Here is a 55,375-nt window from a genome sequence, read left to right on the forward strand (position 1 = left end):
TGTACGACTGCAGGGTCTTGAAGACCAGCGACTTGGCGTCCGGCAACTGCCGTACGGTGACGACGTACTCGACGTCCTCCCCCACCGCGAGCTTCGAGCCCGACACGGTGTAGCCCCGGCTGGTCGGGGTGAACTTCCAGCCGTCGGGGCCCTCCTCGTAGGCGATGTCGGAGGGGACCACGCCCTTGGGGAGGATCACTTCCAGCTTGGTGATGCCGGCGGAGGAGGACTCCGACTCCGCGGAGAAGGTCAGTTCGACGTTCTGGTCGAGGGCTCGGGCGCCCTCCGCCTCGACCTCCGCGTGGGCCGCGGCCGGCCCCGCGGTGGCGACGGCGACCGCGAGCGCTGCTGCGGTGAGAACGCCGAGACGGCGTGAACTGCGTACCAAGGTCGGGCGGTGCACTGCGGACTCCCTGTGCCGATGGCGTGAAGGGTGAATTCAAGCGCAGGGCGGGACCTGTGGCCAAGGGCGACCAGGTGTGCGAGCGGATCCGGCCACTTGCCGTCGTCGTGAGTTCACCCTGGTGCGGCGTGGGGCTCACGGGGCGTGCGCCGTGGTGTGAGCTGTTCCACGGCGCCCGCGCGCCCCTCGTCTCCGCTTGTCAGCGCCCTTATGTGGGCACTACTGTCACCACGCCTTGGTGAACGGGAAATCCGGTGTCATGCCGGTGCGGCCCTCGCCACTGTGATCGGGAAGTCCGGCTCCAGTCCTCACGGACAGCCACTGGGTCCTTGTGACCCGGGAAGGCGGAGCATGGGCGGTGTCACCCGTAAGCCAGGAGACCGGCCAAGGCGCGTCAACCATCCACGAGGTGCTGGAGAGGGTCTGCTGAGCCATGCACATAGCCGAGGGTTTCCTTCCTCCGGCGCACGCGATCGCCTGGAGCGTCGCGTCCGCGCCATTCGTCGTCCACGGAGTCCGGGCACTCACCCGTGAGGTCAAGGAGAATCCCGAGAGCACGCTGCTGCTCGGCGCCTCGGGGGCCTTCACCTTCGTCCTGTCCGCGCTGAAACTGCCGTCGGTCACCGGGAGTTGCTCCCACCCCACCGGCACCGGACTGGGCGCCATCCTGTTCCGCCCGCCGATCATGGCGGTCCTGGGCACCATCACCCTGCTCTTCCAGGCACTGCTGCTCGCGCACGGCGGCCTGACCACGCTCGGCGCCAACGTCTTCTCGATGGCGATCGTCGGGCCCTGGGCGGGCTACGCCATCTACCGGCTGCTGCGGCGCTTCGACGTGCCGCTGATGGTCACGGTGTTCTTCGGCGCGTTCGTCGCAGACCTCGTCACCTACTGCGTCACCAGCGTGCAGCTGGCGCTCGCGTTTCCCGACCCGAGCAGCGGCTTCCTGGGCGCGCTCGGCAAGTTCGGCTCCATCTTCGCCGTCACCCAGATCCCGCTGGCGGTCAGCGAGGGCCTCCTCACCGTGCTGGTGATGCGTCTGCTGGTGCAGTCGAGCAAGGGCGAACTGACCCGGCTCGGCGTGCTCCTGACCGGCAAGCGCGACCGCACCGAGACCGAGACCGAGGCGGTGGCCCGATGAACCGGAACACGAAGATCAACGCCCTGCTGCTGCTCGTCGTGGCCGCGCTCGCCGTCCTGCCGCTGGCGCTCGGCCTCGGCGACCACAAGGAGGAGCCCTTCACCGGCGCCGACGGTGAAGCGGAGACGGCGATCACCGAGATCGAGCCGGACTACGAGCCGTGGTTCTCGCCCCTGTACGAGCCGCCCTCCGGCGAGATCGAGTCGGCGCTGTTCTCCCTCCAGGCCGCGCTGGGAGCGGGCGTCCTCGCCTACTACTTCGGCATCCACCGGGGCCGCCGCCAGGGCGAGGCGCGGGCCCGGGCAGAGCTGGACGGGGCCGGGGACGCCACCACGGCCGGGACGGCCGAGGCCCTTCCGGTGAGCACGACGGTCGCGGCCGGTACGGCGGCTGTGACGGCCACGGCAGCCGCGAAGCCCTCGCCCGGCGACGAAGGCTCCTCCGCCGGCTCCGGGGAGTCCCCCGCCGGGCGGGTCTGAGCCCTCGTGCTGCCGATCGACGCGGCGGCGCACAGCAGTCGCTGGCGCCGCCGCCATCCCGTGGACAAGGCCGTGCTCGGGCTCGGCCTCACCGTGCTCGCGATCTCCCTGCCGCCCTGGCCCGGCGCGGCCCTGGTCCTGCTGACCGCGCTCGCCGTGCTGCTGGGCCCGGCGGGCGTGCCCGGCCGTCGCCTGTGGCGTGCCTACCGGGTGCCGCTGGGCTTCTGCGTGACCGGCGCGCTGCCGCTGCTCGTCCAGGTCGGCGGGCCCGACGGGTTCCTCACCCTGGCCGACGGCGGCCCGGTCCGCGCAGGGGAACTGCTGCTGCGCACCTCGGCCGCCTCCCTCGGCGTCCTGCTGTTCGCCTTCACCACACCCATGTCGGACCTGCTGCCGCGCCTGGTCAGGGCCGGGGTGCCCGCGCCGGTCGTGGACGTGGCGCTGGTCACGTACCGCATGAGCTTTCTGCTCCTGGACTCCGTGCGCCGGATCCGGGAGGCGCAGGCCGCCCGGCTGGGTCACACCACGCGGGCGGCCACCTGGCGTTCGCTCGCCGGTCTCGGCGCCACCGCGTTCGTACGGGCCTTCGACCGGGCGGCCCGGCTGCAGACCGGGCTCGCCGGGCGGGGTTACGACGGCACCCTGCGTGTGCTGGTGCCCGAGGCCCGGATCTCCGCCCGCTTCACCGCGGCCAGTGTCGTGCTCCTCGCCACTGTGGCCGCCCTCACCTTCGTCCTGGAAAGGCCGCTGCCATGAGCGAGCCCGTGCTGGTCGCCCTGCGGGGCGCGTCCTTCGCGTACGAGGACGGTCCGGCCGTGCTCAGCGATCTCGACTTCGAGGTGCACGAGGGGCGCGCGCTGGCCCTGCTGGGCCGCAACGGCAGCGGCAAGACCACACTGATGCGACTGCTCAGCGGCGGGCTGCGGCCCCGTACGGGCGAGCTGGCGGTGGAGGGGCGGCCGGTGACGTACGACCGCAAGGGCCTGACCCGGCTGCGTACGACGGTCCAGCTGGTCGTCCAGGACCCGGACGACCAGCTCTTCGCCGCGTCCGTCGCGCAGGACGTGTCGTTCGGGCCGCTCAACCTCGGGCTGTCCGACGCGCAGGTGCGGGCCCGGGTGGACGAGGCGCTCGGCGCGCTCGGCATCAGTGCCCTCGCCGACCGGCCCACCCATCTGCTCTCCTACGGTCAACGCAAGCGGACCGCCATCGCCGGCGCGGTCGCGATGCGGCCCCGGGTGCTGATCCTCGACGAGCCGACCGCCGGGCTCGACCCCGACGGACAGGAGCGGCTCCTCGCGACCCTGGACGAGCTGCGCCGGTCCGGCACCACCGTCGTGATGGCCACGCATGACGTGGATCTCGCCCTCCGGTGGGCCGACGACGCGGCGCTGCTCACCCCGTCCGGCGCGCGCACGGGCCCGGTGGCCACGATGCTCGCCCGCACGGACCTCCTCCAACAGGCCGGGCTACGGCTCCCCTGGGGCATCGCGGTCGTTCAACTGCTCTGCGAACAAGGGTTGTTGACCGAGGACGAGCCCGGTCCGCGCACCCCGGAGGAGCTGGTCGCCATGGCTCAGATCCGCAGGCCGTAGACGCGGACGGCGGTGCCCGCGAAGACCTCCCGGTGTTCTGCCGGACCGAGTCCGGATGTCAACGACCTGGCCGTGTCGAGGACTTCGCGGTAGTCCGAGGCGAGCCGGCAGACGGGCCAGTCGGAGCCGAACATCAGCCGGTCGGGTCCGAAGGCGTCGAGCACGGTGTCGGCGTACGGGACGAGGTCCGCGACGGACCAGGCTTCCCAGTCGGCTTCCGTGACCAGGCCGGAGAGCTTGCAGACGGTGTTAGGGAGGGCGGCCAGTCGCCGTGTCCGCCTCGCCCACGGTTCCAGTTCGCCGGAGGTCACGGGCGGCTTCGCCACGTGGTCCAGGACGAAGGTGAGTTGGGGGAGGCGGGTCGCCGCCTCCACTGCGGCCGGGAGCTGGTGGGGCTTGACCAGGAGGTCGTAGACGAGTCCCGCGTCGGCGACGGCGGCCAGGCCCCGTAGGACGTCCGGGCGTACCAGCCAGCGGGGGTCGGGTTCGCCCTGCACCTGGTGGCGGAGGCCCACCAGGTGCTCGCCGCCCTGTCCTTCGCGCAGTTCGGCGAGAGCGGCGGCGACATCGGGCGACGTGAGGTCGGTCCAGCCGACGACGCCCGCGACCAGGTCACTGTCCGCGGCCAGGGCCAGGAACTCGGGGGTCTCCTCGGGCACGGTGATCGTCTGCACCAGCACGGTGGCGGTGACACCGGCGGCGCGCGCCTCCGGTTCCAGGTCGCGGAGGGTGAAGTCGCGCCGCAGCGGGGCGAGTTCGGGGCCGGTGATCCAGCCCTGGTCGCGGACGGAGAGGTCCCAGACGTGGTGGTGGGCGTCGACGATCCCGGTGTTGGCGTCCGTACCGGTTGGCGTCACAGCTCCCACACCACGGGCAGGCCGACGTCGGACCCTGACGCCGAGTAGTCGTGGACGACGTCGAGCAGGTCGGCCATGCGGGCCTGCCAGGCGATGTTGACCGGGAGTGTCTCCAGCTCGGCGATCATCGCCGCGTAGTCCTCGACCTCCAGCAGGTGGAAGAGGTCGGTGCCGCTGCGCCAGATCGTCCACTCGCTCACCCCGGCGGCGCGGATGGCGGTGGTCAGCTCTTCCGGTACCTCGCGGTGGGCCGCGTCGTACTCCTCGACGCGGTCGGCGCGGACCCTGGTGTGCAGGGCGATCCTCACGACGGCTCCTTCTCTTCGAGGGGTGCGGGCTCGTCGAGATGCACGGGGGCTTCGACGGGCACGGGGGCTTCCGGGGCGAGCAGGCCCTCCGCGCGCAGCTCGTCCCAGAGGGCGGCCGGCACCGGGTGGCGGGACTGCTCAACGGTGTCGCGGACCTCGTCGGGCGAGCGGGCGCCGGTGAGGACGCTGACGACGGCCGGGTGGCCGAGGGGGAAGCGGAGGGCGGCGGCGCGCAGGGGGACACCGTGGCGTTCCGTGACCGCTTTCAGGCGCAGGGCCCGTTCGAGTACGGGTTCCGGGGCGGGCGCGTAGTCGTAGGTGGCGCCCGGCTTGGGGTCGGTGAGCAGGCCGGAGTTGAAGACGCCGCCGATGAGCACGCTCCGGCCGCGTGCTGCGGCCTCGGGGAGCAGTTCGGCGAGCGCGTCCTGTTCCAGGAGGGTGTAGCGGCCGGCGAGGAGGACGACGTCGATGTCGGTCTCGCGCAGGAAGCGGGCCGGGAGGGCGGACTGGTTCATGCCGACGCCGATGGCGCCGACGACGCCTTCGGCGCGCAGCCGTTCGAGCGCCGGGTAGGCCTCGTCGAGTGCCTGTTCGGCGTGGTCGTCGGGGTCGTGGAGGAGGACGACGTCCACCCGGTCGAGGCCGAGGCGGTCCAGGCTGGCTTCGAGGGAGCGGCGGACGCCGTCGGCGCTGAAGTCCCAGACGCGGCGCAGGGTCGCCGGGACGGCGAAGCCGTTGGCCAGGTCGTCGGCCGCGCCACCGCCTTCGCCGCCCTCGTGGGCGGGCACCAGCAGGCGCCCGACCTTGGTGGAGACTGTGTACGAGTCCCTGGGGCGGTCGCGCAGGGCGGCGCCCAGGCGGCGTTCGGACAGGCCGAGTCCGTAGTGGGGTGCCGTGTCGAAGGTGCGGATGCCCGCGTTCCAGGCGGCGGTGATCGCGGCGGCCGCCTCCTCGTCGGACACCGGGCGGAAGAGGTTGCCGATGCCGGCGGCCCCGTACGCCAGCTCGGTGACCTGGACGCCGGTGCGGCCGAGGGTCCTGGTCCTCACGACCGGTCCGCCGGGCGGAGGCGGAGGCCCTGCATTCCGCCGTCGACGGCCAGGGCGGTGCCGGTGACGGAGGCCGCGGCGGGGCTCGCCAGGTAGGCGATGGCGGCGGCGACCTCGTCGGCGGCGACCAGACGGCCCAGGGGCTGGCGGGCGTTGAGGGCGGCGCGCTCGGCCTCGGGGTCGTCGGCGGCGTCGAGGAGCCGGCCGACCCAGGGGGTGTCGGCGGTGCCGGGGTTGACACAGTTGACGCGGATGCCCTCACGGACGTGGTCGGCGGCCATGGCAAGGGTCAGCGAGAGGACCGCGCCCTTGCTGGCGCAGTACAGGGCCCGCTGAGGCAGTCCCGCGGTGGCGCCGATCGAGCACGTGTTCACGATGGCCGCGTGGGAGGAGTTCCGCAGATGCGGCAGAGCGGCCCGACTGACGCGCACCATGCCGAGGACGTTGACGTCGAGGACCCGGTGCCACTGCTCGTCGGGGTTGTCCTCGACGGTGCCGATGGCGCCGATGCCCGCGTTGTTCACGAGGATGTCCAGACCGCCGAGCCGCTCGACGGCCTCGGCGACCGCGGCCCGTACGGAGACGTCGTCAGTGATGTCGGCCTTGAGACCGAGCAGCGGGGCCGATGCCCCGGAGGGGTCGATGTCGAGGACGGCCACCGCGGCGCCCCGTGCGGCGAGCAGCCGGGCGGTGGCCAGCCCGATGCCGGACGCGCCCCCGGTGACGATCGCCCTGAGCCCGCCCAGTTCGCCCCTCGGCTCGGTGGGTTCACCGGTCGTCTCGGTCGGTTCACCTGTCTGCCCGGTCATGCGACTTCCTCTCGTCCAGCGAGGTCGGCGGCCCAGAACGTGCCGTCCGGGTAACGGTATTCGGCGAGCGACTCGGGATGCATGGTGGCGGAGAACCCCGGCGCCAGCGGCGCGGTGTAGTGCCCCTCACGCATCACCACAGGGGCGACGAAGTGCTCGTGGAGGTGGTCGACGTACTCGATGACCCGGTCCTCGGTGGTGCCGGACAGCGCCAGGTAGTCGAACATCGACAGATGCTGGACCAGCTCGCACAGCCCCACCCCGCCCGCGTGCGGGCAGACCGGCACCCCGAACTTCGCCGCGAGCAGCAGGATCGCCAGGTTCTCGTTGACTCCGCCGACCCGGGCCGCGTCGATCTGGAGAACATCGATCGCCTCGGCCTGGAGAAGCTGCTTGAAGACAATACGGTTCTGCACGTGTTCACCGGTGGCGACCTTCACCGGGCCGACGCCCCGGCGCACCGCGGCGTGGCCGAGGATGTCGTCGGGGCTGGTGGGCTCCTCGATCCAGTACGGGCCGAACTCGGCCAGCGCGTTGGTCCACCGGACCGCCTCGTCCACGTTCCAGCGCTGGTTGGCGTCGATGGCGATACGGATCGTGTCACCGACGGCGGCACGGGCGGCACGCATCCGGCGCACATCGTCGGCGAGGTCGGCCCCGACCTTCAGCTTGATCTGGGTGAAACCGTCCGCGACGGCCTGCTTGGCCAGCCGGGTCAGCTTCTCGTCGGAGTAGCCGAGCCAGCCCGGCGAGGTGGTGTAGCCGGGATAACCACGCTCCAGCAGCACCGCCTCACGCCCGGCCAGCCCGCTGCGTCCCTCCCGCAGCAGCCGCAGCGCCTCGGCCGGGGTGAGCACATCGGCGATGTAGCGGAAGTCGACCTGGGAGACCAGCCACTCCGGCGACGCCTGCGCCAGCAGCCGCCACAACGGCTGCCCGGCGCGCTTGGCCGCCAGGTCCCACACCGCGTTGACCACGGCACCGACCGCCATGTGCATCACCCCCTTCTCCGGACCCAGCCAGCGCAGCTGACTGTCCCCGATCAGGTCACGGCTGACCGAGCCGGGATCGGCACACACCTCCCGCACCGAACGGCCCACCAGATGAGGCCGCAGAGCACCGATCGCGGCGACCTGCACATCGTTGCCACGCCCGATGGTGAAAGTGAAACCATGGCCCTCGAGCCCGTCACCGGCATCCGTGCGCAGCACGACATAGGCAGCCGAGTAGTCGGGATCCGGATTCATGGCATCCGACCCGTCCAGCTCCCGCGAGGTGGGAAACCGGATGTCATAGGTATCGACCGCAATGATCCGGGCGGAGGTATCGGAGGTTGTAGTCAAGGGGATGCTGCCTTTCACGCTTGGCCGAAAGTCTGGCGCTGGCTGCCCAGCCCGTCGATCTCCAGATCGACGGTGTCACCAGCACGAAGGAAGGGAGTACCGGCAAGACCCAGAGCCACCCCGGCGGGCGTACCGGTGTTGATCACGTCACCGGGCTCCAAGACCATGTACCGGCTCAGATACGCCACGATCTCGTGGACCGGGAAGATCATGTCCCGGGTATGACCGTCCTGACGCCTGACACCGTTGACACTCAGCCGCAGCCCCAGCCCCTGCGGATCACCGACCTCATCAGCGGTGACCAGCCACGGCCCCATCGGGTTGAACGTCTCGCAGGACTTGCCCAGGTCCCACTGCGAGGAGTACTCCAGCTGGAACTCACGCTCCGAGACGTCATGACTGACCACATAGCCCGCGATCACCCCGGCCGCCTCCCCGGGACCCTCCAGATAGCGGGCCCGCCGCCCGATCACCACCCCCAGCTCGACCTCCCAGTCGGTCTTCACCGAACCACGCGGGATCAGCACCCCGTCATAAGGACCCACCACCGTGCCCGGATCCTTCATGAACACCACCGGACGCGCCGGGATCGCCGCACCGGTCTCCGCCGCATGATCCCGGTAGTTCAGACCGACACAGATCACCTTGCCCGGCCGCGCCACCGGAGCGCCCACCCGCAGACCACCCGCATCAAGAACCGGCAGCCCACCCGCCCCGACCGCCACACGAACCCGCTCCACCCCACCCGAGGCAAGGAACGCACCATCGATGTCACCGGCCACCGACGACACATCCAGCAGCCGGCCGTCATCGGTACGAACGGCAGGCCGCTCCCCTCCCGGGACACCGACACGTAGCAGTTTCACTGGAGACTCCCTTGCCATGCGGGTTCGCTCATTCATCGGAGGAATGGCGCACCGTGACTTTAAGGGCAGTTAGGCGCCCTGACAACGCATTCCTCGGATGTATTTGATCGACGCCGGGCTTTCGCAGCTCACAGATCCGACATATCCGACACCCTCTCGGCCGGAGCGTCGCCCGCTCCTCGCGATCAGGCCGGGAAATTCATCGGGGCCACCTCTTGTCAACCCCGGCAATGCCGTCGTAACGTCCTCGACGTCCGAGATACATCGGAGGAATCGCACCGCTGCCACGCAGAAACAGGGCCGTTCACACTCCGCTGCTCGTTCATCGGTTGACCCTCCATCCCTCCCCTCCGACGGTCCACGCATGCCTGTACCGGAGGGCGGCCTCCCCGTCCTGGCTAAGGAGAACCCGGCCATGAAGCTCGTTCGCACCCGCTCAACCGCCGCAGCGGCCTGCGCCCTCGCGGCTCTCACCCTCCTCACCGCGTGCAACCGCGAGAGCTCCTCCGGGTCGGCCGGTGCGGGCGGTGACAAGCCCGCCATCGGGATCGACCTGCCGCGCTCCGACTCCGACTTCTGGAACTCCTACGCCGAGTACCTGAAGAAGGACGTCAAGTCCGGGGACATCAACGCGCTGCCGCTCAGCAACTCGCAGAACGACGTCACCAAGCTCGTCGCCAACGTGCAGGTCTTCCAGAACACCGGCGCCAAGGCCGTCGTCATGGCCCCCCAGGACACCGGCGCCATCGCCTCCACCCTCGACACCCTCGCGTCGAAGAAGATCCCCGTGGTCAGCGTCGACACGAGACCCGACAAGGGCGACGTCTACATGGTCGTGCGCGCCGACAACCGGGCCTACGGCACCAAGGCCTGCGAGTTCCTCGGCGAGCAGCTGGGCGGCAAGGGCAAGGTCGCCGAGTTCCAGGGCGCACTCGACTCCATCAACGGCCGCGACCGCTCCGAGGCCTTCGCCGAGTGCATGAAGACGAAGTTCCCCAAGATCAAGGTCTTCGAGCTGCCCACCGACTGGAAGGGCGACGTGGCCTCCGCCAAGCTGCAGAGCCTGCTCGCCCAGCACCCCGACCTCAACGGCATCTACATGCAGGCCGGCGGTGTCTTCCTCCAGCCGACCCTGGCCCTGCTGGAGCAGAAGGGCCTGCTCAAGCCCGCCGGCGAGAAGGGGCACATCTCGATCATCTCCAACGACGGCATCCCGCAGGAGTTCGACGCCATCCGCAAGGGCCAGATCGACGCCACCGTCTCCCAGCCCGCCGACCTGTACGCCAAGTACGCGCTCTACTACGCCCAGGCCGCGGCCGAGGGCAAGACCTTCAAGCCCGGCAAGACCGACCACGACTCCACGATCATCGAGATCCCGAACGGCCTGGAGGACCAGCTGCCGGCACCGCTGGTCACCAAGGACAACGTGGACGACAAGACCCTGTGGGGCAACAACGTCGGCTAGTCGCCGAAGGGCCGACGACCGGGCGGAGGGACGAGGCTCGTCCCACCGCCCGCACCCCCTCGTATCCACCCCACGAAGGACGGTATCCACCATGGCGGACACCGCGACCACCGCGGCGAACGGCGGCGGGAACCCCGCTGCCACGAGCCCCGCCCCGGTGGCCGAGGCCACCGGCATCAGCAAGAGATTCGGCGCGACCGTCGCGCTGCGCGACGCCCGGATCACCGTCGCCCCCGGCGAGGCGCACGCGCTGGTCGGACGCAACGGCGCCGGCAAGTCGACGCTGGTGTCCATCCTGACCGGACTGCAGCACGCCGACACCGGCACCCTGCGCTTCTCCGGCGAGGCGGCGCCCGTCGTCGGGGACATCGACGCCTGGCGCTCCCGGGTCGCCTGCGTCTACCAGAAGTCGACGATCATCCAGGACCTGACCGTCGCCGAGAACCTCTTCCTCAACCGGCAGAGCGCCGGTGCGCTGCGCCCCATCCGCTGGAAGCAACTGCGCGCGCGGGCCGAGGAGTTGCTCGCCGAATACGGCGTGGACGTGAAGGCCGACGCGCGGGCGCGGGATCTCACCGTCGAGCAGCGGCAGTTCGTGGAGATCGCGCGGGCGCTGTCGTTCGGCGCCCGCTTCATCATCCTCGACGAGCCGACCGCGAAACTCGACGCCCGCGGCATCAATCGCCTCTTCGACAAGCTCCACGACCTCCAGCGGCAGGGCGTCGCCTTCCTCTTCATCTCGCACCACCTGCAAGAGGTGTACGACCTCTGCACCACCGTCACCGTCTACCGCGACGCCGCCCACATCCTCACCGCCCCCGTCGCCGACCTCGGCCACCAGGCACTGGTGGAGGCCATGACCGGGGAGACCACCGGCACGGCGGCGGCAGCCGTCGACAACCGCGCCCCGGTACGGGCCGACGCCCCCGAACTCCTGACGGTCGAGAGTCTCACTCTGCCCGGCGCCTGCGAGAACCTGTCGCTCACGGTGCGCGCGGGCGAGGTGGTCGGCCTCGCCGGGGCGGCGGCCAGCGGCAATGTACGGGTGGGTGAGGCGATCGCCGGGCTGCACCGCCCCGAGCAGGGCACGATCTCCGTCGGCGGGCGGCGGGTACGCGGCGGCAGTGTGCCGTCGGCGCTCGCCGTCGGCGTCGGACTGGTCCCGGAGGACCGCCACCTCCAAGGGCTGGTCAACAACCGCAGCGTGGCGGAGAACGCGACGCTCACCGTCACCCACCAGCTCGGCCCGTACGGCACGGTGCTGCCCGCCCGCACCAAGGCGTTCGCCGGACGCATGATCCGGGACCTCGACATCAAGACCCCGGGAGCCGCCACCCCCGTCTCCGCCCTCTCGGGCGGCAATCAGCAGAAGGTCGTCGTCGCCCGCGCCCTGGCCACCGACCCCCACGTGCTGGTCGCCATCCGCCCCACCAACGGGGTGGACGTCAAGTCCAAGGAGTTCCTCCTGGGGCGCATCCGACAGGTCGCCGACGGCGGGAAGGCCGCGTTGATCGTCTCCGACGAACTGGACGACCTGAAGGTCTGCGACCGGCTCGTGGTGATGTTCCACGGGCGGGCGGTCGCCGAGTTCGACCGCGGCTGGCAGGACGAGCACGTCGTCGCCGCCATGGAGGGTGTGGCCGGCCGGGCGGAACCATCCGCCGAGCGCCTGGTCGGCCGGGCCGAAACCTCCGACATCGCCTCCTCCGAGGCCTCCCCCGCCACTACCTCGGACACCACCGAAGAGCACGGAAGGTAGTCATGTCCGCCACCACTGATGTCACCGACCCCGCCACGAGCGTGGCACGGGAGACCACCGGGGACACCCGCCGCGGGCTGGGCCTCGGGCGCTTCCGTGAGCTGTCCCTGGTCCCGGCGATCCTCGTCCTGGGCCTGATCGGGTTCATCGTCTCGCCCGCCTTCCTCACCGCCGACAACCTCATCGGCGTGGCCCAGCAGTCCACCGAACTGAGCCTGCTGGTCCTGGCCACCGCACTGATCCTCATCTGCGGCCGCATGGACCTCTCCCTGGAATCCACCATCGGCGTAGCACCCGTCATCGCCGTCTGGCTCGTCCTGCCCACCAGCGGCGCCCGCTTCACCGGCCTCGGACTCCTGCCCGAATGGACAGCCGTACCCCTGTGCCTGCTGGTCGGCGTCGTGATCGGAGCCGTCAACGGCTTCCTCATCCTCAAACTCCGCCTCAACGGCTTCATCGTCACCCTCGGCATGCTCACCATGCTCCGCGGACTCCAGGTCGCCCTCTCCGAAGGCCAGTCCATCGTCGAACTGCCCCCCTCCTTCACCTACCTCGGCAAAACCTCATGGCTCAACATCCCCGCCGCCATCTGGATCTGCGTCATCCTCTTCGCCCTCGGCGCCGGCGCCCTGGCCTGGCTACGCCACGGCCGCGCCCTCTACGCAATCGGCGGCAACGCCGAAGCCGCCCGCACCGCCGGCATCCGCGTCGACCGCATCGTCTGGACAGTCCTCATCCTCGGCAGCGTCCTCGCCGCCTTCGCCGGCATCCTCTACAGCGGCCACTACGGCTCCATCTCCGCCACCCAGGGCAGCGGCTGGATCTTCCAGGTCTTCGCCGCCACCGTCATCGGCGGCGTCAGCCTCAACGGCGGCAAAGGCTCCATATTCGGCGCCCTCACCGGCGTCCTCACACTCCAACTCGTCGTCAACGTCATGACACTGGCAGGCGTACCCCCACTGTGGAACCAGTTCCTCAACGGCGCCATCATCATCGTCGCACTGATCATCTCCCGCTTCGCCTCCGGCGAGAAGCAGGAGTAGTTCGGGTGGGCCCGGTGCAAGGAGGCCTCTCATGGCGCTGACGGACGAGGCCATGGACAAGATCAAGGCAATGATCGTGGCCGGTGAACTGGCACCGGGCTCTCGCCTTCCGAAGGAGGAGATCCTCGCCGCCCAGCTCGGTCTGTCCCGCAGTTCGCTGCGGGAGGCGGTACGCGCCCTGACCGCGATGCGGATCCTGGTGACCCGCCAGGGCGACGGCACCTACGTGTCCAGCCTCGAACCGCACCTCCTGCTGGAGTCGCTCTCCTTCGCCTCGGACGTCTCCCAGGGGCGGACGGCCCTGCAACTGCTCCAGGTGAGGCGGCTGCTGGAACCCCAGGCGACCGGGGCGGCAGCCACGCTGCTCACCGCCGACGACCTCCGGGAACTCGGTGCGATCCTGGAGCGGTCACGGTCCGCCGCCACGGTCGAGGAGTTCGTCGGCCACGACATCGCCTTCCACCTGCGGATCGTGGAGGCGGTCGGCAACCCGGTGCTGTCCATGCTGCTCCGGGTGCTCTCCACCCGTACCCAGCGGGCCCGGATCGTCCGGGGCACCCGCACCGAACGGGCCGTGGAACACGCCCACCGGGAGCACGAGGAGATCCTGCGCGCCCTGCGGGCCCGTGACTCCGCGCTGGCGGTCTCCGCGGCGACGGTCCATGTCGCGGCCGTGGAGCAGTGGATGGCGGCCGGACTCGACGAGGACCCCCTGAGCGCGATCGAGGACTGACCGCGGGGCGGCGCAGCTCCGTAGCCGTACGCCCAAGTCGCAGTCCTCGGCGTCACCCACTGGCGGATCCTCCCCACCTCCGTGCGCCGGCCCGCGAACCGGTCGTCACGGCCGCCGACCTCCTCCGGCGGCCGTGACGGGCCCCTCACATGCCGGTGGCGTCCACCAGTTCGCCGAGGTCGACGAACTTGAAGCCGGTGGCCGTGCGGGTGCCGCCCTCCCCGTCCGAAGTCCCGGGGGTCTCGTGGCCGTCCTGGACGACGAGGAGGCCGCGTGGATAGCGGCTGCCCAGCGGGGCGTTGAGGACGGCGGCGCCGTCGCACTCCTGGACGCCGTCGAGGGTGTCCGACGCGGCCGCGATCCGGAAGCCGCCCTCGTACTCGTTGCCCTCGCTCACCTCGCGGTCGTACAGGGCGAAGGTGTTGTCCCCCTGGCTGGAGGCGAGCAAGTAGCCGTCCCCTCCGCGATCCTGATAGATCGTCAGACCTTCGACGTCGGCCGACAGCCGCTTCCCGCCGTAGCCGGGGTCGGCACCCGGCGCGCACTCCTCGCTCTCCTCGTCGTACGTGCCGGGTACCCCGTACTCCCTGGTCCTGTCGACCAGGACCGGCTTGCCGGTGAGGTCGGCGCGCAGGCGCCAGATGCCGATGTCCTCCTGCCCGGCGTAGAGGGTGCCGGTGGCGGGGTCGACGACCATGCCCTCGACCTGCGGGAGTTCACCGGGCTCACCGCAGGGGCTCCACCTCGTGCCGTCGGGCAGACGGAAGGATGAGGGCAGGTCGAGGGTGCGGATCTTGCGGTAGCCGACCTTGCCGTGCGCCGCCGGGACGAGTTCGAGCAGGGCGAGGCGGGTGCGCTCGCGTTGGCTGACCAGCGCGTACGTGCGGCCGGTGGCCCTGTCCGTCCAGGTGGCGAGGCCGTACGCGGTGTGCTGGTCGTTGATCTCGGCCTGGTCGGCGGAGAACACGGGGGCGGCGGCCGGGTCCGTGATGTCGGTCAGCGGGCCGTTCGGGCGGGAGGGATCGACGCGGTAGATGCGCAGCCGGTCGTTGCCCCGGTCGCTGACCACGGCCACGTCGGCCCGGCCCGCGGAGGTGCGCAGGCCGGTGACGAGGTCGACGTTGTTGTACCGGCCGGGGGCGTCGTCCGCCGTCGGCGGCTTCGGCGCGGGCACCGACTGCACCAGGCGGGCGTCCAGGTCGTAGACGCGCAGGCCGCCCTCCTTCGCGGTGGCGACGACGAGGCTGCGGCCCGGGTCGGCGGGGTTCCGCCAGATCGCCGGGTCGTCGGCGTCGGAGTTGCCGCCGGCCTCGTCGTCGTACAGCGCGGCCGATTCGCTCGTCGCGGTCACCGCCGGGAGGGCGGACGTACCCGCTCCTGCGGGGGTTGCCGCGAGGCAGGTGGTCAGGGCGGTGCCGGAGGCGAGGAGGGCGAGTCCTCGAGCGGTCCTTGGCGTTCTCACAGGCGTTCGCTTCCTTACCGTCATGTATGCCGTCGTGTGTCGGGGACATGCAGATGGTGCGGAGAGAAGCTTGCGTACAGGCGGACATGACCTGTCCATGCCGTCATGGTGAAACGGCTGCGGTTCGGCCGAAGTTCGTCCGGTCATCACCTGATGTGGCGTGCCGGGCGCGTGCACAGGTGGAGCAGATGCTCCAGCGGTCCACGCCGGAACCACCGGGTCCAGGCGGTGGCTGTCAGCAGCGCGACAGAACTGTGGAGGAGGAGGTCGACGAGCGCCGGTCCGGTCTCGTCCTCCATGCCGAACTCCCTGACGGCGAGGATGTGCAGTACGTACGCGGTCAGGGCCGTCATCCCGACGGCGCGGACGGGGGTGGCGAGGCGGCCGAATCGCGGGAGCCGGTCCATGGCCGTCATGCACAGGACCACGACCAGCAGCGCGACACCGGTGTTGCCGAGGATGGAGAAGGTCGTCTGACTGTGCGGGGCGCCCACCAGGAGCCAGGCCGCCGGGGTGTCGTCGACGAGGGGGCCGACGGTGTCGGACCACCAGGCCGAGGCGGCCGCGTCACCGTCGGTGGTGGCGGCGACGGTGGCCTGCGCGTGCGGGACGAGGCGGAGGGCCAGCCAGGAGCCACCGTAGCCGAGCAGGGTCGACGCCCCGCCGATGAGAGCCAGTCGGGTGCGGACCGCGCTCCGCGTGAGGTCGAGGCGGGCCACCGCCATGCCGGCGAGCATGAACGGCGCCCAGGTGAGCACGGGGTATTCGCCGGCGAACAGCAGTTCCACGAAGCCGTCCGTGTGGCCGATCCGGGCCAGCGGATCCCGGGCGACGACGGTGTCCGCCCAGTTTCCCTCCTCGATCGACAGGCGTATCACGTACAGGACTTGGGGCATGACGAGCGCGTTCACGGCGGCGAGGATCGCGAGCGTCCGGGCGCTCAGCCGGTACAGCGGGAGGACGGCGAGGAAGGCCAGCCCGTAGAAGGCGAGGATCACGTCGACTTCGGTGTCGAGGGCGGTCAGGGCGAACCCCAGGGCGATCAGGGCGACGGAACGGATGACCATCCGGGCCACCGCCTGCCGTCCGCCGCGCCCGGTACGCGGGTGCGGGCGGCCGGTGATGAGGACGAGGGTGAATCCGGCGAGCAGTGCGAACAGCGCGGAGGAACGGCCCCGCGCCAGCTCCATGACGAAGCCCAGCGGCCCGCCGGCCGCGGGGTCCGGGCCGACATGGGCGGCGTACATGCCGAGGACCGCGAGCCCACGGGCCAGATCGATGCCCACCAGCCGCCCGGCCGAGGGCCCACGGGAGAGTGCGGCGGGGCGGCCCGCTTCGGTCGCGGCGGACGGGACGGCGGGGGGCGGCGCGGCGGCGCACGGCATGGCGGCGGGCGCGTTGGCCGGCTTGGACGACAGGTCCGATGACGTGTCTGGTGTCATGGCCTTCAGAGTCGGGGGCGCGAGGGGCGCGAGCCCATCCGGCGGGTGGCTGGAAGGTTCCCGCCGACCAGCCGGAGCCACCCCCGCCAGGTGACCGGAAACCGGGAGAAAAAGGAACCCGTCGGCGGTCCCGGACGTCGTAGGGATTCCACGAGCAGTCCAGTGGTGGTCCGACGGCGAGCGGGGCACAGGTGATCCGGGTACTGGTGGTCGACGACGAAGCCCTGATCCGCACGGGTTTCGAGCACATCCTCAACTCCGCGGACGACATCGACGTGGTGGCGGCGGTCCCCGGCGGCCGGGCGGTCCACGCCGTACGGGAGCTGCGTCCCGAGGTCGTCCTGCTGGACATCCGTATGCCGGACGTGGACGGGCTCACCGTCCTCGCCGCACTCCGCAGACTCCCCCGCCCTCCCGTGGTGGCCATGCTCACCACCTTCGACATGGACGAGTACGTGGCAGCGGCCCTGCGCTCGGGGGCCGCCGGTTTCCTCCTCAAGGACACCGACCCGGAGCAACTGCCCTATCTGGTGAGGACGCTGGCGGCCGGAGGTGTCGTACTGGCGTCGCGGGTGACCCGTGCCGTGGTGGACGGCTATCTTGACAACGGCCCTCGGCGGGCCGCCGTCCGGCTGGTGGACCGGCTCACCGAACGCGAGCGCGCCGTTCTCGTCCTCATCACCGAAGGGCTGTCCAACACCGACATCGGTGACCGCATGCATCTGAGCACCGGGACGGTCAAGGACCATGTGAGCGCGCTCCTCACCAAGTTGGAGGTGAGCAGCCGGGTGCAGGCAGCGCTGCTGGCCGAGCGCGCGGGCCTGCTCAGGCCGTCGCGCTCCGTCGCCGGCGAACGGGAGGGCGGATGAGGTCCCCCGCCCGCGCCCCGCACGGGCCGGCGATGGACACCGTGCTCGTGGCGGCCTCGCTGCTCGACGTGTGGATCCACGACGTGGGCACCCGTCACCCCCGGGAACTGGCCGCCGCACTGCTCGCGGCCCTGGCGCTCGTCATACGCCGCAGGCTGCCGTCGGCGACCTTCCTGCTCACCCTGCCGACCGCCCTGTTCACGGACGCGGTGTTCGCCACGCTGGTGGCGCTGTACACGCTCGCCTCGCGCACCCACCACCGGGCGCTCCTGGCCGTGTGCGCGCTGGGGTTCACGGTCTGCGACCTCACCTGGTGGTCGTGGCCGTCGCCGGAGTTCGCCGACCTGTCCGACCGTCAGGCCCTGATCCCCCTCTCCTACAGCGTGGCGCAGGCGACCGCGCCCCTCTTCCTCGGGCAGCTCGTCCATGCCCGCCGGGAGCTGTCCCTGCGTCTCGTCGAGGTCTCCGAGGCCCGTGAGCACGAGCGGCTGCTGATCGCGCAGAGCGTCCTGGCGAAGGAACGCGCCCAGCTCGCCCGGGAGATGCACGACGCGGTCTCCCACCAGGTCAGTCTGATCGCCGTCCGCGCCGGAGCCCTCCAGGTCGGCAGCCGGGACCCGCAGGTGAAGGAGGCCGCGGCCACGATCCGGCTGCTCAGCGTGCAGACGCTGGACGAGCTGCGGCACATGGTCGGCATTCTGCGCGCCTCCGGCAGCCGCCCCACCGAACTCACCCCGCAGCCCTCCCTGGCCGACCTCGACCGGCTCGTCACCGGCAGTGGCATCGACACCGACCTGCGGACGGACCTGCCCGCCGATCTCCCGCCGCCCGTCCAGCGCGCCGTCTACCGCACCGTTCAGGAAGCCCTCACCAACATTCGCAAGCACGCCCCCGGCGCCACGGCCACCATCCGCGTCCTCCAGCGTGAGGGCACCCTCCACGCGACCGTCACCAACACCGCGCCCAGCCGTCCTGCCCTCTCGCTGCCGGGGGCCCACCACGGTCTGATCGGCCTGCGCCAGCGGGCCGAACTCCTCGGCGGAACGGTCACGTCCAGGCATCTGCGGGACGGGGGCTACGAGCTGCGACTGGAGCTGCCGAGTGACGGCGGACCCTGAAACGGCCCCCGGGGAGCCGACGGTGTGAGCCACCGGGACGATCCGAAAGTCACCATCGGCGCGCTCACTCCTGCGCACGGCGGTCGCAGGAGAGGCCGTCGACGGGGACCGCGTCGGCCAGCGCGTTCATGGCGGCGTCGTTGGGGTGCAGGTGATCGCCGTTGTCGAAGAACGGCAGGATCCGCTCGTGGTCGTAGGGGTTGCGCAGGACCTGGTCGAAGTCCGCCACGGCGTCGAACTCCCCGCCGGTGCGGACGAACGCGTTGACCTCCTGCCGTACGCTCTCGGCCGCCGCGTCCCACTCGTACCAGCCTTTGAAGGGCCCGACCGTCGCCCCGACGACGCACACACCGGCGGCGTGCGCGCGGCCGATGATCCGGCGGTAGCCGTCGATCAGGTCCCCGGCCGTGACACCGGTGTGCGCCTTGATGTCGTTGACGCCCTCGAAGAGGAGGACCGTGCGGACGCCGGGGTGCCCCGCGCGGTGAGCAGCGCCCTCGCGCCCTCGACGATCTCCTCGGGCGTCGAGCCGTCCGGGCGGATCCGGTCGCCGGGGAACAGCTGGACGAGGGGGGACAGATGCCGGTGGGTGGTCTCCCCCAGGTTGTCGGGGGACATCCACTCCTCCAGCCAGCCGGTCTTCGGGCTCACCCCCGGCAGATGGAGCCGTCGTTGGAGGCCGGCGACGGTCCGTGCGTACGCGGTGTCCCTGCCCAACACCTCGCACGTCGTGAGGTAGTTGGCGAACAGGGCCCAGACCGACTCCTGGGCGTAGGTGATGCCCTTGGCGTCGAGCGGGCCGTGCTCGGGTGACCAGTCACTGTCGGCGACGAGGACCTCCCGCTTCTCGCCGGAGACCGGGTCCGTGACGGTCGTCGTCAGCAGCCTCGCCTCCCAGAACTCGCAGGCCCCCTTGAGCATCGGGTGGATGCGGGCGAGATGGGTGCGGTCCTGGGTGAACTCGTAGTGCTCGTAGAGGGAGTTGCACAGCCAGGCGTTGCCGGCGGGGTGCCACCACCAGCCCATGCCGCCGTGGATGTTGGTGGAGATGGCGACGGTCCAGCCCGCGAGCTTCCCGGTGGGGTTGCGGTAGCGGTTGCGGGGGTCGTCGAAGCGGGTGCGGGTGAGTTCGGTCCACGAGGGCAGCTGGGCCAGGCAGTAGTCGGTGAAGGCGTCGAAGCAGTCGGAGAGGGCGGCCCGGTCGGCCATCCAGTAGTTCATCTGGAGGTTGATGTCGGTGTGGTAGTCGCCCATCCAGTCCGGGTCGTTGCCGTCGAGCCACAGGCCCTGGAGGTTCAGCGGCAGACTGCCGCGCGAGCCGGCGATCATCAGGTAGCGCCCGAACTGCAGGTAGGCCGCTTCGAGTTCGGGGTCGGGCGTGTCGTCGGTGTGCCGTGCCCCGATCCGCTCCCAGGTGTCCATGCCTCGTTGCAAGGGGCTGGATGTGCCGAGCGACACGTCCATGCGCTCGAACAGCTCGCGGTGGTCGGCGACATGGGTGTGCAGCAGGGTGGCCGCGGAGTGTTCGGCGGCGTCGAGGACCTTACCGCGGGCCAGCCTGCGCGGGTCGAGCGACGGGGCGCGGTAGCCGGTGGCCGGGTCGGGCGCGTAGTTCGTGCCGCCTGCGACGATCACCGTCAGGCTTCGGCAGTTCCGGAAGGAGATCCGCGCCCCGACGACGGCGACGGTCCCGCCGCTGCCGTACGCGGTGACGGCCGCCCCCGTACCGCAGCCCGTTCGCGAACTGTGCACCGAAGGACGCGTACCGGCCCGACCGCGTGCCCGTGGTGGCCTCGCCGTGGGTGCCGTCCAGGCTGATGTCGCCGCTGTAGCGCCCGCCGCCGTCCTGGGTGAAGTGCAGGACGATGACGTCGTCGGGCCCGCTGGCGAACACCTGGCGTCGGTACGTCACGCCGGAGCGCACGTAGGCGGCCGTGACCAGGCCCTGGCGGAGGTCGAGGGCGCGCCGGTACCCGGAGACGGCCGAGAGGTCGTGGTCGGGATGTCGACGGTCAGCTTGCCCAGCAGGGTGAACGACCCGAAGTTCTCACGGGCGTAGGGGAATTGGCCGTCGTCGTCCAGGGTCGGGTTGAGGTCTCCGGTCCACAGGGTGGCGTCGGTGAGGAACAGCCGTTCCCGGCCGGGGTCGTTGCCCACGAGCGCCCCGAGGCGGCCGTTGCCGACCGGGAGGCCCTGAGTGATCATCGAGCCGTCGTCGGCGGGTGCCTGCCACCACAGTTCGGTGGTGCCGCCCTGGCCCTCGGGCAGCATCGGGGAGCCGACGGGTCTCGCGGGTGCGGCGGAGGCGGAGAAGGCGGGCAGCACGCCGAGGGCGGTCAGGGCTCCGCCGGCGGCGGCGACGGAGAGCAGGCCGCGTCTGCCGGGGAGGGTTCGCAGCGAATCGGGGCGTGGAGTGTCCATGGTTGCGCTCCCTTGCGAGGCCGTCCGTCAGGACAGGTTCGGAACGTCGAGCCGGTCGATGTCCGGGGCGTAGCCGTCGCCGCTGTCGAAGGTGACGGTGTTGGCGCCGGCCTTCAGGTTGAGCGGCACACTCACCGTCTCGACGGTCCCCCAGTCGCCCGTGGAGGGGAACCTGTGCCCGGTGGCACCGCCGCTGTTGGCCGAGATCCGCACGGACCGCGCATCACCGCTGACGTAGGAGATGTCCACGACGTACCGTCCCGCCTTCGCGACCGTGACGCCGTTCATGGTGAGCCTGCCGCCGAGGTAGAGGCTGCCGACCTTCCTGTCGCCGGAGCAGGCGCCGCAGTCGGCCACAGAGGCGTTGCCGGCGAGGGTGTTGGTCCCCGCCTCCGCCTCGTAGGCCGTCTTCGTCAGGGCCGGGCCCTGCGGGGTGACGGTGAACAGCCGCGAGCCGTGCGCGGGGAGCGCCTGCGTGACCTTGTCCTTGTACACGCCTAGGTTCTCGCGGTTCCACAGGTCGCGGACCTTCGCCTTGCCGGAGAAGCCGAGGGCGGACCAGTCGGCGCTCACGGACGCGGGCGCCTCGCCGAGGTTGAACAGGGCGACCGTGAAGCCACCGTCGGGGTTCTTCGCCGCCCAGACCTGCTGGTCGTCGGAGGGGGTGAGGGGCCTGGCGGGCGGGGCGCCGCCCCGGTTGACCGCGATGACCTCCTTGTTGGTGAGGAGCGAGAGCCCGTAGGAGTCGAGGCGCGTCAGGTCGTCGCCGGTGTAGAGGGGCGACTTGGCGATGGCCCACAGGGTGGCGTAGCTCTGCCGTTCGGCCTTGGTGAGCCCGTCCATCTCGCCGTTGCCGACGTTGAGGGAGTCCAGGTCGTTCCAGCCGCCGGGGCCGGCGTGGCGCGTCCAGGCGGGGTGTCGTCCCAGCGGTCCTCGACGGAGTTCTCCCAGGTGACGATATTTTCTGCTGTCAATAAAAGAAGCAGGACTTGCCGGTTCGAGCCCCTTGCCACAACTCCGGCATCCCGGGGGTGTGTTGATCACCCTGGGTGGCAGGAAGATCTTCTCTCTGCCGCCACGGATCGGCGACCGACCTGAAGGGGCCGACGGGCCGGGGCCCCACTCCACCCCGGCCTGCCCGAGCGCTATGCGACGCCGACGGGCCGAGACCGGACCCCGCTCCGTCCCGTCAAGCGGAACGTTTCATCCAGTCGATCAAGCCGGTCGAGACGGTCGAGACGGTCCGGCCACCCCGGGCGATCCGAACGGTCCGCCCTGTCCAGCCAGTCCGTCCGCAGCGCGAGAATTCCCGCACGCAACGCCGTGACGACGAGGTGCGTTCGGTTCTTCGCGCACAGCTTCTCCCTGATGCTGCGCATGTGGGCAGCCACGGTGCGGGGGGAGATCGACAGCCGCTGGGACATGTCCGCGTCCGACATGCCGTGGGCCGCCAGAAGAAGGATCTCCAGTTCCCGGGCGCTGAGTCGGCCGGAGCTGTCCACTGCCATGGGGTGCCTGCCTTGTTCGGAGGGGGTCGAGGACCCGTGGGTCGTCCCCGTGGGTCGTCCGTCTGGTGCGCTGTGACTCTTCCGTGACATCCGGTGCCCGGCCATCGACCATTCGACCGATACCCGGCAGTAGTCATCGGCCGATCGACCCCGGCCTTTCCGCCACGGGCGCCGCTATCGCCGGGAAAGTGTCAACCGCCCGATTCGGCACGGTCATCGGGTCCGCCGGCTTCCGCGGACGGCCGGACCGGTCACGTGATCCGTGGCATGCTCGGCCCCGTGAGCAGCACCCCCACACGCGTGATGATTGCCGACGATCAGGATCTGGTCCGGGCCGGCTTCCGTCTCATCCTCGACGCCCAGGAAGGCATCGAAGTGGTCGGAGAGGCCGCCGACGGGCTCGCGTGCGTGGAGTTGGCGCGCGTGCTGCGGCCGGACGTGTGCCTGGTGGACGTCCGGATGCCCAAGCTGGACGGACTGGAGGTGACCCGACTGCTGGCCGGGCCGGGGGCGACGCACCCGACGCACGTCGTGGTCGTCACCAGCTTCGACCAGGACGACTACCTCAATGTGGCGCTGCGCAACGGAGCATGCGGCTTCCTGTTGAAGGACGCCGCCCCCGCGTTGCTGATCGAGGCGGTGCGGGCGGCGGCGCGGGGCGACGCGCTGGTGTCGCCCGGGGTGACCGTCCGGCTGCTGAGGCAGCTGGAGGAGCGGACGTCGGCTCCGGCGGATGGCACCGGGGTGCCCGAATCCTCGCTCAGCGCACGGGAGCTGGAGGTCGCCCGGCTGGTCGCGGTGGGCCGCACCAATCAGGAGATCAGCGACGAGCTGTGCCTGTCCCTGTCCACGGTGAAGACCCATCTGGGCCACATCCACCACAAGCTGGGCGTGCGCAATCGGGTCGAGGTGGCCGCGTGGGCGTGGGCCAACGGGACCGTGCGGACGGGGCGTTGACGGGGATGCCGTGATCATCTTGTGGATGATCTGTGTCCCTCCCCACAGATCGATCCACCGTCTGCGAGCAAGGCATGTGCATGCCTAGCCTGCGGTTGTATGACAACCTCGTCACTCGCGGCACTTTCGGCACAAGCGACCCAGCCGCACCTCGGCCCGCTGCGGTTACCCGTGCGGCAGCTGAAGCACCGCGCTCTGTATCCGGCTCTGGGCGTGCTGTGGCTGCTCGACGTCGGCATCATCGTGTCGCAGCAGCGCGGCCCCCTCGACTGGCTGCCGCTCGTGACCGGCCCCGTCGCCCTGGCGCTGGTGCTCGTGCCGGAACCGCGGCTGAGCACCGAGTGGCGGGCGGGGATCTCCGCTGGCGCCTCGACGGTGGTGACGCTGGGCACCGCCCTGATGGGGCTGGCCCTGCCCGCGTGGGGGCTGTTGGAGACGGCGTGCATGCTGGTCCTGCTCGCCCGCACCTGCCGCAACGTCACCCGGCCCGGCGTCGTCCTCGCCCTGTCCGCCGCGATAGGGGCCAGCATCATCGACGAACCCCTGCGCACCGGGGGTACAGGCATCACCCTGACGTACCCCTTCCTGCTGACGTTCGCCGTCGGCGGGGCCGTCGGAGCAGGGTGTCACCTGCGCACCCTGGACGCCCGGCGTCGCCGTACGGTCGCCGCCGTACGGCTCGCCGAGCGCATGCAACTCGCCCGGGACCTGCATGACTTCGTCGCCCACCACGTGACGGGCATCATCGCGCAGGCACACGCCGCCGGGGTGATCCACGAGACTTCGCCCCAGCAGGTCGGCCCCATCCTGGACAACATCGCCGAGGCCGGGCAGCGGACGATGGACTCCATGCGCCGCCTGATCAGTGTGCTGCGCGAGGACCGCGAGCAGAGTGCCATCGAGTACCCCGAGACGCCCTACGCCGAACTCACCAAACTGGTCTCGGCGTTCAGCGGACAGGGCGACGGATCGACCGCCCAGCTGGAGATCACCGGAGTCGCCCGCAGGAGCACACTGCTGCCCGAGGTGGGCTGCGCGGTGCACCGCGTGGTGCAGGAGGCGCTGACCAACGTACGGCGGCACGCACCGGGCACCCAGGCGACGGTGCGCGTCCATCTCACCCGCGGCGACCTGCTCCGGGTCGACGTGTACAACAACGGGCCGGAGCGGCGTGTCTCCCGTCCCACGGGCGGGCGCGGCGGCTACGGCCTGATCGGGCTGCGCGAGCGGGCGGAGGCGGTCGGCGGCTCCCTGACCGCAGGGCCGGCCGACGACGGCGGCTGGTGGCTCATCGCCCATTTCCCGGTACTTCCGGAAGCCCCACCCGAGGACATGGAGAAGTCGGAGAAGTCCGCCGCTTCGGTGTCCCGCCGCCCGGCCGGACGCCATGCCAAGCCGAATGCCCATACGGAACCAGAACCGGACATGAGTTGGGACGCGGGTTAGTACTGCGGCACCGGTCGGTCCGGGGCGTGAATTAGGCAATTCTGCGAATCGCGCCGGGACGGCCCACCCCCTAAGGTCGAAGAGCCAAAGGCGCCGGGACGGCCTTCTCACGTCCCGCAGAGTGGTGAATCGGCCCGGACCGGGTCCCTCAAGGGCCCGTTCCACCGTTCCACCGTTCTCCCGTCCGCCCCCTTCGCCACTTCGCGAACCGGCGAACCGGCGAACCGGTGCCCAACGTCGAGGAGACGCAGGAGACGTATGACTACGGCCGTCGTGGTGGGCAGCGGTCCGAACGGTCTCGCAGCCGCCGTGTTCCTGGCCCGGGAGGGCATCGAGGTCACCGTCCTGGAGGCCGCCGACACGATCGGCGGCGGCACCCGCACCAGTGAACTGACCCCGGGCCTCCTGCACGACCACTGCTCCGCCACCCACCCCATGGCGGTCGGCTCGCCCTTCCTGCGGAGCCTCGACCTCGGCCGGCACGGGCTCACCTGGTGCCTGCCGGACATCGACTGCGTGCATCCGCTGGACTCCGGCGAGGCCGGGGTCCTGCACCGGTCGGTGGAGGAGACGGCCGACGGCCTCGGCGGTGTGGACGGACGACGGTGGCGGCGGATGTTCGGGCCGCTCACGAACGGCTACGACGCGCTGGCCGAGGACCTCATGCGGCCGCTCACACACGTGCCTCGTCATCCGCTGCGCCTGGCGGCCTTCGGGCCGCAGGCCCTGCTGCCCGCCGCCGCGGTGGCCCGGCTGTGGCGGTCGCGGACCGCCCGCGCGCTCTTCGCCGGCGTGGCCGCGCACGCCTTCCGCCCGTTCCACCGGCCGGCCAGCGCAGCGGTCGGCCTGACGATCATCGCCGCGGGTCACCGGCACGGCTGGCCCGTGGCCGCGGGCGGTTCCCGGGCCATCAGCGACGCGCTCGCGGCGCAGCTCACGGAGTTCGGCGGCCGGATCGAGACCGGTGTGCGGGTGCGCTCCCCGGCCGATCTGCCCCCGGCCGACGTGGTCCTCTTCGACCTCGTGCCCCGCACGGTCGCCGACATCCTGGGCGACCGGCTGCCGGGGCGGGTCGCGCGCGCCTACCGCCGTTACCGCCACGGGCCCGGAGCCTTCAAGGTCGACTTCGCGGTCGAGGGCGGCGTCCCGTGGACCAGCGAGGCGGCCCGCCGGGCCGGCACCGTCCACCTCGGCGGGACGTTCGAGGAGGTCGCCGGCACCGAGCGGACGATCCACGCCGGACGCATGCCGGAGCGGCCCTTCGTCCTCGTCGGCCAGCAGTACCTGGCCGATCCCAGCCGTTCGAAGGGCGACCTCCACCCGGTCTGGACCTACGCCCACGTCCCGCACGGCTTCGACGGCGACGCGACCGAGGCAATCGTCGGGCAGATCGAGCGGTTCGCGCCGGGGTTCCGTGAGCGTGTTCTCGGCATGGCCGTCCGCCCGCCGGCCGCGTTCGAGGACTACAACCCGAACTACGTCGGCGGGGACATCGTCACCGGGGCGAACACCGCCCTCCAGCTGGCGATGCGCCCCCGCGTGGCCCTCGACCCGTACCGCACGGGGGTCCCCGGGATGTACATCTGCTCCGCCGCGTCACCACCGGGCGCCGGCGCCCACGGCATGTGCGGCGCGAACGCCGCCGCGTCGGCCCTGCGTCACCTCGGGCGGCGACGCAGCGAGGGATGAGACGGGGAGACGGCCCCGTCCCGCACCTGTCCACGAAAAGGCCTGGACCGTTTCGGTCCAGGCCTTTTCCATGCCCGGTCCAGACCTTGCCCGCGCCTCGCGGGATTTCCCTACGGATACGAAAGAAGGCGCCCAACAATAGGCATTTTTATCGATGCGAAGGCGGGCGGCGAGAGCCTAGTGTTTTCTCCATAAGGGCACCGGAAGAAAAGAACTTCCGAAGTCCCGAGAGCGAGAGGATCAAAGAAATGAGCAGCATCGAGAACGCGCTGAACAGCGTGGAAATCCCCGTCGAGGGTGTCGTCTACGTCGCCGCTCGCCCGACCCTGGGCACCCCGCGGATCGCCCGGGTGGGCAACAGGCTGGGCGGGCTCGCCCAGGCTGCCGAGGGCGTCGGGGCCATCGGGGCGCTGGCCACCGCCGCGGTCGGTGTCGCCCAGGCCGCGGAGGCCAACAACCTGGCGGCGGAGGCCAACGCCCAGAACGCGGCCGCCCTCGCGGCGGTCGGTGGCGCGCCCGCGGCCTGACACCGGCGGTGAACACAAGGAACCCGCTGTCGGACCAGAGGGCTGTTCTGGTCCGGCAGCGGGTTCCTCCGCACGTGAAAAACGTGCTCAAAAGTACCAGGAAAAGAGGTTCCATGAAACTCGTACGAAGGATCAATTCCGCGGTGCCGGGCAGGGTCGCCTCCGCGGTGTTCAGCCCGATACCGGTGGGCCGGGACCGTGCGCTGGGCCTGTCGGAGCGGCTGGCCGCCGCGACGAGCCTCACCTCGTCCCTCGAGTACCTCACCCAGCGCCACGAGATGGACAAGGGAGGCATGAACGACTGGGAGATCGCCAAGGACAGCATCGCCCACGCGAACCCTCTCGTGCGCCGGCTGATCGACATCGCCAGCGGACCACGGACCACGACGGCACTGCACGTCACACGGGCCGCGGTCGCCACCGCCATGCTGCTACCCGGCAAGTCGGGTTGGCGCGGTGCGGGCAGCCTCTTCCTCGGTGCGACCTCCGCCCTCCTCGGCCCCCGCCAGCACTACGGGAGCGACGGCGCCGACCAGGTGGCGACCCTCGTGCAACTCGCCACCGGCGGCGCCCGCCTGGTGCCCTCGCCGGCCGCCAAGGACGCCCTGCTCTGGTACGTCGCCCTGCAGTCCAACCTCTCCTACCTGGTCTCCGGCTGGGTCAAGCTGCTCGGCCCGGACTGGCGCGACGGCTCCGCACTTCCGGGCGTGATGCGCACCCACACCTACGGCCACGAGGGCATGCACACCTGGATCCGGAACAACCCCCGGGCCGCCAAGCTGCTCGCCCACAGTGTGCTGGCGCTGGAGTGCCTCTTCCCGCTCGCCTACCTCAAAGGCGGCAAGCTGACCCGTCCCGTCCTGGCGAGCGCCGCCGCGTTCCACCTGGCCAACGGCTACTTCATGGGGCTCGGCAGGTTCGCCACCGCGTTCCCCGCGATGCACCCCCTGATCGCCTACACCGCGGCCCCCCGCACCCACCCCGCCGTCGCGGGACGCGACGACCGCGCCCTGCCGGCCGCGCTCACCGTGCTCGCCGGGGCGACGGCGGCCGCGGCCGTCACCGCCGTGCAACGGCGCATGCGCGCCACCGAGGGCTGGCGGACCTCACGCGTGCTGACGACCCGACACGGCAACCGGCTCCAGTACGAGGAGATGTCGGCGGGCGACACCGACCGGCCGGTCTTCGTGCTCGCCGCCGGCCTGCTGTCCACCAGCGAGCACTACGCCTGGATCAGCGAGCGGCTGTCCTACGAGACCACGTACGGCGTCATCAGCTACGCCCGCGCCGGATACGCCGGAAGCCGCCGCCGGGCGGTCACCGCCTACCGGCTGACGGAGTCCGTCGACGACCTCGTCGACCTGGTGAACGGGGCCGTGGCACCGCACCGCAAGGTGATCCTGGTCGGCCACTCGATCGGCGGCGAACTCGCCCGTCGTGCCGTCCAGCACCTCGGCGACCGGGTGCACGGCGTCGTCTACCTCGACCCCTCACACCCGGACCAGTTCAACCGCTCCGCCCAGCAGCGGGTGACCGGCGCCGCTCTGGGCAGCACCTTCGCGTCCATGAGCCGGGCACTGCGCCTCGGCACCGGGGCCCTGCTGACCCGCCCGTGGTGGATCAAGGAACTGCCCGCCGCCTACCACGACAAGGTCTTCGCCCAGTACGGGGACACCCGGATGTGGTACGCGGCCCGCCGCGAATGGGCCGCCCTGCAGGAGGACTTCAAGACCTTCTCCGGGCCGCTCGACCGGATCGACGGTGTGCCCGGCCTGGTGATCTCCGCCCAGCGGACCGTGGACCGCGACCCCGAGCAACTGCTCATGCACCGGGAACTGGCCGAGGCCCACCGCCGGGCACCCGGCGAGACGGTGGTCGTCGAGGGCGCGGGACACGACTCCCTGCTGATCAACAGCCGTTACGCCCACCAGGTCACCGACCGCGTCCTGGCGTTCTTCCAGGGCGTCGAGGAACGTGCCCGGGCACCCCGGCCGGCCCGGTCCGTCACTCTCGCCAAGGAGACCACGCGATGAGCACCCCCCGACGTTTCCCGCCGCGGAACCCGTTCACCGGCGAGGGCGCGGCCTGGCGGATCGCCGGCGCCGCCATGCTGGTCGTCACCGTCGCCGGCCAGCACCCCTTCGAGCAGTTCTCCCGGTTCCGTGCCAAGGACGTGCTGTCCCTGGTGCCGAACTGGCGGTTCTTCGCCCCCAACCCCTGTATGCACGACAGTCACTTCCTGTACCGCACGGTGGACGCGGACGGCGGCGCCTCTCCGTGGCACGACGCGTTCGCGACGGAGACCCGCAAGCCCCAGCACATCGTGTGGTTCCCCACTCGCCGCGCGGACAAGGGAATGGTCGACGCCTGCGCCGACATCCTGCCGACCCTGGAGTTCGGCGGCTTCGAGGGGGCCGCGCGCACGCCCGGGTACCGGATGATCACCGAGAACCTGCGCGTCCTCATCAGGTCCCGGGGGCCCGTGCCCGAGGACGTCCGGGGCTTCCAGTTCGCCCTGGCCAAGGCCACCGGCTACGACACGCGTCACCGTCCCTCGCTGCTGTTCGTGTCCCCGTTCGTCCCCCTCGACCCCCAGGCCCCGGGCACCCCGTTGACGCGGACCCCGGCCAAGACCCCCGCAAAGGTGTGACCCATGGACAACGCGACCCCCTTCATCCTCCTCGGCATCCTGATATTCGCGGTCGGCCTGCTCAAAGCGGGCCTGCGGCTGGCCAGGGACCGCGCGGAATCGGACGAGGACGGCAGGGAACACGAGTGAACCGGGCGCGGACGGCCACCGCGGGGCCGGGGGCGCGCGATGAGTGACCGTCCGGTCGGCCGGGGGCGGCACACCCGCCCGCAGGATCCGCCGGTGAACCTGGAGAAGGAGGGCGACCCCGGTGGCGGCAAGCGTGCCACGCACCGGGCGGTCCCCCAGCTGAATCTGCACCTGCTGTGGGGCGAGGGAGCGAAACCCTGGCGGGCCATGGGCCGGCACCGCCGACTGGTCCTGCTCGGCATCCTCCTGGGCCTGCTGGGAGCCGCGACGTCCCTGGCCCAGCCCGCGGTCATCGGCGGACTGGTCGCCGCCGTCGGAGAGGGGCGCTCGCTGACCGGCCCGATCATGGTGGGCGCGGCACTGTTCATCGCCGACGCGATGCTCGGCGCGGCCCACTCCTACGTCATCGGGCTGGCCGGGGAGAACATCGTCTACGACATCCGCCGGACCCTGGCCTCGCGGCTGCTGCGCTCCCGGTTCAAGGCGTACAGCGGGCTGCAGCAGGGCGACGTGTTCTCCCGGATGGTCAGCGACACCATGCTCGCCCGCTCCACCATGACCCACGCGATCGACAGCATCCTCAACAACAGCTTCCTGGTCATCGGCGGGATCGCCCTGATGGCCTGGATCGACACCGTGCTCCTCACCGCCACCCTGGTCTGCCTCGGCGCGACCAGCATCGTCTCGCTCTATCTGGCGCGCGGCGTACGGAAGGTGTCAGTGCTCAACCAGGCCGACCTGGGCACCTTCGGTTCCGCCCTGCTGCGGGTGCTGGGGGCGATGCCCACCGTGAAGGCGTCCCGGGCCGAGGCCCGGGAGGCCGAGGGGATAGCGGCCATCGCCCGGCGGGCCCGGAAGTCGGGGATCAAGGTGACGGTGATGTCGTCGCTGCTCGACCCGACCATGAGCATCGGCACCCAGCTGGCCCTGACGGTGGTCATCGGTCTGGGCGCGGCGCGCACCGCGACCGGGGCGATGCCCACCGCAGATCTGACGGCATTCATCCTCTACCTGTTCTACCTGGTGGCGCCGTTGCTGACACTGTTCGAGTCGATCGCGCAGTTCCAGATCGGCAGGGCGTCGGTGGAACGGCTCGCGGAGCTCGGCAAGATCGAGGTCGAGACGGACCCGGACGGCAGCCGGCCCGACGAACGGCCGTCCGGCGCCCGCCCGTTCGGGCGCGGGTACGAACCCGGACTCGTCTTCGACAGCGTCCGGTTCGCCTATCCGGGCAGCGAGAAGGTCGTCCTCGACGGGGTCTCCTTCACCATCCCGTCGGAGGGACTGACCGCCGTCGTCGGTCCCTCCGGCGGCGGCAAATCCACCGTCTTCCAGCTGATCGAGCGGCTCTTCGACCCGGTGTCCGGGGCGATCAGCATCGACGGCACGGACATCTCCGACCTGCCGCTCAACCAGCTGCGCTCCATCGTCGGCTACGTCGACCAGGACCACACCCTGCTGCGCGGCACCGTCCGGGCGAACCTCACCTACAGCGCGCCGGACGCCGACGACAAGGACATCGCCGAGGCCCTGCGCATGGCCAACCTGACCGAGGTGATCGCCGCGCTGCCCCGGGGCCTCGACACCGAACTCGGCGACCGGGGCGCCGGTCTGTCGGGCGGCCAGCGCCAACGCCTCGCCATCGCCCGTACGTTGCTGCAGGCTCCCCGGTTCCTGCTGCTGGACGAGGCCACCGCCAACCTCGACACCGAATCGGAGAACGCGCTGCGCGACAGCATCACGATGATCTCCGGATTCTGTGCGGTCATCGCCATCGCGCACCGGCTGTCCACCGTCACCGAGGCCCGGCAGATCGTCGTGCTCGACCGGGGGCGGGTGCACGCCGTCGGCACCCACGACGAACTCCACCGGAACAGCGACCTCTACCGCCGCCTCGCCCGGCTCCAGGAACTCAGCGACGTGGCGTCCTGATCCGGGAACGACGGGGCGGCACAACCGGATTCACCCCGACAGGAGAAGACATCCCGACAGGAGAAGTGTGTGAACGACTTTCTGCTCATCCCGTCCGTGGTAGCCCTCGGCATCGTCGGCTTCCTCATCGCCACCCGGGCCGTCAGCACTCCCGCCGTCATCGGCGTCGCCCTGGTGGTGCTGTGGGGCGCCTGCTCCCAGGCCAGAAGCAACATCCACGCGAGGAACACCCCGTCCAAGAAGCGGAGGCAGCACCCATGAACACCACCACGACGTCCATTACACCCGGCGCCACGTCGAACGGCAGCATCGACGACATCGGCTACGGCCGGCAGTTCGGCGACTGGTACCACCGGCTGTTCCCCGACGACGCCTCCGTCGTCGCCGAGGTCGAGCGCCTGGCCGCCCTGCACCCCGATCCGGCCCTGGGAACCGTCGAGTTCGGCGTCGGCACCGGCCGGATAGCGCTCCCGCTGGCACGCCGGGTCGGGCCGATCACCGGGGTCGACTCCTCCCCCGAGATGCTCGACGTGCTGCGCCGCGACCTGACCGACGACACCCCCGTCGAGCCCGTGCACGGCGACATCTGTACCTACACCGCCGACCTCACCGTGGGGCTCGTCTACTGCATCTGCGCGACCCTGTCCATGTTGCTCACCCCCGAGGAGCAGCAGCAGGCGGTGCGTCGCGCGGCCGAACTGCTGGCCCCCGGCGGCAGGCTGGTGATCGAGACCCACAACAAGCCGGCCATCCTCGCCCTGCACGAGGGCAGCGCCCGCGCCACGTACTTCTCGCCCTACCCGGAGCCGGGCACCGGTCTGCAGAGCCACTCCGTCCTCCTGCCGGAGGGGTCCCTGTGGCACCTCTCCCACGTCTGGTACGAGGCCGACGGCACGACCCGCGTCGGCACCGAGATCTCCCGGCTGACCGCCCCGGAGGAGATGGACACGTACGCCCGCGCCGCCGGCCTCGTCCCCGAGAACCGCTTCGGTGACTGGCCCTCCGACGCGGACCCGTACTCCCTGGACTCACCCCTGGCCATCTGCACCTACGTCAAGCCTTGACGGCCCCGGCCCGGAATCACGGGTCAGCACCTCATGCCCATGTCCGTCGAAGGGGGCCGGGACATGTCCCGGCCCCCCTCGCCCGCGGCTCGGCACCCACGGCCTCACAGAGCGATCAGGCCGGCTGCCGTCTCCTTGAAGCCGCAGGCATCGACATAGAACGACCGCAGGGGCTCCTCGAAGTCGACGTGGAGCCATTCGCACCGTGCGGCACGGGCTTCGTGGGCGGCGGTCGCGACCAACGCGGCGCCGACACCTCTCGTACGGCGATGCCGTGCGACCACCGTGTCCAGGATGAAGGCATGTACTCCTCCGTCCCAGACGACGTTGACGAAGCCGATCAGCGAACCGTCCTCCCACGCACAGACCCAGCCGAGACTGTGGCGCTCAAGCCGTCCCCGCCAGTCGGTCCCTGCGACCGGGTGACCGAAGCCGTCGGCGTGCAGCGTGTCGAGGGCCGTGTTGTCGAAGTCGCCCCGCCACTCGTACGTGATCGTCACCCCTGAATCGTAATGTCCGTGCCACATCGGTCACCGCATCCGAGCCGACCCTGCGAGATCTCTTGGCGGGCACACCGGTGAACTGTCCACCGGACCGCCACGAACAGGCCCGCACCGGAGCCGGAGTGTGGAGAACTAAATCGGTGGGGTGGTGGAGAACGATCTGCCACGATCGTCGCATGGGTGCATTGGACGCGGTGGCAGGCAGAGTCGCCGACGGGGCGACCGTGATGTTCCGGCCCAGCGGTTCCTCGATGGTTCCGCTGATACGCAGTCGGCAGCAGGTGGTCGTCGCTCCGGTCGACCCGTCGAAGGTCGAGGTCGGGGACATCGTCCTCGCCCGTGTCGCGGGAACGGTCTACCTGCACCTGGTGTCGTCCGTGGACCTTGCCAGGAAGCGGGTGCAGATCAGCAACAACCGTGGCCACGTCAACGGCTGGACCGGCCACGATCGTGTCTTCGGCATCTGTGTCGCGGTCGACGGCGCAGCCCGCTCAGGAGTCGCGGGCAAGACGCGTGCGCCCGACTCCGACGGCCCGCCCGAAACCTGACGCCCTGGCCACCCGCGCACCCGGAATCCGTCAGGGTCCCTCCCCCCGGATGCGATTCCGTCGGCCCGCGCCCGACCGGTGCAGGGTGTCGGCGGGCACGCCGACAAGAGGACGTACCGTCATGCTCATTCGCCTTCCGACCCCTTGGCGCGTCGCACGGCCGGCACCGGACCGCGCGATGGTCGGACCCATGACGACGCCCGGTCGGCAAGCCCCTGTCGAGGCACAGCCGGCCGGCCCGGTACCAACAACGCACCGTTCCCGGCCGACGGTCGACATCGGGTGAGCAGGACACCCCGTTCGGAGATCTCAAGAGCCAGACTCCGAACTCAGGACCGCACCCCGCCGATTCTCCCCACACCCACGGCCCCCGGCCCGGTCCCGCCCAGGATGTTCGATTCGGATCGGTGAGCACCCGCGTCGTCGTCGACAGCCCCGTCGTGCTCCCGGACCGCGTCGGCCGGTCCGGGAGCGGTGGTCGTTTCACCGGCGCTTCACGGTCTGCCGGATACCACGGACGTATGGATCAGCGTGCCGCCGTCAGCCGGCGAGGATGTCCGTGACCAGCTCGGTCACGCGGACCCGGTGCCCGTACGAGCGTGCGACGACGTCCTGCGGTCCTCGTCCGGCATCGGGTCGCCTGGTCCGGGCAGCCCACTGGGACCGGCTTCTGGGACCGGGTGTCCGAGGGCCGACTCGGTGCTCTCGCCGAGGAAGCCGCCCGACTGGTGCTGCCACAGCTTGGCGTAGGCACCGTTCGCCGCGAGCAGCTCCTTGTGGCTTCCCTGTTCGACGACGCTTCCGCGGTCGAGGACGACGAGACGGTCCATGCCGGCGACGGTGCTCAGGCGGTGGGCGACCACGAGGGCCGTACGTCCGTCCATCAACCGCCACAGGGCGTCCTGGACGAGGAGTTCGCTCTCCGAGTCCAGTGCGCTGGTCGCCTCGTCGAGCAGCAGGATCGGGGCGTCGCGCAGGATGGCCCTGGCGAGGGCGACGCGCTGGCGCTGGCCGCCCGAGAGTTTCACGCCCCGCTCCCCCACCAGGGTGCCGAAACCGTCGGGGAGTTGGTCGGCGAACTCCGTGACGTGCGCGGCCGCGGCGGCGGCGTGGATCTCCTCGTCAGTGGCGCCGGGCCGGGCGAAGGCGATGTTGTCCCGCAGGCTGCGGTGGAACATGGCGGGTTCCTGCGGGACGTAGGCGATCAGTGAGCGCAGGTCGGTCTGGCGCAGCCGGCTGATGTCCTGCCCGCCGATCAGGACGCGTCCGTCGTCGATGTCCGACATCCGCAGCAGGAGCCGGGTGAGTGTGGTCTTGCCGCCGCCGGACCTGCCGACCAGCCCGATCCGTGCGCCTGCGGGCGCGTCCAGGTCGAGTCCCTGGAAGATCGGCTTCGCGCCCGCGTGGGCGAAGGTCACCGCCTCGAAGCGGATGCCGGTGTCCCGCGGTGCGAGCGGTTCGGGTTCTGTCGGGTCGAGCACGGTGGGCGGATCCAGCAGCAGCTCGGTGAACTGCGCGGCCTCGGTCATCGAGCTTTCCAGACGCCGGTAGATCTGGTTGAACTCGAACATGATCTGGGTCGCGTTGGAGTAGTAGGTGAAAGCGACGACGACCTCCTCCACTCCCTGGCCCGGGCCACCGAAGACGATGGCGACCAACAGACCCAGCACGTTGGTCAGCACGGACATGGGGGCGATCAGGGTGTCGACGCGCAGATTGCCGAAGTCCCACGACCTCAGTGTCAGGCGCCGGGAATCCGCGACACGGCTGCGGTGCTCGTCGGCCTCCCGCCCCTCGGCCGCGAACGCCCGGATGGTCTCCATGTTCGCGAGGCTGTCGGCGACGTGGCCGGAGACCCGGGCGATCGCCGCCTCACGGTCGTTGACGAGCCGCTGTCGGCGACGGATCAGAGGTGTCGCGGCCACCACGGTCAGCGCGATCATCACAAGAAGACCGGCGACGAGCATCGGTTCGTAGCTCCACAGCACCACGGCACCGAACGCCAGGGGAACGAGACTGCCCACGATCCGGTACGTCACCGTGTCGACGAAGTCCTCGAAACGCTTGCCGAAGCTCAGCACCCGTTTGGTCAGGGAGCCGGCGAAGTTGTCGTGGAAGAACGCCGCGTCCTTGGCGAGGAGTTCGTCCATGCCGCTCACGTACAGGTGTTCCATGCCGAGGGCGTCCACGCGGTTCAGGCAGTGCTGCCCGACCCGCCACACGGCCTCGGCGAGCAACAGCGTCACGCCGAAGCCCAGCACGTACGGCAGCGCCGAGCTGAGGGTGAGACCGTTGTCATCGGCGGCCTGACCTGCCAGTTTGGCGATCAGGAGGGGGGCGACGTAACGGATGCCGATGTTGCCCACGGCCGGCAGCAGCAGCGCGGGCAGGGCCAGCCGTCGTAGTCGCAGCAGTTCCCGTCCGTAGAGGCGCAGTGCCAGAACGACCGCGCTCCTGCCGGGCGCCGGTCCTCGCGTATCTGTTGTCCCCATCACACTCCCGCAGTTCGGAAGTCGGAAGTGTCCCGTCGAGGGAGGTCCTCAGTCCAGGCATTTACCCCGGACCGGCGAGAACCGGACACCGCTGCCTTCGGCCTACGCAGCAGAGGTTTCCGCTGGTGAGCCTGCGTCAGTCGGTGCAGCCGTCGTCCTCACGCGGGGTCCGCGAGCACCGTCGCAAGCACGGCAACCGAGCCGTGATTCACCGTATCGGCGGACCAGTGAGGCCACCGGCTCCCGAACCACGCATCGGCTCTGTCGACAGAGCCACGTCCACGTGTGGCACGCAATCCGTGCCGCTGGGCTCCGGTTCACGTGCGGGTGCGGACGCGGACCAGGAGGAGTGCGACATCGTCGTCGGGCTGCGGGCGCAGGGCGTTGAGGAGGGCGTCGCTGATCTGTTCCAGGCTGGTGCTGCCCGGGGACCTGAGGAAGCGGGTGAGGGTGGTGAGACCGGTGTCGATGGGTTCTGTTCGGTTCTCGACCAGTCCGTCGGTGTAGAGCGCGAGCAACGAGCCGGGGGCGAGTTTCAGTTCCACTGTGCCGAAGTCCACGCCGCCCACTCCGAGCGGTACGCCGCCGGGGACGTCGACGAGGCGCGCGGTACCGTCGGCCGTGGCCAGGACGGGCGGCAGGTGACCGGCGCTGGACAGGGTGCAGGTGCCGCGCTCGAGGTCGCACACGGCGTACACGCAGGTGGCGATGGAGTCGCCGAGCGAGCCGGCGATGTCGTCGAGATGCCGCAGCAGTTCCGCGGGCTGGAGGTCGAGGCGGGCGAGCGCACGGGTGGCGCTGCTCAGCTGTCCCATGATCGCGGCGGCCTGGACGCCCTTTCCCATCACGTCTCCCACGACGAGCCCGGTACGCCCCGGCCCCAGTGGGAGCACGTCGTACCAGTCGCCGCCCACGTCACTCAGGGCCGGGCGGTACCGGGCGGCGATGTCGAGCCCCTCCCGCTGGACCGGGGTGACGGGGAGCAGGCTGCGCTGCAGCGTCAGGGCGGTGGCACGTTCCCGGCCGTAGAGGCGTGCGTTGTCGATGCAGATGGCGGCACGCGCGGCCAGTTCCGAGGCGAGGAGGCAGTCCTGATCGTCGAAGGGGCGGTCGTTGACCGTGCGGTACAGGCTGAGGGTGCCGAGCACACTGCCCCGGGCCACCAGAGGCAGCGCCATGTAGGAGTGGACGCCGGCCTCGAGGAGGGCACGGGCGGCGTGTGCGTCCCGGGCGATCCGCCGCATCGAGCGTTCGTCCACGCGCTCGACCAGAACCGGCCGGGCGCTGCGGACGCACTGGGTGATGATCCTCGACGCTCTGTGGGTGGCCAGTTCGCCGACCGGGTCGGCGGCGTGGATCGCGTCGGAGGGGTATCCGGCCGCCACGGCCAGTGCCCGGAACTCGGCCGGGGAACGACCTGCGACAGGGATGACGCTCCCGAGGGTCACGACGGATTCCAGGACGTCCACGGCAGCCAGATCCGCCACATGCGGCACGGCTACGTCGGCCAGTTCCTGCGCGGTCTGCTTCAGGTCGAGCGTGGTGCCGATCCGTACCCCTGCGTCCGCGATCACGGCCAGGCGTCGGCGTGCCTGGGCCACCTCGGCGGCGGCCTGCTGGCGTTCGGTGACGTCCAGGACGGCCATGGCGAGACCGAGCACCCGGCCGCCCGTGTCCTCGATGCGGTGGTACGACTCGGAGAAGGTGCGATCCTGGGCATCCGCCGCCGTGTGGCCGACGGTCTGCTGATCGAGCAGGGGTCTGCCGGTCTCCAGGACGTGCCGCATCCGGGTCTCGATGGCTTCCACATCCAGATCCGGCAGCACTTCACCCACCCGGCGGCCCACCAGAGCCGACTCGGGCACCCCGTTCATGCGCTCCAGAGCGGGGTTGACGCCGACCCACCGCAGGGTGGTGTCGAAGACAGCGATCCCCAGGGGGGTCTGGTTGACGAGGCTGTGGGAGAGGGCCAGATCCCGTTCGACGCGGCGCACGGTCATCGCGTCCGTGGCCAGCCCGAGCAGGTGTGACTTCCCCTCGCTGTCGAGCAGCCGCATCGTGCGGAACTCCACGGCGCGTTCCCGGCCGTCACGGTGCCGCAACGGAAAGACACCCGTCCACCGGGACCCCGACCGGACCTGGGCGAACAGCGCTCTGGCCCGCGGCCGGTTCTCGGGCGTGACCAGCAGCGTGTCGGCGCGCTGCCGGAGTGCCTCCTGCGCGGAATAGCCGAGCAGCTGCTCCATCTCGGGGCTCCACAGCGCGATGCGCCCGCCCGCGTCCAGGACCACCGACGCAACGTCCAACAGGTCCAGCAGCCCACCGGGCGTCGCCAGGATCTCATCGCCATGCGTGGTCGCATCCCCGTGCATGCGAGCCGCTCCTTCCGGCGCGGCAAGGGCACCACCGTTGTTCCGCACGTCGTCCGATGAGGTCAGGGTACGGCCGGAGCGGCGGGACCGCCTCGCGGGATGCCTCAGCCAAGGGGTGACGTCAGCGGCCAGGACCGGCCGCCCGTCGGCTGCCCGCGGCAGTGGTACAACGGCCGATGCCCGCCGCAGCCGGCCGGAATCGATGCTTCCACGGGCCACCACGGTGTGGAGCCCTCCATGACCGAGGCGGTGGTCACCCACCAGCGACGGCTCGGCAGGCGACCTCACCGGACCGTCGCCGCGTAGAACGGCGTGGTCGTGGAGCTCGCCTCGGGGCTGGGGACGGCCTGGAGGACGGTGGCGTCTCCCTGCCGTGAGGGCCGGTCGTCAGGTTGTCCGCAGGGGGAGCCGCCGGCAACGGGACCGCGATCGTTCGGCTGCAGGCCGCAGGCCGCAGGCCGCAGGCCGCAGGCCGCAGGCCGCAGGCCGCAGGCCGCAGGCCGCAGGCCGCAGGCCGCAGGCCGCAGGCCGCAGGCCGCAGGCCGCAGGCCGCAGGCCGCAGGCCGCAGGCCGCAGGCCGCAGGCCGCAGGCCGCAGGCCGCAGGCCGCAGGCCGCAGGCCGCAGGCCGCAGGCCGCAGGCCGGTCAGGACAGGGGGAGGCGGGACCGTTTTCGACGGCAGCCGACCGGTTGTCGCGTGCCGACATCCGCTTCGCGGGCTTCTCCTGCCCGAGCAGGTCGAGCAGGACCATCGCGTCGTGATCGGCGGTGCCGGGCTCGGCGTAGGACGTCACCATGCGGTGACCGAAGGTGCCTTCCGGCTCCATGGACTGGTAGCCGAGAGTGAGGTCGCCGACCTCGGGGTGGTGGAAGGTCTTGCGGCCGTAGGAGTGCCCCTTGACGTCGTAGCGCTCCCACAGGCGGGCGAACTCCGATCTCTTGAGGAGGAGTTCACCGGCGAGCCGGGTGAGGTCGGGAGCGTCGGGATCGGTGCCGGCGAAAACGCGCAGCCGGGCCACGCAGCCGCGGACCTGGTGTTCCAGTCGTGGAACAGGACGCGCGAGGCGGGGTGGAGGAAGAGGTAGCGGGCGATGTTGTGTTCCCTGGCCGGCCAGTCCTCGATGCCGGGTGGAGTCGCAGTCCGCCGGGGTTGGCGGCCAGCAGGTCGTTGGTGCGGCTGACGGCGTGCGCGGGCTGGGGGCGCAGACTCTCCGGGAGCAGTTTCACGCCGGGCCGAACGGTGCGGCTGGGCGCGGTGGGCGGCTCGGGCGCCCTGCGCGCGGCGCGGGCGGCCAGGCTGCGCAGGTGCTCGTGCTCGTCGTCCTCCAGGAGGAGGGCGCGGGCGAGGGAATCGACCACGGACGCGCTGGGCCGGGTCTCCTTGCCGCGCTCCAGGCGGACGTAGTAGTCGATGCTGATCCCGGCCAGGGCGGCCAGTTCCTCACGGCGCAGCCCGGGCGTACGGCGCAGGCCGGAACCGGCCGTCAGGCCGGCCTCCTCCGGGCTCACCCGGGCCCGCGGTGATCGTGCCGGCCTCGCTGGCGCTGATCCGCGAGGCGTTCCCCGACCCGGCCGAGCGTGCCCGGGCGATCTCGGTGTGGGCGATGGGCGGCTCGGTGGGCGCCGCGGCCGGCCCGGTACTGGGCGGCGTACTGAGTGAACTCAACTGGCGGATGATCTTCTTCGTCAACCTGCCGGTGGGCCTGCTGGCGCTGTTCCTGCTCGCCCGCACCGCTCGCTCGCCCCGAAAGAGCGACGCCCCCTTCGACTGGACCGGCCAGATCGCCGCGGTGGCGGCGATGGGCGGCCTGACCTACGCGGCCATCGAGGCCGGCGCCGTCGGCATCGGTGCTCCGCGCGTGCTGCTCGCACTGGCGGTCGCCGTGACGGCGGCGGTGGTCTTCCTGACGCCCCAGGCACGCGGCCGGAACCCGATGGTGCCGCTGGAGCTCCTGCGCGCCCGGACGATGGCGCTCTCGGCGACCATCGGGTTCGCACTCAACATCGGCTTCTACGGCATGATCTTCCTCCTGGGCCTGTACCTCCAGCAGGAACAGGACCTGTCGCCGATGGCCACCGGCCTGGCGTTCCTGCCGATGACACTGCTGACCGCGGTCAGCAGCCCGACCACCGCCCGGCTCAGTGCGAAGTTCGGGGCGCGGATGCCGATCATCACCGGCCAGCTCCTGATGGCCGTCGGCCTGGTGGCGCTCTGCGTCCCGCCGGCCTCGGCGCCCGCCTGGCATTTGGTCCTGCTGATGATCCCGGTCGGAACCGGCGGCGGCCTCGCCGTACCGGCGGTGACCTCACTGCTCCTCGACCGCGTCCCCGCCCAGCGCGCCGGCACCGCGAGCGGCGTACTGAACGCCTCCCGCCAGCTCGGCGGCGCCCTGTCCGTGGCCGTCCTCGGGGCCATGGTCTCCCCCCACGCGCAGTTCCTGCACGGGCTGCGCACCAGCCTCCTGATCGCCGCACTGCTCGTGGTCCTGACCGCGGCGGCCTCCGTACTCCTCAAGGAGAAGACCTCATGACCTCGACATCGGCGACATCGGCCTGGACTGGCCAGGAGCTCGACAGCATCGAACACGCGGAAGAACTGGAGATCGCCTCCCTGCGACGCGACGGCGAGCTGGGAAGTCGGCGAACCATCTGGGTGGTTCGCGTCGGCGACGGCATCTACGTCCGTTCCGTCAACGGCCCCGGCTCCGACTGGTACCGCGGCACCCGGGCACGCCAGGAAGGCCGTGTCCAGGCCTGCGGGGTCGGGAAGGACGTCACGATCGTCGACGCCGCCGACGACACCACCGTCAACGACGCCGTGGACGCCGCGTACCGGGCCAAGTACGGGCACTACGCCGCGTACATCATCAAGGCCATCACCAGCCCCGAGGCGAGCTCCACCACGATGCGGCTCGAACCGCGCTGACCCAACTCCTCTACAACCAGCGCGAGTTCCACCAGAACGACCAGACCGGAGAAACGGTTGACGCCCAGTAGTCGGGCCAGGAACGTCATGGTCACCGCTCTGTGGCGGCGGAGGATGGCTGCCAGGAGCCGGTGGGTGTGGTCCACGCTGCTGGTCTGTGGGTGGCGGTAGCTGCCCGGGCGGTGGAAGCGTCGCTGGAATGCTGCTTCGGCAGAGATGACGAGGCGATACGCGGCGAGCCTTGCGAGCACTGCCGAGCGCGAGTTCCTCGCCCTGGCCGAGCTCGGGCGCGACGGGCGCGAGATCGGCATGGACCGCCGCGACATGCTCGACCTCGTACAGCTCGACCGCCGCACCGACCGCATCCTTCCCAACGGTTACTGCCTGCTGCCGTCCACCCGGTCCTGCGACAAGGCAAACGCATGCCACGGCTGCGACCACTTCGCAACCGACCGCACCTTCCTGCCGGACATCCAGCGTCAACTCGCCGAGACCCAGACCCTGGTCGCCGCCCGGCGGGCCCGCCACACCGAGCGGTACGGCGAGCCGATGAGCGGGGCCAACGTCTGGCTGGAACAGCGCAACGCGGAGATCCGTAGCATGCAGTTGGAGATCATCGCCCTCGAAGTTCAGCCGACCGACAGCACCACTGTCGTCCGCGGCGCCGACGTGCTCGGTCGCACCGGCCACCAGGACGCCACCGACTCCTCGGACAGCAGAGGGGCATCACGCTCATGAACAAGCGGCCGGACGACGCGGTCCCGGAGACCGTGCCTCCTGCTGACCGGCGGATCGCCGCTCTGTGGCAGGCCGCACAGAACAAACACCAGCTGGCCGTCCAACGAGCGGAGGCGGGCATCCGAAGGCTGGTCAAGAGGGGCGAGGAAATCAACTTCCGGGCCGTCGCCCGCGCAGCGGGCGTCAGCTTGGACTTCCTCTATGCCCACACCGACCTGCGCAAACGCATCGAGACCTTGCGCAGTCAGTAACGGGCCGAGAACCGCTCTTTCCCACAGGCACCCTCAGCTGACGACGGCACCGTGATTCATGCCCTTACCGAAGCCCTCCGCCGTGAGCGCACCACCCATCGAGAGCACGTCCAAGAGCTCGAACAACGACTGGGCGCGGCACCCGGCGAGGTCCTGCGCTTGCAGCGCGTGATCACATAACCCGACACCGTGACAGCACTCGCTTGGCCCCAGAGCTCACGATCCGGAACGCAGTCCCAGAGCACTGTGCCCCACCACACCCGAGGGAAGATCGTTCTCCCCTGAAGCCCGAGCAGTCAGCTCCACGAGCCCGGCCCGGAGGTCGGTGGCCGGCTCGCCAAGGACGATCGCGCTGATGATCAGCTCCATCATCAAACGGTCGTACTCGTCGCCCATGCTCCGATAACGCTTCCCATCGGCCTCCACCACAGCAGAGGCAATCCTCCTCCCACCACCAGCCACGGGGGCAAAGGACGCCTCATAGACGCCGTGACCGGTCCAACTCCGGTGCATGAAAACAACGTCGCCTTCGGCAAAGACGTTCCACTTCTCATCCATGTCCCGGGCTCGATATCCGCGCCGGATCCGGTCCCAGCCCTCGTCAGTCCAGACACGATCCGGCAACTGAGACACCGGCCTGGGCACATTGATCGGATGGAGGCGTCGGAACGACTCTCGTGTGAGCGGGGCATTGGCAGTCATGACGTGATCCTACGGATGCACCACTCCAACAGGACAGCGACTTACTTCCAACTGGGCAGCGGACGAACCTCAGCCACCTTTGGGACGCGTCCGCAGCTTCCTGAACAGCGCCCTTGCCAGGCTGCTACACCGCTACCCCAGACAACTGCGGGACTACGACTTCTCCGCCCAGCCCGAGTTGACCCCCGCACGGTCAAAGACCTCGCCGCTCTCTCGTTTGTCGAGGCCAAGGCCAACGCTGCCTTGCTCGGGCCGCCCGGGGTGGGCAAGACACATATCGTCGTGGCCCTCGCGGTCGCTGCCTGCCGGGCCGGGTAGTCGATCTACTTCACCAGCCTCGACGACATGGTCCGCAACCTCACCGCCGCCGAAGCCGCGGGACGCCTGACAAACAAGCTCGGCACGTACCTGCGACCAGCAGTCCTCGTCCTGGACGAAGTCGGCTACCAGCCACTAGCCCGCGCGGAGGCCAACCTGGTCTTCCCAATCATTTCCAAGCGCTATGAAAGGGCTTGATCATCCTGACCTCGAACAAGACCTTCAGCAAAGCCCACATGTTCCGGTGAACCTGTGTCAGGCAGCGGCTGAACAGCACGGGTTCAAATGGAGAGGTAGACCATCGAGCTGAACGTATCCTTCGTGCCGTGACGGCGACATACGTGTTGGACGGCAGTCAGGTGAGGACGCTGGAAGACTTCTGGCGACTCATCGGCGAGGCGGTCAATGGCCCTGGAGGCTACTTCGGCAAGAACCTCGACGCCTTCGCCGACTGTCTCAGCGGCGGCTTCGGGCAGCCCGACGATGACGACTACGTTGTTGAATGGCGTGCCCACCAGGCATCTCGCGAGTATCTGGGCTATCCGGAGACGGCTCGCCAGCTGGAGATTCGCCTCTCGCGATGCCATCCCACAAACCGTCCTGCTGTCAGCGCGGATCTGACCGCGGCGCATACGAAGCACGGGCCGACCGTCTTCGACTGGCTGATCACGATCTTCGAAAATCGTGCCCCTGGCGTCCTGCGACTTCAGTAACCACCAATGCCTGTTTTGACCGAGGAGTCGCTGGATCGCCACGAGGTCCACACCGCGTTCGTAGGGGTGGGTCGCGCAAGCCCGCCGCAGGGCATGCGGGCTGAACCGGTCGGCGGCCGGGCGTCCTTCGAGTTCCATCAGACAGCGCAGGCGGTTGCGGATCGTCCCGCGGTGCAGGCGGTTGCGGATCGTCCCGCGGTGCAGGCTGCCGCCGGATTCGTCCGCGAACAGCACCGGCGAGTTGGGGAACTTGCCCCGCACGTCATCGAGGAACCAGTGCAGGACGAGGTCGAGGCCGTCCAGCATGGGCACCCAGCGCGGCCTGGGGCCGCAAGTGCGGGCGCCTTTACCGAAAGGGACGTGGAGTTCGCCGAACGGGGCCCGCGAGAAGTGGACGTCGGGACGCTCCGGCAGGAAGGTATCTTCCGAGCGCAGGCCGACGTGATACAGAGTCCGGAACACTGCATAGTCCCTGGCCGCGGGCCCGTACTTGCGCGCAGTGGCTATCCGGGCCTTGAGGAAATCGAAGAACTCCGCCACCCGTTCAGGTGTCGACGGCGGCAGTTGAGCCGGGGAATCGTCCCCGACATGCCGCGAGGCGTTGAACTCGTCCACCGGGCAGACCAAACGGACGCCGAACGCCGCTCCAGTCTCAACGGCCTTGCGGACCTGCAGGAACCGGTGGAAGCCCTTGAGGATCGCACATACTCGCGTCGGGTCGATGCCCCCGCCCGGCGAGGGCCATGTCGCCGACGACGCGGTCGATGTCCGCCGGGGTGACGTCCCACGCAGGCCGACCCAGCGCGTTCAGCGTCCGTTCCAGCAGGCCAATGTCGTTCTCGACGGTCACCGGGCTGAACCCGCGGGCCCGCCACGAGGCGACGAACGCCTCGACGCATTCGGCCTGGAACTCCGAGGGATCGGCGGTCACCGGCTCCAGCAGGACGGCACCACCTTCGATCACTCGCAACTGGGATGTCACCGGCACACCTTCCTCGCACCTGACCGATCAAGGCAGCACCTGGAGAATCCGAGCGCCACCGTGAAGACCAACGAGGACCGCAGGAGATGGATTCGGGCCGGTGGCAGCAGCGATCCTCGAAAAGGAACATGTGCCAGCCCCAGATGAATGGGGGCGGGTGTTCGGCGACAAGGTGTTGGCCACCGCCATCCTCGACCGCCTCCTCCACCACTGCGGAGTGATCTCCATCAACGGTCCCAGCTATCGGCTCAAGAACCGGCTGGCCGCCATCGAACGAGAGCGGGACGACGCAGCCTGACAACGTGGTCGACAATGACCGCATGGATGTCACCGAGCTGCTCGAATCGGCTTCCCTCCTCGTCCCGGAAGGGGTCGCTACCGAGAACGACATCTCGGTGCAAGACATCTGGGACTACCTCGCCCACGACGAATGGCAGATCGCTCTGAGCCTGCTGGAGGAGCTCGGAGACGGGCAACCGCTGCCCTTGACGTTCTGGGAGCAGCTTGCCGAGGCGGCTGAGCAACTCGGCCTTGAACGGAGCGCGGCTTGGTGCCACTGGCGGCGTTCCGAGATCCGAAACGGAATGATCCGGGCGGATCTGACGCTTCGTCCACCCACGGAGGCCCGACGCAAGACACCAATCTCCGGTCACGGTGTTCTGCGACCCATGTGGGACATCGGGAACCTCTCACCCACCGGGGCCGCTTCGGTGAGTATCGCCGGGCTCTGGGTTGAGGACATGCTCGTTCTGGAGCCTGGCGGCCGAGCCACTGTGCGCCTCGTTCCCCTCACTCCCACTCACTGGACGCACGTCAAAACCGGCCAGCAGATCAACATGCACGAGGACCGGACCGTGGCCGGCACCGCAGTCGTGCTGGAGGTTCACCTCCCCACCCCCGCCATGCCCGCGAGATGACCCGACCGTCCCGCCCTCACGCTGGTGCAGATATCTCCGTACTCGGTGGAGCAGTCACAGGAGTACGTCGACACCGGGGTGCGCTGGCAGATCGAGGAGTGCTTCGACTGGGGTGTCGGCGACAGGCTGTCCGCGTACTCGAGCCACGACAACACGGCCTCACGCAGGGGGAGATGCTTGCTCATACGGCCTGAACCAGCTGCCCCAGTCGCCCGTGGGCAGTAGCTTTCCAACGGTGGAACCAGTAGCGGCCGGGTCGGCCTCGATGTACATGAAAAGGATGACCATGCCGGGCCCGGCATCCGGGCAGCCGGCCCGAGAGATTCTTCTCCGGGCGAGTCTCCCGCGCCGCCCACCACGCACAGACCACGTCGCGTTCGATCTGTTGCGGCTGTCCGGGACGTACACGGTTAGCGTGACGGGCGTCGCGGCCGCAGTGCTGCGGCCGGCCGCTCAGAGGTGGCCGTCCAGAAGCTCCCGTACCTCGGCGATGGTCATAGGTCCTGTGCCGTGCGCCACCACCTCTCCCTCCTTCAGAAGGACGTAGGACGGTGCTCCGGTGATCCCGTATCGCTCGGTTACGGCCGGGCAACGCGTGATGTCGGTGCGGACGGCCGTCAGGCGGCCCGTGTAGTCGTCGGCGATGCCACCCACGACGAGGTCCATCTCCCGGCAGGACTCGATTGCCCTGGGCCATGTCCCGGTGAAGTATGCGAGGACCGGAACTCCGCTCATCCCAAGGATGAAATCGAACTCCGCGTCCTCACGGGGTTGATGAAACCGCTTCGCCATGGAGGCTCCCGACCTTGCGTTCCGTCATTCGATCCCCATCATCCCCCGCGCGGTGCGGCAGGCCGGCCCGGTCGGTCGTCCGGCTGGCCTATCGGAAGGCAGGGGCGGGGCCGTCGCCGAACCACGGTGGTCCCACATGTGTGTGGAGATCAGTTGCCGCATGGGCGGCAACCTCGGTACGACGTGCTGGTTGCCCTCGACGCCACCCATACCTTGTGCAGGTCGGGTCATCCTGGCAGTAAGACATCGATCGCTGTCTTTCCACCTACCTGATCGAATGCCAAGCCCGGCAAGCCCTCGCAGGTGACCAGAAGATGGTGGGCCCGCCGCAGGTGGCAGTCGGACTGAAAACTCGGGTAAGTGGCAATAATCTCGACCTTCTGGGCAAATAGCGCGACTACTCAACCTTTCGAACTCAGGTCAGTAGTTCGGAGAAGCCTGCGCCAGATGTTCGCGCCTGCGACCCGACCCGGCCCAACGAGCACGGCTTGCCGAGATCCGCGACAACGTGATCGTCCGAATCGCCGAAGCCGAGGCGGAAGGCAGGCTCGGCGCGGTCGATGGTCTCCAGGTCAGCCTGGCCGGCGCCGAGGAGACGCTCCGCCAGCTCGATCGGGGCCACGGGCAGCCTACGGCCGTGGACCTGGCCCCCACCACAGGTGGTGATCGATGAACCCATGAAGGCGGGCTGCCGCATGGCGCAATCAAGATCGAGAACAGGTTCGAAGCAGCGAGCGTCAAACACCCTTCAGAACACGATCAAGTGCCGCCCGGCCTACGGGTCCCCAGTTCGGCTTGCCGCCGGGAAGGCCCCGATCTCCGTTCCGCCCCATGAGCATCAGGAAGAGGCTCTTCATAGCGGCCAGCCCGCGGGCGCGCCGAATCGTCGCCTCGTCTGCACGCGCGTACGTGTCGAAGAACCGTGAGGCCGTGCCCGCGGGTAGCAACACCCATGCGGCGGCGAGGTCCAATGCCGGATCGCCGGCGAACAGGTCACCGAAGTCGACGATGCCCGAGAGCGTTCCGTCCGAGACCACGACGTTCGCGGGATGGAGGTCGCCATGCACCCAGAGCGGTGGCCCCTCCCACTCGGGCGCTGCGCCGGCGTCGTCCCAGACGGCCCGGACATCGTCGGCGAGGTCGTCGAGGGCAACGGCGTGGAAGAAGTGGTCGAAGCCGTCCGTGCAGTTCCTCGGATGGGCACCGCGGTCCGTAGCGATCGGCGCCTCGGCGGGCGCCTCCACATGGAGCGCCCGGAGGAAACCCGCCAGCGTGTCGGCCGCGTGGGCACCGCGGCTGATCGAGCCGTGGTCCAGCGGCTCGCCGGGAACCCACGTCATCACGGTCCAATGCTTGGGGAAGCGCTCGGACGGTTCGCCGAACCGCACCGGGGTCGGCACCGGGAGCGGCAGATGCGGGGCCAGCACAGGCAGCCACCGCCGCTCCTTCAGCTGGAGTTCCGGGGTGGGGTCCATGCGCTGCATGCGCACGGCCAACTCGTCCCCAAGGCGCCACATTTGGTTGCCCCAGCCGCCCGCCACCTCGCGGATGGCCAGCCCTGCAAGATCCGGATGTTGCTCCTGCAGCAGGTCGCGGACCAGGTCTGCGGTGATCTCGATCTCGGTGTCGGTCATGCGAAGTCACAGTACCGAGGCGGCAGGCGGAGCGGCTCTCGCTCTCCGGAACGTCTCCCTGTGATTCCTCTGGCATCACCAATTCGGTTTCAGAGAGCTGCAGGCCAGAGGCTGAGGGACGGAACGGCCCCAAAGTTCAGGGAAGCGTGTACTCGATGCTCCATGCCCCGACCGGATCCGGCTCGGAGACACCGCCTCGTCGAGATCCGCGACAACCTGATCGCCCGATTCACCGAAGCAGAACAGGAGGGATGGCTCGGTGAGATCGAAGGATTCCAAGTCAGCCTCGCCGGCGCAGAGGAGAAGCTCACCCAGCTCGATGCAGAACAAGTCCGTCAACGCCAAGTGATCGGTCTCGGCATGCCCCGCTTCAGCCAGATCGCGACACGAATCAGTGCGGCAAGAGGGCCTTCAAGCTAGCCGAACCTCATCCACGCGGATGATCTACACCACCCCAACTCACGCCCTACGGGCGGCGGGCCAGCACATGGGTGTCGAGAAAACCCCGGTCGGACGCCGGGTCGTGGAGCAGCCGGGCGAACGTGACGAGCCCGGCCCCGGCCAGCAGCTCGGCGAACCGGTCCACAGGCCAGCTGTAGGCGGGCGTCACCTTGTGGTCGAAGCGGACCGGCTCCGGTCCCTCGGTCCCGAAGAGGGACACCAGGAGCAGGCCCCCTGGTGCCAGGACACGCACCTGCTCGGCAAGCAGCGCGGGCAATTCTCCAGGTGGGGTATGGATCATCGAGTAGTGGGCCAGCACTCCGCCGAGCGCGCCGTCCTCGACCGGCAGGGCTTCCATTCGCGCTTCGTCGAACCGCAGCGCCGGATGGGCCCGCCGAGCGTGGTCGACCATGGCCGGGGAGAGGTCGATCCCGAAGGCGTCCAGCCCCAAGTCGTGCAGCATGGCCGTCAGATGACCAGGTCCGCACCCGACGTCGGCTACCCGCAGGTTCCTCGTGGCACGCACGAGCTCGGCGAAGGTGCCGATCATGTTCCGCGCGAACGGCTGTGTCTCCAACTGACTGGTGAACATCGAGGCATACAGGTCGACAACCCCGTCGTAGGCCGCCTTGGTCTCGTCCTGATGTTTCAACACGGGAAGGAAACTAACACCCGCACCGTTCGCAGCCGTTCTCCGGCCCCATGCCGGCGCTCCCTCTCGGGACTGATCGTCCCGTCACCTGATCACGGGACACCCTCCTCAGTCCAGAGAAGTCACCAGCCCGAAACTGATCGCACCCGACCATACGGTTCGGGGCGCAGCACACCTCCGCCACAGCCGCGAGACCCCCAGCTGTAGGGTCTCGCGGCTGATGTCGTAATCTCACGGGCCGTGTCGTAGCGATGTCGTATACGACATCACCGTGAGACCAGCGCGTGGGTGCTGCTGCTCAGCGCCTCGTCTCGTACCTGGTCAGGATCACGCCGCCGGGATACGTCCGCGTCTCCACCAGGTTGAGGTTCACCCAGTTGTCCAGCGCGGTGAAGAACGGCGTGCCGCCGCTCACCAGGACGGGCGCGGTGGCCAGCACGTACTCGTCAATCAGCCCGGCCCGCATGGCCGCCCCGGCGAGCGTCGCGCCGCCGATGTCCATCGGGCCGCCGTCCTCGGCCTTGAGCCGGGTGATCTCGGCGACCGCGTCGCCGGTGACCAGGCGGGTGTTCCAGTCGACCTTGTCGATCGTCGAGGAGAACACCACCTTCGACATGTCCCGCCAGCGGCGCGCGAACTCGATCTCCGCCGGGGTGGCGCCCGGCTGCTGGTCGCCGGTCGGCCAGTGGGAGCTCATCGTCTGCCACAGCTTGCGCCCGTACAGCGTCAGGTCGGTCGCCTGCAACTGGTCGGACCAAAACTGGAAGAGCTCGTCGCTCGGCACGCCCCAGCCGATGTCGTCGCCGGGCGCGGCGATGTAGCCGTCCAGGCTCAGGTTCATGCCGTAGATCAGTTTCCGCATGGCGCCGGCCTTCCGCGAGTCGGTCTCACACGTACAGACCGGCGCGGCGCGGGAAACTCATCGGTGCGGGATCTGAGCTCACATGTGGTCCTCGTGCTCGGGGCTCAGCCTCAGACTCCGTTCCGCCGAGGAAATGGCATCGATCTGAGACTGATCTTGGGTGACATCGCGGTGAGACAACAGAGAGCCAGCAGGTCACAGAAGATCGACATGTCATCGGCGGTGTCGCCCTACACCAGTCTACGAGCGGCCACGCCCGGCGGCACCGCGACGGCCCCGCCGGGTGTCCGACCACCGGCGAGCTGGTGCGCGGCATCGAGAGTCGCGGCGCGGCGGGCGGCGCGCACGATCCACGCGTTCACACTCATGTGGCGCCCGAAGCCGCCTTGATCGAGGGGGCCAGTTATCAGGGATACGCAGAGTCATTGTGGTGACAGACATGAATGCGGAATAGCCGCCGTTTCACGGTGGCGTCATCGGTGGCATGAGATGTGCCCGCGCAGCCGCCCTACGCCGGGGAGATCGCTCCTCGCCGGGCGTGATGCCCGCAGATGAGCTTCGGTGTCTATGGAAGGCTGTGGCACGCGGACCAGACCTCTTCCAGGAGTGCCGGGTAGTCCTCGCCGTAGGTGACCACGCCCGCGTACACCGCGTCCAGGGCGGCCTGGAGCGGGTCGGCTTGGGCGGCATCGGTCAGTGCGGGCAGGGCCATGTGCGGCTGCGACATCCGCAGGGACGGGTCGGGGGCCCCGATGACGACGGCCATGGTGTACGAGGTCGGGCTGTCGTCGGGCTGTGGTGCGGGCGGGCTCGGCGGCTTCGCCGCGGCAGCTGCGGGGCCCACCACTGGCGGTGACGCCTGCGGGGGATTCGGCAGAGGCTCCTGGCCTCTTGGGGGGACGGGCGGGTGGTGGGGCGGCCGTTCAGGCGGGATGGCCCGGCCGACGGTCCTGTTCGGGACACGCGGGTCCGAATCCAGTACCCGCCACAGGCGGTCCGGGTCGTCGAAGGGCGGCGGCAGCGGACGGCCGGCGGCCAGGGCTGTGAGTGCGTCGGCGATCCAGTTCAGGCCGGTCAGACCGGCCCTCTCGCAGGCCCGGCGGGCCGCAAGCAAGGCCACCGAGCGCTGGGTGGTGGGGCCGGCGGCGTCGATGGCGTGCAGGAGTGCGGGGTCGAAAGCGAGCAGGCCTCGGACGTTGCCGCCGACGGTGCGCAGGGCCTGGCTGGGCAGCTGTCCGCCCCATTGCTCTCGTTCGTGGGCGAGCAGGCTTTCTCGTTCTGCTTGTTGCCGGGTGAGGCGGGCTTGGTGTTCGGCTGCGGCGCGCTCGGCGGGTGTGGGAGGGGGCGGCTGCCGGCGGGCGTAGTCATGCCAGTAGGCGGCGTTCTGCGAGGTCTGCTTGAGTACCTGGTCGGGCCGCGGCGACGCGGGCCAGAACTGCAGCAGGTATCTGTCGAGTTGGGGGTCATCGTCCAGTCGGGTGTCCCCCTCGCGTGCCGCGTCCATGCCTGTGGCGCAGTAGCGCACCCGGTAGTCGGTCCTGTCCAGGTCCAGCGCCCAGGCGTCCTCACCTGCCCATTCCATGAGCACACTGTTGGCGGACAGCGGGCGGAAGGACACCTCCACGACGTCCTCCCACGACGGGTCCAACGGCGGGGCCTGGTCGTGGACTTCGACGGTGAAGCCGACGCTGCCGGTGTGCAGCCCGGTCGTCAGCCACAGCGCCCCGGGAATCGCCGCCCCGCACAGTCCGCTGCTCTGCCCGGCGAACGCCTCCGCGAGACCGGGACCGAAACCGTCCGGGTCACTTTCGACATAGATCTGGCCGTAGTGAACATGTACCTCGCCGTCGACGGGCCTGCGCACCTCACACCCTCCCCGACACGAGTGTGCGCAAGGTGCAGCAGTCCCTCACGGGTGGCACGGAGGTGGACTCCTCGATGAGCTGGAAGCCCACCGCACAGCTGCGTACATATGCGCCGTACGGCATCGGGCGGGAAGGGTCGACGCCCATGTCGCGGTGCAGTTCCTTGTCGGCCTGCATGGCGCTGAGTTCGATCTTCTCGACGTTGTCGTCGCTACGGTCGGCCTTCGCCATATAGGAGCTGTAGATGCTCAGTCGCTGGTCGACAAGGCTCCGCTCGCGGTCCACCTCGGTGGTGCTGGTGGCCTTCAGCATCGCGATCGCACCCTTGGTGGTGTGCGGGAAGCCGGTCTCGTTCCCGTACCTGTCGGTGCGCTCGCCGCCGGGCAGTACCGCCCACCGCTCGGGCTCGGTCCAGTCCTCAGGTGCGGCGGAGGTTGGCGTCTGTGCGGGCTCGGCGGGTGCGGTGGTGGACGGGCTCGCCCCGCTCTTGCTGGCAAAGACGCCGTCGTCGCTGTCGTCGGTGGACGCGCACCCGGTAAGGGCGAGCATCAGGACGGCCATGGCGCCGGCGCCCCACATCCCGCCCCTCGTCAGGGAGTTCCTGCTCACAGCCTCAGCCCTCGATGCCGTTGACGATGGAAATCAAACCTCCGGCCAGGACAGGGGGTAGCGGTTCCCCCAGATTCAGGACGGATCGTCAGGTGATCACTCTAGAGGCTGGTTCGGGCAAGCACGGGCGGGCAGTTGGTCCTGGTCACTGTGATCCAGGGCGAGGCCGGCGAGGGCTGCAGCGCGCATGGAAGGCAGAAGGCCGTGGCAATGTCCGGGGCGGGCTCGGCGTGCCATGGCGTTGCAGGGGGTGTGAAGGCCGGTCGCTGGGACGGAGCGGCACTGATCGGGGGGCGGCTGCCCGGTTGTCATGCACATAGGGTGTGGTCCATGCAGGATGACTCCCCCTTGATCCAGAGCCTTCGTACGGCTGTTGCGGCGGCACCTGCCGACGTCCCCCTACGACTGCACCTGGCGCAACTTCTGTTGAACGGCGGACGGCCTGACGCCGCCGTCGCGGAGGTGGCCGTCGCCCTGCAGCACGTACCGGGCGATGCGCAGGCGCGGGAACTCATGGCCCGTGCGGCCGCTTCGGCATGGGCTTCGGGGTGGAGGAGTTCACCGAACGCCGCTGGATCACGCTGCGTAAGGAGCCTCGCGACTTCGGGTTCTGGCGGGGTTGCAGGGTTTCCGCCGCTGACTGTCCTTGGCGGCTTATCAGTCGCGCTATATCGCCTGTACGGTGATCAACTCGCCGTCGGTCGGCCTGTACACGACTCGATGCGTGTCGTCGATTCTCCGCGACCAGTAGCTCAGGGGTTGCCAAGCAGACTCACCCCGACGGACATTTCAGTCGATCGGGCCTGCTCAACGCCGCTCGGCCTCGGCCGACTCGGAGCCGGAAAGGACACGCGGCCCCTGGCCCGTCCGCGAGCACACGCGGACGGGCCAGGGGCCGTTCGTTCGTCAGCCTCCGCTGGAGAGCGACCACTTCTGGTTGGATGCGCCGGTGCAGCTCCACAGCTGGACCTTGGAACCGTTCGCCGTTGCCGTTCCGGTCACGTCGAGGCAGAGTCCGGACAGGTCGTTGGTGACGTTGCCGTTCGCGTGGAAGGTCCACTTCTGGCTGGAGCCGCCGTTGCAGTCCCAGGTGATCACCTTCGTACCGTTGGCCGTGCCGTTCCCGGACGCGCCGAGGCACTTGCCCGCGACCCGGAGTTCACGGCTCGCCGAATAGGTGTAGGCCTGGTTGGCGGTACCGGGCACACCGCAGTCCCAGATGTACTGCTGGACACCGTTGGCAGCGTTGCCGGTGTCGTCCAGGCACCGGTTCGACCCCTGGCCGACGATCTGCGCGGCGGCCGTCTGCGCGCTCCGGGTGAAGGTGACCGTGGCGCCGGCGGGCAGGGTGTACTGGAAGGATCCCGCGTTGTTCCAGGTGACGGTGAAAGCGGTGCTGCTGGAGTTGTTGTTGTGCGCGACCAGCACCTCTCCTGCGTCCGGGTTCTTGTAGGCCTGGGCCCAGACGTTGCCGCCGTCGCTGTAGCCGATGCGCGTGGCGCCGGGGGCGACGAATTTCGAGAACTGGCCGAGCTGGTAGTAGTTGTTGGTGTGGTGGCCTTGCCGGTCGAGAGCTGGGCGTCGACGGCTCCTCCATCGCCCCCGGAGGCGCCGTACAGCAGCAGACCGCCAACAACACCGCCAACCACTGGTGGAAGATCGTCCCGGCCGAGAACGGCTACTACAAGATCTTCAACACCAACAGCGGACAGGTCCTCGGCATCAAGGACGCCTCCAACACCGCCGGGGCCACCGCGCTCCAGTGGGGTGACACCCTGACCGCCGACCACCTCTGGTCGATCGTCGACGCCGGCGGCGGCTACGCCAAGCTCGTCAACAAGAACAGCGGCAAGGTGCTCGGCATCCAGAACATGGCCACGTCGTCCGGGGCCCAGGCCCTGCAATGGGACGACACCGGTACCGCCGACCACTTGTGGCGCATCACCGCGGAAGACGGCTCCACACCGTTCACCACCTGACCGGACGTCAGCCGCG

At 69.9% G+C, this 55,375-nt stretch carries 53 protein-coding genes, 10 pseudogenes and 1 riboswitch (1 of these 64 only partly in view); of the genes and pseudogenes, 32 read left to right on the forward strand and 31 right to left on the reverse strand.

Annotation, left to right across the window (positions count from 1 at the left end):
- Positions 1-403: the 5' portion of a DUF1775 domain-containing protein gene (locus tag OG858_RS03460; RefSeq protein WP_086751418.1), read on the reverse strand. It extends 338 nt beyond the left edge of the window; 403 of the gene's 741 nt are visible here — the first part of the coding sequence; its start codon is at positions 401-403; its stop codon lies beyond the left edge, outside the window.
- A 219-nt stretch (positions 404-622) separates the two neighbouring features.
- A riboswitch (cobalamin riboswitch) is annotated at positions 623-806 on the forward strand.
- 30 nt (positions 807-836) lie between these two features.
- Between OG858_RS03460 and OG858_RS03465 the strand changes: the two genes are divergently transcribed.
- The 4 genes from OG858_RS03465 to OG858_RS03480 are packed head-to-tail and all read left to right on the forward strand — an operon-like array spanning position 837 to position 3,618.
- Entirely contained in the window at positions 837-1,544 is a 708-nt protein-coding gene (locus tag OG858_RS03465) for an energy-coupling factor ABC transporter permease (RefSeq protein ID WP_086751420.1), read from the forward strand.
- On the forward strand, positions 1,541-2,023 hold the full coding sequence (locus OG858_RS03470) for an energy-coupling factor ABC transporter substrate-binding protein (protein WP_086751422.1): 483 nt from the start codon (positions 1,541-1,543) through the stop codon (positions 2,021-2,023). The genes OG858_RS03465 and OG858_RS03470 overlap by 4 nt, the downstream gene beginning before the upstream one ends.
- A gap of 6 nt (positions 2,024-2,029) precedes the next feature.
- Positions 2,030-2,779 (forward strand): cobalt ECF transporter T component CbiQ, encoded by a 750-nt coding sequence (gene cbiQ / locus OG858_RS03475; RefSeq protein ID WP_319266229.1) that lies wholly within the window; start codon positions 2,030-2,032, stop codon positions 2,777-2,779.
- Positions 2,776-3,618 (forward strand): energy-coupling factor ABC transporter ATP-binding protein, encoded by an 843-nt coding sequence (locus tag OG858_RS03480; protein ID WP_086751426.1) that lies wholly within the window; start codon positions 2,776-2,778, stop codon positions 3,616-3,618. Before cbiQ ends, OG858_RS03480 begins: the two co-directional genes overlap by 4 nt.
- Here the strand turns inward: OG858_RS03480 and OG858_RS03485 are convergent.
- The 6 genes from OG858_RS03485 to OG858_RS03510 are packed head-to-tail and all read right to left on the reverse strand — an operon-like array spanning position 3,600 to position 8,850.
- Complete coding sequence (locus OG858_RS03485; protein ID WP_319319708.1) at positions 3,600-4,475, reverse strand: amidohydrolase family protein; 876 nt, start codon at positions 4,473-4,475, stop codon at positions 3,600-3,602. The genes OG858_RS03480 and OG858_RS03485 overlap by 19 nt on opposite strands.
- The gene (locus OG858_RS03490; RefSeq protein WP_319319706.1) at positions 4,472-4,783 is read right to left on the reverse strand and encodes an L-rhamnose mutarotase; all 312 of its coding nucleotides are present in this window, start codon (positions 4,781-4,783) and stop codon (positions 4,472-4,474) included. Before OG858_RS03490 ends, OG858_RS03485 begins: the two co-directional genes overlap by 4 nt.
- Entirely contained in the window at positions 4,780-5,832 is a 1,053-nt protein-coding gene (locus OG858_RS03495; protein ID WP_319319704.1) for an aldo/keto reductase, read from the reverse strand. The genes OG858_RS03490 and OG858_RS03495 overlap by 4 nt, the downstream gene beginning before the upstream one ends.
- Entirely contained in the window at positions 5,829-6,641 is an 813-nt protein-coding gene (locus OG858_RS03500; RefSeq protein WP_319068247.1) for an SDR family NAD(P)-dependent oxidoreductase, read from the reverse strand. The genes OG858_RS03495 and OG858_RS03500 overlap by 4 nt, the downstream gene beginning before the upstream one ends.
- Positions 6,638-8,002 carry an enolase C-terminal domain-like protein gene (locus tag OG858_RS03505; protein WP_179201155.1) on the reverse strand — a complete coding sequence of 455 codons (1,365 nt, stop codon included), beginning with the start codon at positions 8,000-8,002 and terminating at the stop codon, positions 6,638-6,640. Before OG858_RS03505 ends, OG858_RS03500 begins: the two co-directional genes overlap by 4 nt.
- Entirely contained in the window at positions 7,999-8,850 is an 852-nt protein-coding gene (locus OG858_RS03510) for a fumarylacetoacetate hydrolase family protein (protein WP_319068245.1), read from the reverse strand. The genes OG858_RS03505 and OG858_RS03510 overlap by 4 nt, the downstream gene beginning before the upstream one ends.
- 415 nt (positions 8,851-9,265) lie before the next feature.
- Here OG858_RS03510 and OG858_RS03515 point away from each other — a divergent pair, with 415 nt between their 5' ends.
- From OG858_RS03515 to OG858_RS03530, 4 genes are all read left to right on the forward strand, one after another.
- Positions 9,266-10,315 carry a sugar ABC transporter substrate-binding protein gene (locus tag OG858_RS03515; RefSeq protein ID WP_319068244.1) on the forward strand — a complete coding sequence of 350 codons (1,050 nt, stop codon included), beginning with the start codon at positions 9,266-9,268 and terminating at the stop codon, positions 10,313-10,315.
- A gap of 91 nt (positions 10,316-10,406) precedes the next feature.
- The gene (locus OG858_RS03520; RefSeq protein ID WP_328545149.1) at positions 10,407-12,074 is read left to right on the forward strand and encodes a sugar ABC transporter ATP-binding protein; all 1,668 of its coding nucleotides are present in this window, start codon (positions 10,407-10,409) and stop codon (positions 12,072-12,074) included.
- Between the two features lie 2 nt (positions 12,075-12,076).
- Entirely contained in the window at positions 12,077-13,117 is a 1,041-nt protein-coding gene (locus OG858_RS03525) for an ABC transporter permease (RefSeq protein WP_086753475.1), read from the forward strand.
- 31 nt (positions 13,118-13,148) lie between these two features.
- Positions 13,149-13,850, forward strand: a complete 702-nt coding sequence (locus OG858_RS03530; protein WP_086753477.1) for a FadR/GntR family transcriptional regulator — start codon at positions 13,149-13,151, stop codon at positions 13,848-13,850.
- Positions 13,851-13,995: 145 nt separating this feature from the next.
- Here the strand turns inward: OG858_RS03530 and OG858_RS03535 are convergent, their stop codons facing one another.
- Entirely contained in the window at positions 13,996-15,312 is a 1,317-nt protein-coding gene (locus OG858_RS03535; protein WP_319266244.1) for a phytase, read from the reverse strand.
- A 146-nt stretch (positions 15,313-15,458) separates the two neighbouring features.
- Positions 15,459-16,754, reverse strand: a complete 1,296-nt coding sequence (locus OG858_RS03540) for a DUF418 domain-containing protein (protein WP_319266246.1) — start codon at positions 16,752-16,754, stop codon at positions 15,459-15,461.
- Positions 16,755-16,945: 191 nt separating this feature from the next.
- On the opposite strand from OG858_RS03540, the gene OG858_RS03545 reads away from it, so the two are divergent.
- Together OG858_RS03545 and OG858_RS03550 are read left to right on the forward strand one after the other, a co-directional pair.
- Entirely contained in the window at positions 16,946-17,623 is a 678-nt protein-coding gene (locus OG858_RS03545; protein WP_086750007.1) for a response regulator, read from the forward strand.
- On the forward strand, positions 17,620-18,741 hold the full coding sequence (locus OG858_RS03550; protein WP_328545148.1) for a sensor histidine kinase: 1,122 nt from the start codon (positions 17,620-17,622) through the stop codon (positions 18,739-18,741). The genes OG858_RS03545 and OG858_RS03550 overlap by 4 nt, the downstream gene beginning before the upstream one ends.
- A gap of 64 nt (positions 18,742-18,805) precedes the next feature.
- Here the strand turns inward: OG858_RS03550 and OG858_RS03555 are convergent.
- From OG858_RS03555 to OG858_RS03570, 4 genes and pseudogenes are all read right to left on the reverse strand, one after another.
- A pseudogene (locus tag OG858_RS03555) lies at positions 18,806-19,213 on the reverse strand (GDSL-type esterase/lipase family protein); the annotation flags it as partial.
- Positions 19,165-21,162, reverse strand: a pseudogene (locus tag OG858_RS03560) (glycosyl hydrolase family 95 catalytic domain-containing protein); the annotation flags it as partial. The pseudogenes OG858_RS03555 and OG858_RS03560, both read right to left, overlap by 49 nt.
- A 27-nt stretch (positions 21,163-21,189) precedes the next feature.
- Positions 21,190-22,121: pseudogene (locus OG858_RS03565) on the reverse strand (alpha-galactosidase D); the annotation flags it as partial.
- A 186-nt stretch (positions 22,122-22,307) separates the two neighbouring features.
- Positions 22,308-22,670: a response regulator transcription factor gene (locus OG858_RS03570; protein ID WP_086752486.1), complete on the reverse strand. Its 363-nt coding sequence runs from the start codon at positions 22,668-22,670 to the stop codon at positions 22,308-22,310.
- A 267-nt stretch (positions 22,671-22,937) separates the two neighbouring features.
- On the opposite strand from OG858_RS03570, the gene OG858_RS03575 reads away from it, so the two are divergent.
- The 10 genes from OG858_RS03575 to OG858_RS03620 all read left to right on the forward strand — a co-directional run bounded on the left by OG858_RS03575 (position 22,938) and on the right by OG858_RS03620 (position 33,064).
- Positions 22,938-23,627: a response regulator transcription factor gene (locus OG858_RS03575; protein ID WP_327749350.1), complete on the forward strand. Its 690-nt coding sequence runs from the start codon at positions 22,938-22,940 to the stop codon at positions 23,625-23,627.
- A gap of 99 nt (positions 23,628-23,726) precedes the next feature.
- On the forward strand, positions 23,727-25,073 hold the full coding sequence (locus tag OG858_RS03580; RefSeq protein ID WP_328545147.1) for a sensor histidine kinase: 1,347 nt from the start codon (positions 23,727-23,729) through the stop codon (positions 25,071-25,073).
- Positions 25,074-25,331: 258 nt separating this feature from the next.
- Positions 25,332-26,762, forward strand: a complete 1,431-nt coding sequence (locus OG858_RS03585; RefSeq protein ID WP_328545146.1) for a phytoene desaturase family protein — start codon at positions 25,332-25,334, stop codon at positions 26,760-26,762.
- 248 nt (positions 26,763-27,010) lie between these two features.
- Positions 27,011-27,289, forward strand: coding sequence for a hypothetical protein (locus OG858_RS03590; protein WP_086752482.1), 279 nt, complete (start codon positions 27,011-27,013; stop codon positions 27,287-27,289).
- Positions 27,290-27,402: 113 nt separating this feature from the next.
- Positions 27,403-29,322 (forward strand): alpha/beta fold hydrolase, encoded by a 1,920-nt coding sequence (locus OG858_RS03595; protein ID WP_319318734.1) that lies wholly within the window; start codon positions 27,403-27,405, stop codon positions 29,320-29,322.
- Positions 29,319-29,939, forward strand: coding sequence for a hypothetical protein (locus OG858_RS03600; protein WP_328545145.1), 621 nt, complete (start codon positions 29,319-29,321; stop codon positions 29,937-29,939). Before OG858_RS03595 ends, OG858_RS03600 begins: the two co-directional genes overlap by 4 nt.
- 3 nt (positions 29,940-29,942) lie before the next feature.
- On the forward strand, positions 29,943-30,068 hold the full coding sequence (locus tag OG858_RS03605; RefSeq protein ID WP_319068235.1) for a hypothetical protein: 126 nt from the start codon (positions 29,943-29,945) through the stop codon (positions 30,066-30,068).
- A 39-nt stretch (positions 30,069-30,107) separates the two neighbouring features.
- Complete coding sequence (locus tag OG858_RS03610) at positions 30,108-32,000, forward strand: ABC transporter ATP-binding protein (protein ID WP_319266256.1); 1,893 nt, start codon at positions 30,108-30,110, stop codon at positions 31,998-32,000.
- Between the two features lie 69 nt (positions 32,001-32,069).
- A complete protein-coding gene (locus OG858_RS03615; RefSeq protein WP_086749089.1) occupies positions 32,070-32,261 on the forward strand; it encodes a hypothetical protein in 192 nt (63 codons plus the stop codon).
- A complete protein-coding gene (locus OG858_RS03620) occupies positions 32,258-33,064 on the forward strand; it encodes a class I SAM-dependent methyltransferase (protein ID WP_319266259.1) in 807 nt (268 codons plus the stop codon). Before OG858_RS03615 ends, OG858_RS03620 begins: the two co-directional genes overlap by 4 nt.
- A gap of 104 nt (positions 33,065-33,168) precedes the next feature.
- Here OG858_RS03620 and OG858_RS03625 read toward each other — a convergent pair whose 3' ends face one another.
- Positions 33,169-33,564 carry a GNAT family N-acetyltransferase gene (locus OG858_RS03625; protein WP_319266261.1) on the reverse strand — a complete coding sequence of 132 codons (396 nt, stop codon included), beginning with the start codon at positions 33,562-33,564 and terminating at the stop codon, positions 33,169-33,171.
- Between the two features lie 179 nt (positions 33,565-33,743).
- On the opposite strand from OG858_RS03625, the gene OG858_RS03630 reads away from it, so the two are divergent.
- Positions 33,744-34,115, forward strand: coding sequence for a S24/S26 family peptidase (locus tag OG858_RS03630; RefSeq protein WP_086749086.1), 372 nt, complete (start codon positions 33,744-33,746; stop codon positions 34,113-34,115).
- A 572-nt stretch (positions 34,116-34,687) separates the two neighbouring features.
- Here the strand turns inward: OG858_RS03630 and OG858_RS03635 are convergent.
- The 4 genes and pseudogenes from OG858_RS03635 to OG858_RS03645 form a co-directional block, all read right to left on the reverse strand.
- A complete protein-coding gene (locus OG858_RS03635; RefSeq protein ID WP_319266263.1) occupies positions 34,688-36,607 on the reverse strand; it encodes an ABC transporter ATP-binding protein in 1,920 nt (639 codons plus the stop codon).
- A gap of 317 nt (positions 36,608-36,924) precedes the next feature.
- Positions 36,925-38,979: a SpoIIE family protein phosphatase gene (locus OG858_RS03640; protein ID WP_319266265.1), complete on the reverse strand. Its 2,055-nt coding sequence runs from the start codon at positions 38,977-38,979 to the stop codon at positions 36,925-36,927.
- Between the two features lie 126 nt (positions 38,980-39,105).
- Positions 39,106-39,267: pseudogene (locus OG858_RS48070) on the reverse strand (NF041680 family putative transposase); the annotation flags it as partial.
- Between the two features lie 430 nt (positions 39,268-39,697).
- Positions 39,698-40,487: pseudogene (locus OG858_RS03645) on the reverse strand (helix-turn-helix transcriptional regulator); the annotation flags it as partial.
- Positions 40,488-40,504: 17 nt separating this feature from the next.
- Here OG858_RS03645 and OG858_RS03650 point away from each other — a divergent pair.
- The 4 genes from OG858_RS03650 to OG858_RS03665 all read left to right on the forward strand — a co-directional run bounded on the left by OG858_RS03650 (position 40,505) and on the right by OG858_RS03665 (position 42,893).
- Positions 40,505-41,509 carry an MFS transporter gene (locus tag OG858_RS03650; RefSeq protein ID WP_328545144.1) on the forward strand — a complete coding sequence of 335 codons (1,005 nt, stop codon included), beginning with the start codon at positions 40,505-40,507 and terminating at the stop codon, positions 41,507-41,509.
- Positions 41,506-41,904 carry a DUF2255 family protein gene (locus OG858_RS03655; RefSeq protein ID WP_327723264.1) on the forward strand — a complete coding sequence of 133 codons (399 nt, stop codon included), beginning with the start codon at positions 41,506-41,508 and terminating at the stop codon, positions 41,902-41,904. The genes OG858_RS03650 and OG858_RS03655 overlap by 4 nt, the downstream gene beginning before the upstream one ends.
- Positions 41,905-42,120: 216 nt before the next feature.
- A complete protein-coding gene (locus OG858_RS03660; RefSeq protein WP_319315737.1) occupies positions 42,121-42,642 on the forward strand; it encodes a hypothetical protein in 522 nt (173 codons plus the stop codon).
- Positions 42,639-42,893, forward strand: a complete 255-nt coding sequence (locus OG858_RS03665) for a DUF6262 family protein (RefSeq protein ID WP_319266273.1) — start codon at positions 42,639-42,641, stop codon at positions 42,891-42,893. Before OG858_RS03660 ends, OG858_RS03665 begins: the two co-directional genes overlap by 4 nt.
- A 216-nt stretch (positions 42,894-43,109) precedes the next feature.
- Here the strand turns inward: OG858_RS03665 and OG858_RS03670 are convergent, their stop codons facing one another.
- On the reverse strand, positions 43,110-43,595 hold the full coding sequence (locus tag OG858_RS03670; RefSeq protein ID WP_179201235.1) for a hypothetical protein: 486 nt from the start codon (positions 43,593-43,595) through the stop codon (positions 43,110-43,112).
- 145 nt (positions 43,596-43,740) lie between these two features.
- Here OG858_RS03670 and OG858_RS03675 point away from each other — a divergent pair.
- Together OG858_RS03675 and OG858_RS03680 are read left to right on the forward strand one after the other, a co-directional pair.
- A pseudogene (locus OG858_RS03675) lies at positions 43,741-44,143 on the forward strand (ATP-binding protein); the annotation flags it as partial.
- 96 nt (positions 44,144-44,239) lie between these two features.
- Positions 44,240-44,626: a barstar family protein gene (locus tag OG858_RS03680; RefSeq protein WP_319266340.1), complete on the forward strand. Its 387-nt coding sequence runs from the start codon at positions 44,240-44,242 to the stop codon at positions 44,624-44,626.
- Between the two features lie 78 nt (positions 44,627-44,704).
- Here the strand turns inward: OG858_RS03680 and OG858_RS03685 are convergent.
- Together OG858_RS03685 and OG858_RS03690 are read right to left on the reverse strand one after the other, a co-directional pair.
- A pseudogene (locus OG858_RS03685) lies at positions 44,705-45,241 on the reverse strand (tyrosine-type recombinase/integrase); the annotation flags it as partial.
- Between the two features lie 37 nt (positions 45,242-45,278).
- Positions 45,279-45,608 (reverse strand): hypothetical protein, encoded by a 330-nt coding sequence (locus tag OG858_RS03690; protein WP_218779646.1) that lies wholly within the window; start codon positions 45,606-45,608, stop codon positions 45,279-45,281.
- Positions 45,609-45,753: 145 nt separating this feature from the next.
- Here OG858_RS03690 and OG858_RS03695 point away from each other — a divergent pair.
- Together OG858_RS03695 and OG858_RS03700 are read left to right on the forward strand one after the other, a co-directional pair.
- Positions 45,754-45,906, forward strand: a pseudogene (locus OG858_RS03695) (ATP-binding protein); the annotation flags it as partial.
- Positions 45,907-45,928: 22 nt separating this feature from the next.
- Positions 45,929-46,525, forward strand: coding sequence for a hypothetical protein (locus tag OG858_RS03700; RefSeq protein WP_086750535.1), 597 nt, complete (start codon positions 45,929-45,931; stop codon positions 46,523-46,525).
- Between the two features lie 453 nt (positions 46,526-46,978).
- Here OG858_RS03700 and OG858_RS03705 read toward each other — a convergent pair whose 3' ends face one another.
- From OG858_RS03705 to OG858_RS03715, 3 genes are all read right to left on the reverse strand, one after another.
- Positions 46,979-47,317: a thioredoxin family protein gene (locus OG858_RS03705; RefSeq protein ID WP_319266275.1), complete on the reverse strand. Its 339-nt coding sequence runs from the start codon at positions 47,315-47,317 to the stop codon at positions 46,979-46,981.
- Positions 47,318-47,732: 415 nt separating this feature from the next.
- On the reverse strand, positions 47,733-47,939 hold the full coding sequence (locus tag OG858_RS03710) for a hypothetical protein (RefSeq protein WP_179201234.1): 207 nt from the start codon (positions 47,937-47,939) through the stop codon (positions 47,733-47,735).
- A gap of 115 nt (positions 47,940-48,054) precedes the next feature.
- Positions 48,055-48,951, reverse strand: a complete 897-nt coding sequence (locus tag OG858_RS03715; RefSeq protein WP_086750526.1) for an aminoglycoside phosphotransferase family protein — start codon at positions 48,949-48,951, stop codon at positions 48,055-48,057.
- A gap of 162 nt (positions 48,952-49,113) precedes the next feature.
- Between OG858_RS03715 and OG858_RS03720 the strand changes: the two genes are divergently transcribed.
- Complete coding sequence (locus OG858_RS03720) at positions 49,114-49,371, forward strand: hypothetical protein (RefSeq protein ID WP_086750525.1); 258 nt, start codon at positions 49,114-49,116, stop codon at positions 49,369-49,371.
- Positions 49,372-49,417: 46 nt separating this feature from the next.
- Here OG858_RS03720 and OG858_RS03725 read toward each other — a convergent pair whose 3' ends face one another.
- The 5 genes from OG858_RS03725 to OG858_RS03745 form a co-directional block, all read right to left on the reverse strand.
- On the reverse strand, positions 49,418-50,047 hold the full coding sequence (locus OG858_RS03725) for a class I SAM-dependent methyltransferase (RefSeq protein ID WP_086750524.1): 630 nt from the start codon (positions 50,045-50,047) through the stop codon (positions 49,418-49,420).
- Positions 50,048-50,342: 295 nt separating this feature from the next.
- Positions 50,343-50,906 (reverse strand): dihydrofolate reductase family protein, encoded by a 564-nt coding sequence (locus OG858_RS03730; protein WP_086750523.1) that lies wholly within the window; start codon positions 50,904-50,906, stop codon positions 50,343-50,345.
- Between the two features lie 230 nt (positions 50,907-51,136).
- The gene (locus tag OG858_RS03735) at positions 51,137-51,274 is read right to left on the reverse strand and encodes a hypothetical protein (RefSeq protein ID WP_327743084.1); all 138 of its coding nucleotides are present in this window, start codon (positions 51,272-51,274) and stop codon (positions 51,137-51,139) included.
- Between the two features lie 197 nt (positions 51,275-51,471).
- Entirely contained in the window at positions 51,472-52,770 is a 1,299-nt protein-coding gene (locus tag OG858_RS03740) for a hypothetical protein (protein WP_327723265.1), read from the reverse strand.
- Position 52,771: 1 nt separating this feature from the next.
- Positions 52,772-53,380, reverse strand: a complete 609-nt coding sequence (locus tag OG858_RS03745; protein WP_319315697.1) for a hypothetical protein — start codon at positions 53,378-53,380, stop codon at positions 52,772-52,774.
- Between the two features lie 330 nt (positions 53,381-53,710).
- On the opposite strand from OG858_RS03745, the pseudogene OG858_RS03750 reads away from it, so the two are divergent.
- A pseudogene (locus tag OG858_RS03750) lies at positions 53,711-53,909 on the forward strand (tetratricopeptide repeat protein); the annotation flags it as partial.
- A gap of 137 nt (positions 53,910-54,046) precedes the next feature.
- On the opposite strand, the pseudogene OG858_RS03755 reads toward OG858_RS03750, so the two are convergent.
- Positions 54,047-54,130, reverse strand: a pseudogene (locus tag OG858_RS03755) (type II toxin-antitoxin system YoeB family toxin); the annotation flags it as partial.
- Positions 54,131-54,286: 156 nt separating this feature from the next.
- Positions 54,287-54,871 carry an RICIN domain-containing protein gene (locus OG858_RS03760; RefSeq protein WP_327725970.1) on the reverse strand — a complete coding sequence of 195 codons (585 nt, stop codon included), beginning with the start codon at positions 54,869-54,871 and terminating at the stop codon, positions 54,287-54,289.
- An 83-nt stretch (positions 54,872-54,954) separates the two neighbouring features.
- On the opposite strand from OG858_RS03760, the gene OG858_RS03765 reads away from it, so the two are divergent.
- A complete protein-coding gene (locus tag OG858_RS03765; protein WP_327725971.1) occupies positions 54,955-55,359 on the forward strand; it encodes an RICIN domain-containing protein in 405 nt (134 codons plus the stop codon).
- Positions 55,360-55,375 lie beyond the last annotated feature (16 nt).

Source organism: Streptomyces europaeiscabiei (assembly GCF_036346855.1).
Lineage (GTDB): Bacteria > Actinomycetota > Actinomycetes > Streptomycetales > Streptomycetaceae > Streptomyces > Streptomyces europaeiscabiei.

What these genes read in the sequence shown, in the direction of transcription:
- OG858_RS03730 (WP_086750523.1), bottom strand. Translation starts at nt 50,906, where the DNA reads ATGCGGAAACTGATCTACGGCATGAACCTGAGCCTGGACGGCTACATC.
- OG858_RS03720 (WP_086750525.1), top strand. Translation starts at nt 49,114, where the DNA reads ATGCCCCGACCGGATCCGGCTCGGAGACACCGCCTCGTCGAGATCCGC.
- OG858_RS03515 (WP_319068244.1), top strand. Translation starts at nt 9,266, where the DNA reads ATGAAGCTCGTTCGCACCCGCTCAACCGCCGCAGCGGCCTGCGCCCTC.
- OG858_RS03620 (WP_319266259.1), top strand. Translation starts at nt 32,258, where the DNA reads ATGAACACCACCACGACGTCCATTACACCCGGCGCCACGTCGAACGGC.
- OG858_RS03465 (WP_086751420.1), top strand. Translation starts at nt 837, where the DNA reads ATGCACATAGCCGAGGGTTTCCTTCCTCCGGCGCACGCGATCGCCTGG.
- OG858_RS03570 (WP_086752486.1), bottom strand. Translation starts at nt 22,670, where the DNA reads ATGGCAGTGGACAGCTCCGGCCGACTCAGCGCCCGGGAACTGGAGATC.
- OG858_RS03585 (WP_328545146.1), top strand. Translation starts at nt 25,332, where the DNA reads ATGACTACGGCCGTCGTGGTGGGCAGCGGTCCGAACGGTCTCGCAGCC.
- OG858_RS03520 (WP_328545149.1), top strand. Translation starts at nt 10,407, where the DNA reads ATGGCGGACACCGCGACCACCGCGGCGAACGGCGGCGGGAACCCCGCT.
- OG858_RS03655 (WP_327723264.1), top strand. Translation starts at nt 41,506, where the DNA reads ATGACCTCGACATCGGCGACATCGGCCTGGACTGGCCAGGAGCTCGAC.
- OG858_RS03540 (WP_319266246.1), bottom strand. Translation starts at nt 16,754, where the DNA reads ATGACACCAGACACGTCATCGGACCTGTCGTCCAAGCCGGCCAACGCG.
- OG858_RS03600 (WP_328545145.1), top strand. Translation starts at nt 29,319, where the DNA reads ATGAGCACCCCCCGACGTTTCCCGCCGCGGAACCCGTTCACCGGCGAG.
- OG858_RS03595 (WP_319318734.1), top strand. Translation starts at nt 27,403, where the DNA reads ATGAAACTCGTACGAAGGATCAATTCCGCGGTGCCGGGCAGGGTCGCC.
- OG858_RS03635 (WP_319266263.1), bottom strand. Translation starts at nt 36,607, where the DNA reads ATGGGGACAACAGATACGCGAGGACCGGCGCCCGGCAGGAGCGCGGTC.
- OG858_RS03550 (WP_328545148.1), top strand. Translation starts at nt 17,620, where the DNA reads ATGAGGTCCCCCGCCCGCGCCCCGCACGGGCCGGCGATGGACACCGTG.
- OG858_RS03640 (WP_319266265.1), bottom strand. Translation starts at nt 38,979, where the DNA reads ATGCACGGGGATGCGACCACGCATGGCGATGAGATCCTGGCGACGCCC.
- OG858_RS03525 (WP_086753475.1), top strand. Translation starts at nt 12,077, where the DNA reads ATGTCCGCCACCACTGATGTCACCGACCCCGCCACGAGCGTGGCACGG.
- OG858_RS03575 (WP_327749350.1), top strand. Translation starts at nt 22,938, where the DNA reads ATGCTCGGCCCCGTGAGCAGCACCCCCACACGCGTGATGATTGCCGAC.
- OG858_RS03735 (WP_327743084.1), bottom strand. Translation starts at nt 51,274, where the DNA reads ATGAGTGTGAACGCGTGGATCGTGCGCGCCGCCCGCCGCGCCGCGACT.
- OG858_RS03700 (WP_086750535.1), top strand. Translation starts at nt 45,929, where the DNA reads ATGGATGTCACCGAGCTGCTCGAATCGGCTTCCCTCCTCGTCCCGGAA.
- OG858_RS03580 (WP_328545147.1), top strand. Translation starts at nt 23,727, where the DNA reads ATGACAACCTCGTCACTCGCGGCACTTTCGGCACAAGCGACCCAGCCG.
- OG858_RS03705 (WP_319266275.1), bottom strand. Translation starts at nt 47,317, where the DNA reads ATGGCGAAGCGGTTTCATCAACCCCGTGAGGACGCGGAGTTCGATTTC.
- OG858_RS03590 (WP_086752482.1), top strand. Translation starts at nt 27,011, where the DNA reads ATGAGCAGCATCGAGAACGCGCTGAACAGCGTGGAAATCCCCGTCGAG.
- OG858_RS03610 (WP_319266256.1), top strand. Translation starts at nt 30,108, where the DNA reads ATGAGTGACCGTCCGGTCGGCCGGGGGCGGCACACCCGCCCGCAGGAT.
- OG858_RS03470 (WP_086751422.1), top strand. Translation starts at nt 1,541, where the DNA reads ATGAACCGGAACACGAAGATCAACGCCCTGCTGCTGCTCGTCGTGGCC.
- OG858_RS03665 (WP_319266273.1), top strand. Translation starts at nt 42,639, where the DNA reads ATGAACAAGCGGCCGGACGACGCGGTCCCGGAGACCGTGCCTCCTGCT.
- OG858_RS03500 (WP_319068247.1), bottom strand. Translation starts at nt 6,641, where the DNA reads ATGACCGGGCAGACAGGTGAACCGACCGAGACGACCGGTGAACCCACC.
- OG858_RS03670 (WP_179201235.1), bottom strand. Translation starts at nt 43,595, where the DNA reads ATGACTGCCAATGCCCCGCTCACACGAGAGTCGTTCCGACGCCTCCAT.
- OG858_RS03715 (WP_086750526.1), bottom strand. Translation starts at nt 48,951, where the DNA reads ATGACCGACACCGAGATCGAGATCACCGCAGACCTGGTCCGCGACCTG.
- OG858_RS03605 (WP_319068235.1), top strand. Translation starts at nt 29,943, where the DNA reads ATGGACAACGCGACCCCCTTCATCCTCCTCGGCATCCTGATATTCGCG.
- OG858_RS03480 (WP_086751426.1), top strand. Translation starts at nt 2,776, where the DNA reads ATGAGCGAGCCCGTGCTGGTCGCCCTGCGGGGCGCGTCCTTCGCGTAC.
- OG858_RS03630 (WP_086749086.1), top strand. Translation starts at nt 33,744, where the DNA reads ATGGGTGCATTGGACGCGGTGGCAGGCAGAGTCGCCGACGGGGCGACC.
- OG858_RS03660 (WP_319315737.1), top strand. Translation starts at nt 42,121, where the DNA reads ATGACGAGGCGATACGCGGCGAGCCTTGCGAGCACTGCCGAGCGCGAG.
- OG858_RS03530 (WP_086753477.1), top strand. Translation starts at nt 13,149, where the DNA reads ATGGCGCTGACGGACGAGGCCATGGACAAGATCAAGGCAATGATCGTG.